Here is a 57,671-nt window from a genome sequence, read left to right as displayed (position 1 = left end):
CCCGCCCCCAAGCGCGGCGTTGCCAACGCCACCTATATGCTGTCCTATGACGTCGGCATCGGCATCGGCTCGCTGCTGATGGGCTGCCTGCAGGAAACCATCGGCTTGCCGACCGGCTTTGCCCTGACTGCTATCGCCTATGTCATCGGCGGCATCATTTATATCATCCACGTGGATGGGTATTACCACAAGCTGCGGCATAAGCTGCACCATCAGTAAAGCCCTTTGATGATGGACACGCAGGTATCAATCCCCAGCGTTCCGCTGTTGAGGGTGATATCATAATTTTGCGCATGGCCCCACTTCATATTGGTATAAAACCGGTGATAAATCGCGCGACGCTTATCCTTGTCCTTGAGGCGCTGCTCCGGAGAGGCTTCGCGTTCACCGTATACCTTGACGATGCGCTCGGCACGGAATTTCATGTCCGCATGGATGAACACCCGCAGGCAATCCGCTTTGTCCCGCAGAATATAGTCCGCACAGCGGCCGACAATGACGCACGGCCCTTTTTCCGCCAGCTCAGTGATGATGTTATACTGAATCGTCCAAAGATAATCCGCGTTATTCAGGCCGGTTGACCGATGGGAAAAAGCGGAGGATAGGTATCCGCCGGGCGAATATTCGCCGGCGTCCTTGATATAGTTTTCGCTGAACCCGCTTTGCTCTGCAATTTTCTGGAGCAGCTCGCTGTCATAGCAGGGAATCCCCAGCTCCTCTGCTACCTTTTTTCCAATTGTGCGGCCGCCGCTGCCAAACTCACGGCTGATGGTAATGACTCGGTTTTTCATATCTGACGTCTCCTTCCACTGAACCTATATGTTTGATTGCTCTCCTAATTTATGCCGCTGCCGGGTCCTCTTTTAACTGCTTTCTCTCATAGATAAGCAGAATCAGCGAGAACAGGAATGCCAGGCCGTCTGCCACCGGACCGGTCCACAGAACACCGACCACGCCGAGGAACATCGGCAGAATGATTGCTGTCGGCACAAAGAAAATGATCTGACGGGACAGCGAAAGGATAGCGGATTTTACCGGCTTGCCGATGGCCTGCAGGTAAATCGCCATGACGGTCTGGAAACCGGTCAGCGGGCAGAACAGCAGGAAAATACGGAACGACAGCACGGCAAACTCATTATACAGACCTTCCTCCGAACCAAACAGCGAAACCACGCTCATCGGTGCGAACTGGAAGATTAAAAAAGCGATAATTGCCACGATTTCGGATGCGACTACTGCAATATCAAACGCTTTGCGCACGCGCAGGAAGTTCTTGGAGCCGTAGTTGTAACCGATGATCGGCTGTGCGCCGGTGGAGATACCGACCAGAATGGAAATCAAAATCTGGTTGACCTTCATCACAATACCCATCGCCGTCAACGGAATTTCCGAACCGTAAATGGACTGCGCACCGTATGCAACCAGCAGGTTGTTGGACAAAGCCATAACGAACGTGATGGCGATCTGTGTGATGAAGCTGCTGATACCAAGGCTCAGCACCTTGCCGCAGATCTTGAGCTTGAGCCGGAAAGCAGCAGCGTCGAAACGGAAGGTCTTAAAATGGAAAAGGTAGATGGCGGACATGATAAAGGTTGCTACCTGTCCCATGACGGTTGCGATAGCGGCGCCACGAACGCCCATATGGAACACAAAGATAAAAATGGGGTCAAAAATCGTATTGATGACGGCGCCGAGAATCATGGAGAACATGGCATATTTCGGGCTGCCGTCCGCACGAATCATGGAGTTGAGCGCGGCCGGAATCATCATAAACGGCAAACCGATGCCAATGATATAACCATATTGCAGCGCATAGGTGCGCAGGGCATCGGTTGCGCCGAACAAGTTCAAAATCGGATTGATGAAAATGAGAAATATCGCCATCAGGATGATACTGACCGCCGTCACCATGACAACGGCATTGCCCACGCCCTTTTTCGCGCTGTCGATATCGCCTTCACCGAGTTTGAGGCTGAGAAATGCTGCGCCGCCGTCACCGATCATCAGCGAAAGCGCGAGTGCGATAATTGTAATAGGGAACACGACGTTGGTCGCGCCGTTGCCAAGATAGCCAACGCCCCAGCCGATAAAAATCTGGTCGACGATATTGTACAGCGAGTTGACCAGCAGGGAAATGACGCAGGGAATCGCAAATTTTAAAATCAACCGGCCGACCGGCTCGGTTGCAAAAGGACTTTTGCTTGTTGAAACGATTTTTTCCATTCTTGTTCTCTCCTTATTAAGTAACTAGTTACCTATCTAGGTATTATAGCAGGCAGCGCACCGGAGCGATTTCCTCGGCACACTGCCCGGGGAATTGTGTTTTTTTCAACCGGAAGATTTATTCCGCCTCAATATTTTTCAATAGCATATCCGCCATTTGCAGCAGGGTTTGCTTCTGCTCCTGTGTAAAGTTTTTACACAGCTCGGACAGAACCTCTTCATCCTGCGCCAAAATCATCCGATGGATGCCGCTTGACTGCTCCGTACAGGTGATTTTTTTATACCTCCGGTCGATTTCGCTGGGAACACACCGGATAAATCCCTTGCTTTCCAGCCGCTGCAGCAGCTTGGTCATGGCAGGATGCGTCACATGCTCAATGCGCTCCAAATCATTCTGATGAATTTCGCTTTGTCCGGTCTCCTCCAGGCGGCTGATCGAACCCAACACCCGCAGCTGCACAGACGTCAGCCCCATGGCGCTGGCTTTTTCATCCAACCTTTTGTGAAAGGCCCGATTGATGATAGCAATTTTCAATCCGAACGGCATCATACCCGGCATGGCTTCCCCTCATTTCAATAAGTAACTAATTACATAATATGCCGCTTCACCGTATTTGTCAAGACGGTGCGGCAAAGAGATGGATGCATCCGGCTGCCTGCTGCGTATTACTCGCCCAAGGTCGGATGAGATTGCTCATAGGCTTTCCGGATATCCTCCGGCATCTCCTCCGGCGTTAATGTGCGCAGCCGTTCCTCGTTTCCGTCCTGTATCGCCTGCTCATAGTACCAGCACTTGAACCGCAGCATCGCCATCACCTGCTGCAAACGGCTCAGTTCCTCCTCGACGCACTGCTTCTGCCGGCGGAACAGCTCCAGCCGCGCCGGATAGGTGCTGCTGCCCTCCACACACCATTCCATAAACCGTTTGATATCCTTGATTTCCAAACCGGATTTTTTCAGGCACTCGATCACACGCAGCGCATCGATTTCCTGCTCACCGAACTTTCGGATGCCGGAATCCCGACGCATCCCGGGAAATAATCCCTCTTTATCGTAATACCGCAGCGTCGAAACCGGAATAGTAAACATTCTGGATACCTCGCCGATTGTGTACATGCCCTTTCCACACCTTTCGCAAAAACATCTTGACCTAAAGTCAGGTTTAGGTATTACAATTATCCTATCACAGAATATCAACCCCGTCAAAGGAAAAGGAGCAGCGAATATGGAAAATCTGCAATTGGGTACGCAATGGGACAAAACCTTCCCGCGCAGCGAGCAGGTGGAGCACAAGAAAGTCACCTTTCACAATCGATACGGTGTCACACTGGCAGCCGACCTGTATGCGCCGCGCGGCGTGGACGGCCTGCTTCCCGCGCTGGCCGTCAGCGGCCCGTTTGGGGCGGTGAAAGAACAGGCCTCCGGTCTGTACGCCCAGAAAATGGCGGAAAAAGGCTTTCTGACCATCGCCTTTGACCCGTCTTTCACGGGTGAAAGCGGCGGATTCCCGCGCAATGTTGCTTCGCCGGACATCAACACCGAGGATTTTCAAGCGGCGGTGGATTTGCTCTCCGTGCAGGAGAACGTAGACCCCGAACGCATCGGCATCATCGGCATCTGCGGCTGGGGCGGCATGGCGCTCAACGCGGCGGCAATTGACCCGCGCATCAAAGCTACGGTCGCTTCCACCATGTATGACATGACCCGTGTCACGGCAAAGGGCTATTTTGACGCGGAGGACAGCGAGCAGGCGCGCTTTGAAAAGCGCAAAACGCTCTGTGCGCAGCGCACGGCTGACTACAAAAACGGGACCTATGCCCGCGCCGGCGGCGTGGTTGACCCGCTGCCCACGGATGCGCCCGATTTTGTCAAGGACTACTATGCCTATTATAAGACCGAGCGCGGCTATCATCCCCGCTCTCTGAACTCCAACGACGGATGGAACGTCACTTCGTCGCTGTCCTTCCTCAACATGCCGATCCTGCAATACAGTCAGGAAATCCGCAGCGCGGTGCTGGTGATTCACGGCGATAAGGCGCATTCCTGTTATTTCAGCCGCGATGCCTATGCCAAGCTGACCGGCGACAATAAGGAACTGATGCTGATTCCCGGTGCCGTCCACACCGATTTATATGACAATCTGGATGTGATTCCGTTTGACAAAATGGCCGCATTTTTTAACGAATACCTCAAGTAAACCCTTGAAACATTCGCATGTTACAGGAGGTGCGTATCACATGCTTTCCAAACTGATGCTGACCTTGCTCGTCTGCATGGGCATGACCGGATGCGAAACACCGCCCGCTACGACGGACACGCCTGCTGCGCCGTCTGTTTCCAACCCATCGGACGCGCAGCCATCGGAAGAGACGGCGGAAGGGGAGAGTGCGTCCGACCAGACCATCATCCTCAGCATAAACGGCACGGAAATTCCCGTCCAGTGGCAGGAAAACCGCGCGGTAGAGGACTTAAGAGCGCTCTTGGCGGACGGGGAACTGACCATACAGACCCAGGCATACGGCGGTTTTGAGCAGGTCGGCGCACTGCCGCAGTCGCTTACAGCGGACGATGCCCAAATGACAACCGAGCCGGGGGACATCGTTCTGTATAACAGCAATTCCATCGTGTTTTTCTATGGAGCAAATTCATGGAGCTATACCAAGCTCGGACATATGACCGACTTTGATGCGGCGGCAGACGCGCTATTGCGCGCGGACAGCGTTACGGTTACGTTGTCCCTTGCTTGATACTCCGCACGGTATATCACCTCATCTTCTACTATAGTTTCCTTTTCTCTTCAGCCAAATCTTAGAGGAAACCGAGGATATGCAGTAAAGCAATATAAAATCGCCATTCTTGAAATTCCCGGAATTCATACTATAATAGAGTAGATAGTATTATTCCGGGAAAGAAAGAAGAACGATTTCGTGAAAAAACAGATTTATTACAGAGCAGTATTCTATATTATAGGGCTTCTCATTTTGGCAATGGGATTGACGCTGAACACCAAAGCGGGTTTGGGGGTATCTCCGATTATTTCTGTCTCTTACAGCACATCGGAGATTTTCGGATGCAACTTCGGAGACATGACGATGGTTCTCTACTGTATTTTCGTTGCAGTCGAACTGGTTCTGCATTTCGTACGGGGACGAACAAGCCCGCAAAAGAATCAAAAACTGATTTTGCTGATGGATATTCTGCAAATCCCGCTCAGCCTGATTTTTACCCGGTTTCTGAATCTGTTCGGCTCGTTTCTGCCGGATTTCTCTTCCGGTGCAGACAACTGGAATGATCACTTTCCGCTTCGCCTGCTGGTTCTGATTCTGGCCATAGTCTGCACCGGCGTCGGCGCTGCCATGTCGCTGTCCATGCGGATTGTCCCTAACCCTGGGGATGGAATTGTGCAGACCATTGCAGACTGCATTCACAAAAATGTTGGTTTTACCAAAAACTGCTTTGACCTTTTGAACATCACCATCACAATCACCTTGGGCCTGCTGCTTGCAGACCATTTGGTGGGCGTGGGTATCGGAACCGTTCTGGCAGTCATCGGCGTAGGACGGGTGATCGCGTTGTTCCAGCACTTTGCAGGGAAGAAGATGGCAGCGCTTTCCGGCATTGCAATTTCGTAATTTTTTTGTATGCTGCCGCACAAAATTGCAGCGTTTCTTCGCATCATAGCAAAAATTTGCCCGCTTAAGCGCAGAAAAGTCCAAAAAATAAGGGAGAGAATGTAAGGTATCATTCTCTCCCTTTTTTATTATCACAAATCACGAAGAAACTTCTTTGTAGATAATATCAATCCTGCAAAAGGAGGACTCGGACAATTAGTTTCAAGACAAGTATTTCAATCTATGCTGCAGCGCGAAATCAGCAAGTATGCACGATAAATTTACCTTGACCTCAGCTGCAGCCCGTGCCGAAGAGCGCCAGCGCACGTTGAGCAAGGGGATAGCATCAACTTAATCTCAGTGCGGAGAGCCGGCAAGGAACCGCTTTTTGCACAGCGACAGAACAAACAAAACCTCAGACCGGGCAAGATGCTTTCGGTCTGAGGTTTTTGTGAATTGGCAAAGAAGTTATGCAGGTTCCGCGAAGATGAAACGCAATGCAAATTGGCAGAGGGCGATATCAAAACAGCAGGCTCTGTTAACTCCCTATATAAAATCCTTGTTGCTTATTTCAACAAAGAGCGCAGCAAGCTCCTTTGGTGTTTTTTCGATGTCATGAAAAAGCCAAAACTTTAAAAAGAAATAGATTCCACCCGCATAAAAGGATGTGAGAAGAAACCTGCTGTCTTCGTCAAAGTCGTTGGATATATGATTCTGCCGGCCTTTGAGGAAATTGTGCGAATATAATTTTTCAAACATTTTGGGAAAGTCATCATCCGACGCATTCTTGATAAATATTTTAATTAAATCTGCGTGTTCCAGCATAAAGCCGAACATATTCTCGAAATACTGCTGTTTATCTGCTGGAGAAACAGCATAGTCAAACTGTTTTGACATATATTCGAGAAAGTCTTTTTCAATATCCAACAGAACATCTCTGGGATATTCATAGTGCCTGTAAAAGGTGCCGCGGTTTACAGATGCCTCACTGCATAATTGTGTGATGCTGACTTTATCCACAGTTGATGTGCGCAGGAGACGGAGAAGAGCCTCTTTCAAAAGCCGTTTTGTAAGCGTGATTCTTTGATTTTCCTGTACCATTGAAGCCCTCTTTTCAAAAAATCATCCGGAACGAATGCAACAAAAACGCGGAGGTTGTTTCTTTTATATCAAATGCTGTAAAACTGATTGTTGTGAAATCTATATTGGATGCTTATGATTATATTTGGTCGGTTTTATGTTGTCAAGAAAGAAAACAACAGAATAATTTTGAATAAGTAAGGTTCAAAAAAATGCAAAATTCTTTAGCATACTTGCCTTACTTATTTCTTTCAGCTGTTGTTTCTGCAATGAATGTAAAATCAGCAATTTTATTATCTGCGTTTCCTGTGTTTTGAAACGGGAAAATAAAATATCAGGAGTATACGTTATGGATCAAACAACAATGAACATCTTGGTAACCTTGGATGAAAACTATATTCCCTGTCTTAATGTGATGCTTGTCTCGCTGTTGCGCAGTAATCTGGATGCCCATTTTAATGTATATCTGCTCCATTCTTCCGTTCGTGAGCAAGCTCTGACCAAAACACGACACATTCTCGGTGACCGAGGTACGTTAACTGCGATACAGGTGTCGGATGCGGAATTGGAAAATGCTCCAACAACATCTCGATATCCTGTTGAAATCTACTATCGCATTTTTGCTGCCAGATACTTGCCGCAGCAATTGGATCGGGTGTTGTATCTGGATCCTGATTTAATTGTTAATAAATCACTCAGAGAACTGTATGTTATGCCCATGAGAGACTATTACTTTGCTGCAGCGTCTCATACAGGGCCTGTTTTGCGAAAGCTAAACGAAGTGCGTCTGGATATGGAGGAGGAAACGCCCTATATCAATTCCGGCGTGATGCTGATGAATCTTGCGCTTCTACGCAAAGAGCAGCGCCTAGAGGATGTATTTGAATTTATCGAGAAGAAAAAGTCCGTGCTGTTTTTGCCGGATCAGGACATTATCAGCAGCCTGTATGGAAGCAGGATTTTCCCATTGGATACGTTTCGCTACAATATGACGGAAATACTTTATCAGCGTTACGCAGCTTTTGAGAAAAGAATCAATTTAGATTGGGTCAGAAAGAATTCTGTTATTATTCACTATTGCGGCAGAAACAAACCGTGGAAAGAGTCGTATATTGGAAAGTTAGGCGTATTTTATCAGGAGACCAAGGATTATATGGAAAGAAATTTATAACTTTATCAATGCTTACAGGCAAAAGTATGATGCATAACGAGATGAAATGATGCTTTGCATCCGATGATGATTGAATAAACAGATGGAGAAGTTAATATGAGTATACAATGGAAATCCTGCTTTAGAATCTGCCTTAGTGTCTTTTTGCTATATCTTTGTATTCACTATTGGACCAATGTATCGTCGCTGATAGGTGTGTTAATAGGAGCGGCAACACCCTTATTCGTCGGCTGTGCGATTGCGTATGTGGTCAACATTCTGATGAATCTGTATGAACGATACTATTTCCCCAAATCCCGCAAGAGCATTGTTTTGAAATCCCGCAGGCCGATATGTATGATAGGCGCATTTGTTACCGTTGTTGTTATCGTGCTGCTGGTGATTTTCCTGATTGCTCCGCAGCTGCGCTCCTGCATCGAATTGTTGATTTGGCAGCTGCCGGATGCTGTGAAAATTGTGGCTGATTGGGTTGAAAAGTGGGACATTCTTCCGGAAGATATCATCGGTCCTTTATTCTCAATTGATTGGAAAAACACCATTTCTCAAATACTGAATGTGTTGGCAACCGGCGTCGGCAATGTGGTGGAGGTCGTAGTTTGGGCAGTTTCCTCTGTCGTCTCCGGTGTTGTTACGGCCATCGTCAGTATCATTTTTGCAATTTATATCTTGACAGGAAAAGAAAAACTGGGGCAACAGGGTAATCGTCTGATGCATCGCTATATGAAGCCGAGATGGTGCGAAAAATTCACCTATGTTTTATCTGTATTGGATCGTTGTTTCCACAAATATATTGTCGGTCAGTGTACAGAAGCTGTCATCCTCGGTATATTATGCATGGTTGGGATGTGGATTCTTCGATTGCCTTATGCACCCATGATCGGCGCGTTGATTGGGTTTACTGCGCTCATTCCTGTTGCCGGTGCATATATCGGCGGAGGCGTAGGTGCGTTTATCATTTTGATGGAATCACCGATCAAAGCGGGCATCTTCCTTGTTTTTCTTGTTGTTTTACAGCAATTTGAGGGCAATATCATCTATCCAAGAGTCGTTGGGTCTTCCATCGGGCTTCCCGCCATCTGGGTTCTTGCCGCAGTCACCGTTGGCGGAGGTTTGATGGGGATATTGGGAATGCTGCTTGCAGTACCTGTTGCTGCAACAATTTATACACTACTAAAAAATGATGTGAATCAGGGAAATATCGCATCGCAGGATACAGTATCATAAATTATGGACCTTTATAATCAAATACTGCGCAATCGGGCGGTTCAATTATGATGCCTATTCAGAAGCAGTTTTGACCCTCGGCCGAACTCTTTTGCAGTACTATAAACGAGTTGTCCGAGTGTGCCGCCGCTCAAATTCGACTGTTTCTTTTTGACGGATTAACTGGGTCAAATCCAGAACCCCACTCCACGGCAGAATGCACAGTCTTGACTATGTTACACTGTTTGATATAATAAAAATATGTCAAAGATGTGACCATATTTGCAGTGAAAAAGCATCTTATTGGGTAATTTCCGGTGTTTTCCCTTGAAATTACCGGATATATTCCAACAAATTTCGCATCTTTTTATATGACATACAAAGAAAAAATTCAGACAGAGGTGTACATATGGGCATTTTTCGTACAGTCAAAGGGACCTGCCGCAACATTGGACTATGGATGGCGGCGGTGCTGCTGGCCGTGGGACTGTTTATGGTTTCTGCCTATGCGTTGAATTCATCCTCCAATGCTACAGTTTCCTTTGTTGATTACGACATGGATAAGCTGGACGGCGCTTTTCCCAGCGGACCAGTGCCAAACGGTACCATGCTGTATACCGCTGCCGATCTGAAAAACGTGGATGGATTTCAGCCGTCTAATGGCTGCACTTGGTACTTATACAAAGAGGCGGCTGACGGGCAGAGCGCTTTCGGCCCCGCTGCCATCCCCGATCCTCCGGCCCGGGTGGGCTATGAATTCTACGACTGGGCCTCCCTGAACACTATCAGCGCCGACGGACTCCACACAGTACAGGGGAATACAACCTTTCTTGCCCGTTATGCCCGCTCCTGCCAATATTTGATCAGCTTCTACTACCAATACGACGATGAGACCCGCAGTGTGGCGGCTCCCACCACCTCCGCCGTCGGCGGCTTGGGGGACCAGATTTCCATGGTCTTGCCCCAACTGGAAACGCTCACCGGCCTGACACCCCAGATCCGCTGTCTCTATGAAGATGAAACCGGAACCGGCGTAGACGAGGCCAAGGCGGCAGCCGCCCAGCTCAATGCCATGCTGCAAAATGGCAGCTTTTCGGCCACTCTGGACGAGTCATTTCTGGAACTGTGCCGGACAGCGTGGTTCGTGGAATGGGATACGCAGACCAACAACTATAAAACCGATGAGAACGGTGTGGTGCGCATCAACATTCCGGTGGTTTATGAGTTCGACGGAACGGCATCTTTCCAGGTTCACTATTATCTGCAAGGCGCCGACGATCCCCGCAGTTATGAGCCGGTGGAGGAGGATTTTGAGACGGTTCAGATCTCCGGCAGCACCCATGTGAGTCTGGAGGAATTGGGACTGGTCAAGGAATACAAGAGCTTTTCCCTCAACGCCGTTTCCAGAAAGTATGCCGGCAGCTATACGGTAAACCCCAACGGCTCCACAGTCATTGATTTGCACTACGACCGGGAAGTATACTATGTCACCTATGCCCTTCATGGCGGAAACCTGCAGGAGCCGGTGGCCTTCCGTTACGGACAGACTCTGGCCACCAGTCAAGCCGCGGCCAATGACCTGTTGGCAACTCCGGTTCGCGCAGGTTATACCTTCACCGGTTGGACCTACCGCAACAGCGACGGCAATATCCTTGATGAGCTGCCCGCCACGATGCCCGCATACGATCTGGTGCTGGAGGCCAACTGGACACCGGCTACCACCACCATCACCATCACCTATTGGATGGAAAACGCAAACGACGAGGACTATACACCTGTTGCCATACAGAGAGTAGATGTGGACACGGAAGCCGTCGTGGGATATGAGCAGATTGCCGCTTATTTAACTCCCAAAGGGATGGAGGCTGCAGGTATCACCGACGGTGCATATTTCTCTCTGGTTAACGACGGAGACAAAGCCATCCCCACCGTCATCGCCGCCGGGGACGGCAGCACCACCATCAATGCGTACTACGATCGCAAGGAGTATACGCTGGTGTTTCATATTGGCAAGGTGAACGGCAGCAGCTACCAGATTTCCACTGGCGGAAATTCGACCAACAAAAGCGATCCATCCGACTGGACCACCGGCTATACCTCCTGGATATCCGGCGCTGACGATGTGCAGATGACCATCAATGACCGCGTATACACCATCAGCAACGATACGGAAGCCTGCTATCAGATCACGGAAAAATACGGTGCTTTTATCGGTGACCAGTGGCCGGTAGCCGGTGAGGAAACCATTACAAAAATCGTCGCTTCCGATAAGAAAACATACCAGTTGTTTACCTGGGGCACCCATTCGGCAAGTCCCTATTTTCAAAATCGCGAAAATCCATCCACCAATAAGAATATCATGGGCATCTACTCCACCATGTCCGCGGAGTTGATCATTGATGCCGCTCAACCTACTGTTGCACACCATCTAACAGCCTATTGGGCCGCCGTTTCCGGCAAGGGATCTGGTGGTGAAAATAAAGGCGAGTATAAAATCCATCATTATCTGTTTGAAGCCGCTCCCGGTGCGGTGGATGCAGACACACCGCTGGTATACGGAAACGCCTATGGAAATACTTCCATTACTGCGGATCATCCCTCTGAGATGGAAGATATTGCATCGATACAGTTCTATGAGTATCAGAAGCTGGAGGTGCGCACCACCAACACCTCAAAAGCGCAGAATCCACCGGCTTTTGCCAATCTGACATTTCAATACGGCTGTTACAACGGTGAGAATGTGTATTTCTTCTATACTTATGATAACTATAGACTGACCTATGACGAAAACAACCCCAATCTCACAGTCGGCAGTTCGGAGACCCGCCAGGATGTCGATTTCCACTATGTCAGCGGCAAGCCTCTGAAGGATACGCTGGCAACATCGGATTTTGTTTATGACTACGAGCCGGACCAGCCCTATGTGTGCCAGTATGGCAACGATCACCTGTTTGCCGGCTGGTACAAGGACCCGGCATGCACCACTCCCATCGATTGGGACACCATCGCTTCGGAAATCCATATGACGGCTTACGCCAAATGGGATTCACCCACTTTTGACCTGACCCTAAAGGTCCCCGGCGGCAGCTTGCCAGAGGATGTCCTTCAGAGCATCCGTGCCCAAGGCTACACCGTGGAAGTGGCTGCCGACAGCGGCGGTCAATCCTATATTGTCCACGATGTGACCGACGGTACGCCCATCAACCGGGTTCTGGGCCAGTCTCAGCAGCCGGTGAGCGATTATGGTCTGGCGTTTCAGGACTGGTATGAGGCCGATGAGGACGGCGTGCTGCACCGGTTTCTGTTTGATGATTCCCAAGTGATGAATGACAGCCGCACGCTCACAGCCCACTGGGTTGAGCAAGACACCGGTGTCTACGTGGTCCGCTATCTGACCACACAGGATCCGCACAATGGTCTGGAAACCGTGGAAGTGAACGGCGTCGTTTACTACCGTCTCCGTCAGGATGAAACGGCATCGGGTCTGGCTGTTGGAAGCACAGTCACCCTCGAACCCCAACTTGTCAGCGCCTACCTGCCCACCTGTGGCAGTCTGACACAGATAATCACCGGTTCCGAGGACGATCCCACCCTCTTTGACTTTGTATATACGCCTATGGGTAATCAGGCTGTCACCTACACAGTCCACTATGTGCTGGACACCGGCGAGGATTACGGCCGCACTGCCGCGGACGACTCCATTTCTCTTGCCGACGCCATCACCTTTACCCTGTCGGCAGCCCGCTCCCGCAGCGCCACCGGTTCCATCACCGGTTCTATCCGGGCCATAGCCGCCCCGCTCCCCGGATACGTTCCCCGGAACGGATATCAGGCCAGAATGGTCTTGTCCAGTGAAGCCGAGGAAAACCATCTGTACTTCTACTATGTTGCCAACGCCGACGCCGGCACAGATCTGGGTCTGGCCGGCGGGGGTGGAACCTACGACGTACCCTGCCGGGTAGATTATTACATTTGGGACAATACCTCGCAAAAGTATACTTTGCAAGACACCAAGGACATGGAGAGCATGGTAGGTACCATTTTGTATGCTGTGCCCTATGCAGAGCAGTATCTGCTGCAAGTCGGCACGCCCGGACTGGCCATGGATCAAACGCATACAGCCTCGTCAGTTGTGGTGTCGGAACATGGAGACAACATCCTTCCTATCTATTTTAAAGCTCCTGTCGCAGGAGAGACCCCGCCGGATACCGACTGGAACCAGCCTGAGGAAGATCTGCCGGATTCGCAACCGGATTATGTGCCTACGCCGCCGCCTGCGCCGACACCGGACGCCGGAGATACCGGTGGTGGAGATAACGGCGGTGGAGATAACGGTGGAAATACCGGTGACAGCAGTGGAAATACCGGCGGCACCAGCTCAGTCTATTATATCCTCCGCTATGAATCCAACGGCGGCACCGTCTATCAGGACGAACGATATGCGGCCAACGCCGTAGTCGTTCTGGACAAGACGCCCTTGCGGGCAGGCTGCCGTTTTACCGGTTGGTACGCGGATGCAGCCCTGACCCAGCCTGTGTCCTCCGTCACCATGAACGCTGACTGCACGGTCTACGCCGGTTGGGAACCTTCCGCTGTGCCGGATATTCTCAATGGAACGGATCACTTCGCTTATGTCATTGGCTATGCTGACGGTACGGTGCGGCCTTTGGACAATATCACCCGTGCCGAGGTAGCGACCATCTTCTTCCGCCTGCTGGACCCGGAGGTTCGGGCGGCAGCCATGACGGACAGCAACCCCTTTACGGATATGGCAAAAACCGATTGGTTTAACCAAGCCGTTTCCACCCTGTACGATCTGGGCATTATCCACGGCCGAACCGAGACGCTGTTTGACGGCGGCGCTCCCATCACCCGTGCGGAATTTGCTGCCATCTGTGCCCGGTTCGACCGAAGCGGCGCCGTTGCGGTCAACCGCTTTACTGATATCGCGGACCACTGGGCGCGGGAGGAAATCGGCTGCGCCGCTTCGCTGGGCTGGATTCTTGGTTATGAGGACGGAAGTTTCCGGCCCAATCAGCCCATCACCCGGGCCGAGGCCATGAGTATGGTCAACCGGGTGCTGCATCGGTTGCCGGAAACTGCTGGTGATCTGTCGCCTGATATGAATGTCTGGCCGGACAATCCGCAGGATGCCTGGTATTATCTCGCTGTACAGGAAGCAACCAATACCCACGCCTACAGCCCGAAGGATGAATTCTATGAGACATGGACTCATCTGTTAGAAAACCCTGACTGGACCCAGTATCAGTGACCATATACATCTGTTGCGGTGAAAGGCCACACTGTGCTCAAAAAAGCACAGTGTGGCCTTTTAAAATTCCAGCTGATGTGAAACAATTGCGCCGCGCTGTATTGCAGAGGTGGTATGAATATTTCTTCCTGCAAAAATCACCGCACTGACGGAATCCCCCATGAATATACGCGAATGATACATTGACATTATATTCTTGTTCATGCTATACTATTTTCATAACTACTATATTATTTACAATAGATATTTTTATAGTAGAAAGGAGGAATCCTGTGGATAAGCAAACGTATCTGAAAAAGTTTTCCCGCATTGTACGCTGGAAACTGCCAAAACCCGAAGCGGATGCAGTACTCGCAGATTATAATGAGATGTTTTCTGAGTATTCCGGGGGAAACGAAGAGATTCCCATACAGGAATTTGGCAAACCGGCACAAGCCGCCCGGTTCCTATCCGAACCAAAGGCTTATCATCGTTGGTTAGTGTTATTTTGTACCTTGTCGTTTTGTTTACTATTGTCAGAATTCTTTCTTTTAAGAGCAAAATTCAACCATTATCCCACGGTACGGATGTACATACTTTTGATTTTGGGATGCGCAGGGTCACTCATCTGGTTTCGCCCCCAACAGGGAGAGAAGCAAAAATCGCCCTTGCCGCAAAGGCTATTGCCCATGCTGCTGGTCTTGTTGGCTCTGGTGATTGCTGTTGCTGCAATTATGGCAGGCCTCAGCCTAAAAGTTTGGGCGTTTATTCCTCCCGGAATGTATGGTAGAGTAACTTATTGGGCGCTGCTGCTGGCCGGCACGGTTGCGACAATCTTTGGATTGTTCGGTCTTGTAAATGCCAGATTGTCCGACCGTCGTTGGTGTTCTCTGTATATAATGGGTTTAACCATATTGGCAGAATGCGTTCTTGTGCTCGCGCTTTTGGTAAATATGTCTTTAGACACTGCATCTGCCGGTTGGTGGGTGCCTTATGTGACGAACTTAGGTGTTATGGGAATCGCTGGTCTCATTGGCGTGGGGATATCCTTATGTTGAAGAAAGACCTTATCGAGTTGTGTCTGCTCCATATTCTGTCTTCCGAAGATTTATATGGCTATGAAATCTTGCGCCGCATCCACGAGAGTTTCCCCGGTACACAAGAGAGTGCCATTTATGCTTTGCTCCGCGGATTATGCAAAGAAGGCTGTACCGAACAATACAACGGAGCGACCTCAGGCGGACCGACTCGAAAATACTATCGCATTACAAGAGAAGGCATAGAAAAACGGGATGCTTTGCTTGATGAATGGCGTCGCCTCCGAGATACGCTTTCTGCATTGGGCGTGGAATAATCCTTACGGTTCCTTAGAAAAGGCCAGTTCCATTTTCAATACAAAAACCCGCCAAATTGGCGGGTTTTTGTACATCTTTATTTTTATTGCATAAGCCGTAAATATCCCTTAACAATGTTGAAAAATAAATAGCTTATAAGGCTTGCAGTTGGAGCAAAAGCACCGTTTCTTTTACTGATGGTGTATTTTCATAGTGCAAAGTATTAAATTTCTGCATCGGAGGATCGATTGCATATGTCTTCAGATTTGATTTGATAGATTCCAACCGATTGTCCAGTGCGTTGGCCTGCTCTTGATTTCCGCTCAGCACGGTTTTTCCCATGAATTGATAAGTTGCTCCAGTCATATTGTCCTGCATGGTAAACAGTTCGCCAATCGGATTGGTCATCCATTTTATCGTACAATCAACGCTAAGAGCATCAACCCATTTACCATTCTGCACGGTTTGCAATTTCTCTGCCCAGTGCCGGTCTCCAGAATTGGCTTGTATCAGTGCCCAGTCACCGATACTGCTGGTATAGCTGTAAATTTTTCCATTTTCTTCGTACAGTTCAATCGACCCATAAGAAAAGTAAGTCGGATCGCCATTTCCACTAAACAAATAAGCTGCTCGTTGATTTGTTATTTTTTCTGCCGTTGATCCGTTCCAATGATAAACAGATAGATAGCTATTCAAATTTCGACCTCTTTCATTGAGTTCATCATCCGCATAACCACACACCAGCTCCGGATTCCCATCAGAATCGAAGTCAACCAGCATTGCAGTCACCAAACCGCTTACCGCTTTTCCTCCACTGAGTTTTCTCATTTCACCATATTGAGCAGTTAATTTATCTATTACTGATAAATAAGCCTGCGCTCTTTTGCTTGCTTCGTTTTCCGCCGCGGTTTTTGTATAGGATTGGTCTGTTGAAATTTGCACCTGACCGGTTTGATTATCATATTCAACGCCAATATTAAAACGCTTTGCCATATCACGGAGCTTAAAATAGTTATTTCCTGCTATGCTGTAACCAGTAAATGCAATCTGCTCTCCATCCAAATAAATTGCACTTGTAGCCTCATACGCTTTCTGGCTTTGGATATTGCTGTTGGATAACTCACCCCCAACCATGGTATACGGCATTTCCGATGTCATGCGGATCGCTTGACTTGCGTTATCCCACTCGACCTGAAACTGTTTTTCTGTTCCGTTTACCAGTGCCGCAAAATCCCGAAGCTTGAAATAATTATTTCCCTGTATCATGTATGCAGAAACATTCTGTGCTTCACCATCTACTAAAATCGTATTTTGAGAAAGTTCGGCTGTTTCCGCTGCGCCTGCAAAAGAAATGAAGGTTAACAGACTGATTACCGCTGCAATAGATATTTTTCTCCACATAATATTCTCCTCTGCACAATGCCATCTTGAAAAAGATACCTTGATACTGTTACTATAATTTACTTTGTTGACAATTGCAAATACTTTTTCAGGTATTCAGTTGTTTCAGTATGTCTGCATATGTTTGTCCCTCTTGGCTGTCATAAAGAGCGACCGCGCGACTTGTTTCAAAAGCATTCCGGAGATTTTTCTCATAATCTTGCTTTGCTACGGCCTGACCGTTCCAAGTATAACGATATTCATTTTCCGGAACAGACGCTCCGCTGTCATCTACTATCTGAAAATCCCCGCGAACCACTGTCTGGAAGCTGCCTTCTTCCAAGCGGTAAACTGCATCGTAAAAATATCCCATATGCCCTCCAGAGGCTAAAAACAGTCCCTCTCCGGGCAAATATGAAATTCCGGCAACATAGCTATTCAACTCCTGTACTTTTCCATTGGAAAATGTACACAGCCGATTCCCCGCGTAGGTGAACATATAGTCAATCCAAAGTTCCGGGGTGTTGTCTCCGTTGGCATCAAACAAGAAATAGCGTGCCTCATCCATAAGACTCGTTGTGCTGCCATTACCAGCGGTTTTCTCGATATCCTGCACAATATAGTCCCGATAAGCCTGTTTCCATCCCATATCCGTTGCTTGCTGATCGGTTTTCGTGACTGTAAAAGGAGTAGGTGAATCCCCTGATAAAACCTCACCGCGCAAAGTGCCCTCCAGATCCAATAAACTATAACCGGACGGATGCTCAATCCATTGATCCGCATCAAAACGGAAAGTACCTCTATCCGTCAGCGAAACATCCATGGTATAGGATCCTTCCTTGGCGTTTGTATGACCAGGCAGATTATAAAAATCAAACAGCGCACGGTAGTTTCCGCTTTCTTCATAGATGGTTAAGGTCAATCCGGTTTCTCCTTGCGTGGCATAATAGGAGCCTTCATAAGTACCTGCCAAATCCGCCAGCGCTGCCACGCTGTGATCTCCCAAACGATAATTTTGTGCTTTGTTTCCGCCAAAAATTACAACACGCGCGCCCAAATAACTATCATGATCCCCGAATTTCTCCTGTGCGTAGCTTAATGCTTCACTTAAGGTATAATACTGATTTGTTTTCGCATTGACTTTGGTCATGCAGGACATGATCTCCCGCTGCATAGCCTGTGTATAGTCTGTTAAAACGGTATCCGAATTGGCTACAACCGCAGTAGCGCCTTTGTTTAAAAACGCATTGGCCAATACAGAATCCTTTCCTGTTGCGCAAGCGCCAAGATATATCAATGATCCATTCAGGCTCGATACATATTTTTCTATGTACTTACTGCCGATGGCAATCCGGTCTTCCATATTGGTGCAAATGATTCTTCCGGACAGATAATCCGCAGTATGTTCCATATTTTGCAGATAGTAAATCGGATTTAGAAGAAATGCTTCTTCATCCAGCTGCTCTCCCAGCGCGATCAATGCGTGCGTTTTGCTGGTAAAATCACCGTGACCATCCCACAAAATTATCTGATTTTCCGACATGCTTTCTATACTGTCCAAAGTCACTGCGGCATCATCATAGTTTTTTGTGAAGGAATAATTATCAAAGGCAGCTGCAATTTCTTTTGCCACGCCGTCTGTTGCAGCCTCTCCGTTCACATCCTGATTTTTTCCTGGTCTTTCCGTTTCCCACCAGCGGCTAAACGGTTCATAGGTCAGTATAGACAGATGTACTCCCTGACCGATACTACTGGTGTTTTCCAGCGGAGCTAAGTACACATATTGGATTCCGCTGGCTAACTGTATCCATATGGTCTGCTCCTCTCTTTCATAATCAGAAATGGTACCGAGAGCTTGTTGATGCTTCACCTCAGCCTCAACAGCATCCAGCAGCTCATCAATATCGGAAATAGAAACATATCCTTCGCTGTTCAGATAGGGCTGTCCTGCCTGCTCTATTTCATCTGTTGTGGAGAAATATTCCATTAGGCTTTTTGTAGTAAGCTCAGAACCTGACTTCTGTTCCACAGCTCTGTCCAGACGCATGAACATCGTGGCTGCTTCGGCGCGATTTGCGGTTTCCTGCGGCTGGAAAGAACCGTCCTCATAGCCCGTGAGGATGCCTGTCCGGCGCATCAGTTCCACGCCCTCTTGCGCCCAAGAGGAAATATACGCTTTATCCGTGAAAAATGCAGCTGGATTGCCGGCCTCCGGGAGAGAAAAACCCGCGCTGTTTACATACCGAGCGATCATAGCCGCCATTTGTTCTCGGGTGACGGCATCATCCGGAGAGAATTTCCCATCGCCTGTGCCGTCTGTTACCCCTGTCCGGGCTGCCCAAGCCACATAGGAGCTGTACCATTGTCCGGTCCGCACATCGCTGAACGAACTGCCGGGATAGGTATCCTGACCTACCCCAGCCATTCGGCCCAAAATCGTGACAAACATTGCGCGGGTGAGACTTCCGTCAGGACGGAACGCAGTATCGCTTTCCCCGTTCATCAATCCATTTTCATAGACGTATTCCACTGACTCTCTGGACCAGTGACTGGATGGAACGTCTGTAAAGGGGAAAGCGCCTGCTGCGCTCACTGTTCCATTGAATAAAGCCAGCATCAGGCATATAGACAACAAGATTTTTTGCTTCATGGTTTTCTCTCCTTTCTTTTCTTGTCATTGCTTACTGACCGACTGCATATGCATAAAAGAAAAAGGAAACAATTACGCAAGTTTCACAGTCTTACTGACGGTTCATCCTCTTTTTCGCCCGCCGTTTCAGCATAAATACGCCTATTCCCACCAGAATAACTGCAATAGCGGCAAGCACACCATAAATCACAAGCGTATAGTCCACGATTTCGCCTGTTTCGTTTGCCTTGGCACGGTATTTCAAATCATATTTTCCATCTCCATCCGCATCAACCTTGAGTTCGGTTGTATCCGTATTGGCCGCAACGGTATCAATGATGGTACTGCGATTGATTCTGATATCCTCAAAATTTCTCAAATCGCTGTAATCTCCATTTTCATCCATAAAACCGATGGTATAATTCATTTTTCCAAGGCCGGTTCCTTGAATACGGATATCATATTGCACTCCGTCTTTCAGTCGCAGCGTCTTGATTCGATTGTCCGAACCTTGTTGGGCATCCGCCTGCTCTTCCTGTTCTTCCTCGCTTTCTTCAAACGTCAGCGAACCGAATGCGGTCCTTGTCTGGAGGTTTTCTTCACTGGAATCCAAGGTTTCTCCCTGATAGCTGACCGATACATCCACCGGACAGGCAATACGGATATAAATATACTTTTGTCCGTTAATCTGGTCGGCAATATCTCCGAAGAAGAATACCAGATTGTCCGCATTTTCAACTTCATAATGGCAGCCATCACTTGCAATTTGCTCCATTAGGGCCTGTGCAGCAGATTTATCTCCCAGACTCTCGAAAAATCCCAAAGTATAAATCGTGATGTCTGATTGTTTGATTTGGTCTGCATAGGCAATCAATTCCTCGCCAACTTTGCCTTCGTTCGGTTCTCCATCACTCATCAGGACTATAATTTTTTGTTTGGCGTTGCTGCTGTTAAGCATGGACTGTGCTTTGGCCAATCCCGCTTCAATGTTTGTTCCACCTCCGGAAGAAATCTCCTCAACAATTCCCTGCAGGTGACTGTTCTCAACAGAAAAATCCGACACCATCTCTGCATCTGCCGCATACGTCACAATACCAATGCTGGCATCCTCTTCCAAAACCGTATCAATAAAACTGCTGGCAGCTTTCTTGGTTTCCTCGAGCGGCGTTCCTGCCATACTTCCGGATATGTCAAGCACGAGAACAATGTCGCGTTCCTCCGAAGTCGTGCGCCCTGCATTGTCGGCGTCCAACTGATATTCTCCCCATTCGCAGAGGAACGCTGTTGTGTCACTTTCCGCAGCGCCGGTGAAATTGCCGGTTTCCCAGGTGCCTCCATCCTGTTTATATGCGATTGGCGTCAGCTCCGATATCGCAGTATCCTGATATTTCGTACCCTCATATACCGAATCAATGCGAATGGTAAGGCGGTCTGTCTCGACAGGATTCTGGAGATATACTGTCTGCTTATCGTTGATATCCTGCAATATGCACTGCTCACTGGAACCGTCCGGATATTCTATCGTAATTGTTTCCGGCCTCGAATTTTTCCAATACAGGTCATTGTTTTTTTGGAATCCGGCATTGATTTCAAAACCGCTTAACAAATACGTCTGGTCAAAAATCAGGGAAATGGATTCACCGATACCCTGTCCATCCACACCATCTGCCCATGCAGTGCTGAAATCGCCATCCATTATCTGGTCAACGGAATAAGTGGTTGTTTCTTCCGTCAGCTCAGAGGACGACTGCGCACTTTTTACCATGTCCTTCGCACGCTCGGAATACAGTAAAGCATAGTTTCCACTTTTGCTATTGTCGGATTCCCAGTTTGTGTATTCCAGCTCCTCTCCGTTTGCCCATTTCCATCCGTCCTCCTGCTGACCGCCGGATAAACCAAAATACGCTTGGTCAAACCCTTTTTGATGGATATAAGAGTAAAGAAAATCGTTTTCCTCCTGCGAAGTGATCGTTGCCAGATAACCATTCTTTTCCTCGCAGTATTGCTGGGCCAATTCCCAGTTGGCTGCGGCAGAGGCCGGATAGGCATAATAGTAATGGCCGTTAAATTCAACCGCTTCATCCGGAACCTCGGATAACTCAAATTGTCCGGCTTCTATATTTTGCGGCGTATAATGCAGCGCCGCCTGAACAGCATTATTTGCATTGAGTAAGCCGTATTTTTCTTCTCCATATGAGCCAACAGCTGAATCACATAGTATTCTTTTGACATCTTCTCCCTTCAAATCGGGGTTCGCTGCAAAAACCAGCCCCGCGACACCGGCAACATGCGGCGCTGCCATAGAGGTTCCGCACATATATCCATAACCGTTTTTAAACGTACTGTGGATTGCAATCCCCGCCACAGCCTCTCCTTTTTCGTTATAGTTTCCTCCCGGCGCCAATATGTCTACGGCTTCACCACATTGGCTGTAATCAGCTATCGCATATCCATCATGTACTTCGGTTCCGCCAAAGAATAAAAATCCGCCCTCTTTGTGGCTGCCCAAATTTTCTACAGCGCCAACAATAAGAATTCTATTCCGTACTTTTTCATCGGTAATTGCACCTAAAATGTCATATTTCGCGTCCACATTTCCGCTTATCAATCGTTCTTCGATTTCAGCTTTCCTATCTTTGTAGCGCGAAAAGACTTTTTCATGATATGCAGTGCCTTCTCCCTTCAAATAGTCACAATACTCGCTGTAAGACAGATAATCGTAAGCATTGACAGAATCAGCCGTATCTTTTAGAAAATATTGATATCCGCCATCCGCATTTTGATTTCCTGCCGATTTACATATTACAAATTGGTGCCCACTGTCGATTAATAAGCGCAAACAATCCGCAATACCGCTTGCAAATTCGTCTAACTGCTTTTCTGCCGCACAGCATTCACGGGAGGCGTTAAATGTGAGCACATCGGCACCAAGGCTCATATTTACGACAGAGCAATCCTTCATGCCGATCAGGTAATACAAGGCTATCCGAATATTCTGAAGCGAACCCTTAACCGTTTCTCCAATGCCGTTGGAAGAAGCTCCATACAAATTTGTCTTTACTGAAATTCCCGCTATACCTTTCTTATTATCGAAAATAGCTGCAGCAGTGCCAGCCGTATGCGTTCCGTGACTGTATTTTTCCTTCCAGTTTGTTATGGCATTAACAGCCAACGTATTTCCCAGAGGCTGCTCCGAAAAATTCAAATCTTCATGAAAAACGTCAAACACATTATCAAATATTCCTATATTAACCGTGCCTAACTGGTCTTTATATTCCCATGCCTCCGGGACATCGATCGCCTCAACTCCCCAATTTTGACCTTCCGGAATATCACTCCATTGATTCTTCCATTTTTTATCGTTTGGTATATAATCTGCGTTTAAATCTATCACATAATTGGGTGTTGCGGACCGAACCCAATCAAGGCTCTCCAGATCATGCACCAAATCAGTCAACGCATTGTATGACATAGGCTGATCCAATAAGATCTGATACTCTCTCAGTTCGGGTATTTCACCTACAATTTCACCGCCTACAGAGGAAAGATATTTCTCCAAATCGGCTCGAAACTGTTCGTCGCGCAGCGTGACCAAAATCTCATTATTAACAAAAGTCATTCCTGCGTCCGTAACAACATTTTCTTTTGATGAATCATAAAATACAAATCCGCTTGTATCGGTTTCAGGAATATCCTTTTCTATATCCGCCGAAGTGTTTCCTGCGCCCATTTGATCGAATAAATCAGTAAATATTGGAATATTCACCATTCCACAATAGGCAAGTAGCCCTGTCGCACCAATAGCAAGAACCAGTAAAAGGACCAAAACCACCAATATCCTGCGCAAAGGTCCACCTATCCTGTGACTGTTTTCCTTCTGTACCGGCTTTACCTTTTTCTTTGTCTTTTTATCCGATTTTTTGTTTTCATCATCATGGTAAGTATCAGGCGGCGTACTGGAAGGCTCTTGCTGTTTCTGCTCCTGACTTCCATTTTCAGCTGAATCTTCAGCTGGCTTTTGCTGGCTATTTAATTTATCCGCATCGCAGTTCGGACATAATCCGGTTTTTTCATCCAGCTTCGAACCGCATTTTCCGCAAAACTTTCCCATATGCTCCCCCTTCTCATATTAAACAACACCCATTTTTACTTTTGCATTGCATCCATTCAAATACTTGACTAAGTGCTAAGAGGCAGTGGATAAACATACTCATCCGCTGCCCCTTTCTACTATCTCATCTTATTTCTATCAACCCACTGCAGAACAACACCTATGGCATGTATCATCATTTAGCGGTAACTTTCAAGACAAGAGAAATATTATGTCCAAAATACGGTATTCCATCGTTTCATATATCGCATACTGAACAAACTATAAGATTATTTTTATATTTTGCTTTGCATTTTGATATAGATGCCTTTTGTGTCGATTGCAGCCCTTGATAGCAGCCGCTGTTAAAGATTATAATTTTGCTCCGCACTCTGTACAAAAAGTTTCGTTGTTCTCTATTTTTGCACCACAGTTGGGACAAGTTCTTTCCGCGGCTTCAACCTGGTTTTCGTCTTGGTCTTCGTTCTGGGATGGCATTTGCTGATTCATTGGTTTACCGCATACCGTGCAAAATCGCATTCCTTTCTGTACCATAGCCCCACAGTTTGCGCACTTTTCCATATCTGTATGGTCAACAGCAACTGTATTTTTGGGGATCGATGCACCGCAAGAACTGCAAAATGCTGCACCGGAAGGCAGCTCCGCACCGCATTTCTCACAGCGGATTACACCTTTAATGTCCTGAATTCGCTGTCTGCGTTCTGAAATTTTATTTTCTGCGTCTAAAACCGAACCAATCATTCCGGCAAAATCACTTTCACAGCTTGCTGCATGTTTTGCTACATATAATTTTCCAATTTCGTAATACAGATTGTTTACTGTGCGCTGCAGATCGGAAATTTCCGAATTGATCTTTGCTATATCCGCAACATCTTTTGTCTTTTGTACAGCCGTTTGGCTGACTGAGGTCAGCTTTCTGCTTAAATCATTAAAGAACGCCATTTCTTATATTCTCCCCCATATTTATATATTTGCAAATTAGAGTAAACTGCCCAAACTATCCATATCCAAATACCACGACCGTCCCACCTTCACAACCGTCATTTCCATATCCTGTGTTCTTTCCTGTTCTCCAAATTTTATAGAAACAGTAACATCTACTGTTTTTGCAGCTTTCACTTTAACTGCGTATTCATTGTATACATTCTGAATATCCAGCAGTTCATCCCCAGTGATATCCGTATCCGACAAAACCTCACAGTCTAATTTCCAGTTTTCACCCATCATTGTATCAAGTGAAGATATTTGGCTTTGCAATTCGCTTTCGGCCTGATCAATAAACTCTTCCATATCCTGATCGCTGTATCCTTGCTGTTCCATGGCTTTTTCCATCATGCCCGGCGGTAAAAGATCAAGAATCGCATTAACATCTCCGTTCATGCTTGCATCAAAATATTTGTCAATGGTTTTCTCATAGCTTCTTCCTCCAAATAGCCAGAACCCGATCAATGCAACCACGACCACCACGGCAACAATTGAAAAGATTGCCTTAATGTTTGTCTGTTTTTGTCCTATCGTTATTTGTCCTAATCCATCAACTTTTTTCTCTGTTGTCGTGAGCGGAGCGCCGCACGCATGACAGAACGTCGCATTCTCTTCATTTTTTGCTCCACAATTTCCACAGAACATTTTTAAACCTCCCACCAAAACAAACCGTTTTTCTTTAAAACATTGATTATTGCTCTTGGATAAATATGAAAAATCATATTAAAGACAGTGATATTTATTGCTCTAATTTATGGGTCTGTACAAGGTCCAGATACTCTTGTCTGGATATGGGAATTGCTTCGCCGCTTCCCATACCGGATAATGCGGCAGACAGCGAAAAGATTTTCCAACCATCCTCATAATGATGCAGACGCATACTGCCGCAATAGTACTGATCATTTAGTGTATAAATGATATAATAATCGGCTATATCATCACACATATACTGTTCGCATAGCTTTGCAATATTTTGGCGATTGCTCTCATCATCCTGAGCCTCAGGATTCACATAAATCAATTCTACGAAGTTCAGTGTTGACAACTGCGACGGATCGAGTGCCGTGAAAAGGTCCGCATATGTAGCTGTACCTGAAGTATCATCGGTGGAAATTACCGCCATTTTCGAATCCGCTATATCCCGTAATTCAGCAAAATTACTGTCCCCCATCAAGAGATCGAATAGGAAGGAAATCATCTCCCTTTGCCCACAAGCTAATCGACCAACCATGTTTAACGGTATATATGATTCATACGATTCATGCTCCGTGGGAAGCCGCCCCCAATTGCTTGCATCTATTACCGAATAGATACCCGAACGCTCTATAGCAATAGCAACATTGCTTTGCGAGGCATTGACAATATCAAAATAGGTCAACGCTTTTTCAAAATCCTGCGTTTGGATAGCAGAGGTAAATGCCGCAGCAAGTTCCTCAGGTGTATCAAAACCTTCATCTTGAAAAGAGAAAATCACATTCACATCTTGATTTTGATTATCCAACAAATTTTTGATTCCCCAAAAACCTCCCACACCTATTGCTATGACGAGCAAAGCAACTATCACACAGGCAATTCCCTTTTTGTGATGCCTTTCTTTTTTCGGCTGGGTTGCCGTCGAATTGTCCCTTTGGCCTTGATCCAATGCGCTTCCGCAATATTCGCAGAACTTGGAATCAGGGGAGACTTCCTTACCGCATTTCCAGCAAAACATTATTTTATCCCCCAATCAAAAAACACTTATTTTTCTCAAAACACAAGTTCTCAGCTTGTGCGCGCAAAACACCTCTCAATCGGCATAATGTAACAGGCATCATCCAGAGAAATGATGCAATATCCTTACTCCTTATTTCATATTCTTGAAAAACCATTGATACCATTCCATCGCAGTATGTTGGCACAACATATTAAAAGAAAAATGAAATTGTCCTGCATTTCCCCCTCACGAATGAGCAAATCGCCTCTCTTCAAATGAAGACGCTTTGTATTATCAACAAAACGTTCTAGCAGTGTTTGCTCTGATAAATGTAATACATTTTTATAAGACATTTTAATAATCTTCTTCTCAAATCCCCCTATTTTTACATTTATTACAATAAGATTATATATCCAAAAGCGAAATGAAGCATTATCATATGTTAATTTCTTGCATTTTTTCAATCAATATCTTTTATATAATATTTCTGGAATGCCTTACATACATCTCCTTAACTTCATTCCATAAGAAATGGGATGGCTTAACGCCATCCCATTTCTGACATGCTTATTTATATCTGACAAATCGCCCTTGTATGTCCAAATGCCGTCCATTATAGCTTATGCCCGCATTCTGTGCAAAAGGCGCAGTCTGCCTCATTGGCAGCGCCGCAGGCCGGGCAGATTTTAGCAGTTGATTCTTCTGCAGCCGGCGTTTGCTCCATCGAAGGCGCCGATGCCTGCTCGTCAGCAGGTGCTTCCTGTACAGGCGGCACGGCGTCCCGCAGCATCGGTTTGCCGCATGCAGTGCAAAAGCGCACACCCTGAGGGATCATTGCGCCGCAGCTTGGACATTTCTCCAAATTTTGCGTATTGACCGATGCCGCACTTTTGGGTGTCGGTGCGCCACAGAAACTGCAAAATGCCGCACCGGCCGGAATATCCGCACCGCATTTCTCGCAACGAACCACACCTTTGATATCCTGAATTTTCTGCCTGCACTCGGCTATTTTTCTTTCCGACTCGATTACTGAACCAATCATGCCGGAAAAATCGCTTTCATAATCCGCCGCATGTTTTGCAACATACAGCTTGCCAATCTGATAGTACAGATTATTTGCCGTGCGTTCCAGCTCGGAAATCTCTGCATTGATTTTTGCAATATCCGCAACATCTTTCGTCTTTTGTACTGCCGACTGACTGACTGAAGTCAGTTTTCTTCCCAAATCGTCAAAAAAAGCCATTTCATTTATCCCCCTATATTTTTATCTATGATTTCTCTGCTGGTTATCAAAGCGAGTTTACATCTAAATACCAGGAACGACCGACTTTTATCACAGGAATTTCCAAATCCTGCGCTCCTGAAAAAATACTGGAATCAAGCGAAACATTTACATTTACAATTTTGGCCTTTTTCACCTTCACATTGTATTCGTCTTTATACTCTGTCTGCAATGTTTTCAATTGTTCTCCTGTGATATCGGTATCTCCGATGATATCAACATCCAAATCCATATCGCCTGTAATTACGCCGCCAAGTGCCAGCATACCCTTTAACTCATTCTCTGTCTGATTTACAAAGTTCTGCATATCCCCCTTATCATAGCCTCGTGACTCCATTGTGCTTTTAATCACATCGTTGGGTATCAGTTCAAACACACCCTGCACATCTCCATCCATGCAGGCTTCGAAAAACTTTTCCACGGTAGCCTTATAGCCTCTTCCGCCGAACAGCAGCCAGGCCACCAGTGCAATCACCACAACGGCGGCAACCACCGCGATGATTCCCTTTTTTCTGTCGGCCTGTCTTTGCGATATTGCCGCCGCCCCTGCGCTGGCCCCTGGCGCTGCTGTCAACGGTGAGCCGCACGCCTGGCAGAAGGCAGCCGTATCATCGTTTTTTGTTCCACAATTTCCACAATACATCTGTTTATCCTCCAATCTTTTTTCCAACCCTCAAATTCTGTCAAAACCCTCTTTATTGATCCGCCTGCAAACCGGAAAGATACTGGTAGACCTGCTGTGAAATCGCAACGATATGACTTCTTGCCGCGCTTGTATCCGCAATATCTTGCGACATTACACAAAGGATGTACGGAGAATCCCCGCTCCAGACAATCGCCGCATCATTTTCCACTGTATCCAGTTCTCCGGTTTTATTGGCGGTTTCAACCCCTTCCGGAACACCGGCAGGGATTTTTTCCGTCCTTGTCTGCTGCTTTAATGCATCCAGAATCGCATCGGCTCCCACTGTTTCACCGGACAACAGCGATTGCAGAAACGCACAGCAATCTTCCACCGATGTGAAGTTATCCGCATCCGCATGGAAATCCAGCATCAGACGCCCCATAGAAGTATCCTGATAGCCGTATTTCGTGCAATATGCATTGACCAGTTCCATACCCGCTTCGGCATTTCCGTTTCCAAGGCGCTTTACAAGCGTATTGGTCGCCTCATTGTCGCTTTCCGAGAGCATATGGAACAACAAATCCGCTGTTTCTCCGCTGCACTGTTCCCATGCCGCAACCGAATCCGGATTTTCTTCGACCGTTGCGGCTACAAATAGTTTAATCAAACTGGCAGACTGCATCGGCTTGCTGTTGACGGCATAGCACTGCTCGTCGTTTGCACGCTGCACTGCGACCGCCCATACGCCGCCTGTCTGTGCTGCATCATCGGCAAGGGATTGCAGCAAAGCGGTCAGCTCTTTGTCTTGGGATAACTGGGCAATTTCCTTTTCCGATGGGATGGCTTCAACAGGCGGGATGATATCCACAGTATCCACAGCAGAATCCGCATTTTTTTCGGCTGCATCCTCCGGCTGTGCGCATGCAGATAACAAAAGCAAGGTCAGCGCGCAGCATATCAGCCTATTCCACCGTTTCAAAATACGTTTTCACTCCCTCTGCAATCCCCTCCGCCATTGTCTGGCGAAACGCATCCTGCGCCATTGACAGGTCATCGTGCTCATTTGTCATAAATCCCATTTCCAGAATGACCACCGGCTGTGCGCTCCAGTTGATACCGGTCATTATATCATTATATTGAACACCCAGATTTTCTATCCCGGTTGCATCGCAATAGGATTGCAGAATCGTTTGCGCCAGATGGGTGCTTTTCTCCGATAAATTGCCGACATACACATTTTCTGCGGAAGGGACCAGCGCCAGCGCACCGCTTGCCTCAGGATTCTCACTGCCGTTGGCATGAATGCGTAAAAGTATATCCGCGCCGGCATCGTTTGCCATCGTCGCCCGTTCTGCATTGCTGATTGCGGTTTCATTGTCCTCCCGTGTGAGCAGGGTAGAGAAGCCTTGCTGCTTCAACAGCTCCCGCAGCCGTAACGAGATATCCAGATTCAGGTCATATTCATAGGTCCCGGAAAAGGTTCCCATTGTACCTGTAGTCGCTTTTGCTTTCATCACAGAAGATCCGGGTGCATTCGGTTCGGTTGCGCTCATATCGATCTCCCAGGATTGATGTCCGGGATCAATCGCAATCAGGAAATCCTTTTTATCCGGCTGTGCTTTTTCCTGCGGCTGCTCAACCGTTACCTCCGGAATGGTTTCCTGCTCGGCCGTCGGCTGCTGCTGTGCTCCGGTGCATCCGGTGAAAAACACCGTCACCAGAAGCGTCGCAATGCAAGTCCATCCCGCTTTACTGATCCAGTTGATATCCATTCGGCGCAATGCTGAACTCAACCTCCGCAAGAAATTCCGCATTCTTCTTCTCCACATCACTCAATACGCTTTCTTTAAAATTCGCCGCGTCTACGGTTCCGTGGTACCACGACTGCGCGTTAAAGTAATTTTGAAGCTCCTTGGATGCAAATTTTCTACCATGACGCGCATAGATTTCATTTTTGGCATAGTTGATTTGCTGCAAGCTCAGCCCTTCCACATCCTTCTGCGTCAGCAGACGGGAATCGCTTTCCGGCAGAATTTCTTCGGATACTGCTTCCTCTGCCTCGGTCACAATTGCGTTCCCGTTCGGATCGGTCATCCGATTCGCTTTCAAAATCAGCTGACTGCCGTCCAACTCCAATTCTCCCGTGACAAGAACTTTCTGCTCCAGCGGAAGCTCACTCCACAAGCTGCTATCCACACCATCATTCTGCAAATATGCGGAGCTTACGTCATTTAGTTTCACAAATTCACCGTCATCCTCTTTCAGCAAAATGGACATCGGTTCACTCCACTCCAAAAACAGCCGGTTATCTGTGGATACTTTCACCATACCCTGCAGAGAAACCTCGTCATCTGCGACCAAATCCGCATCACTGCTGTCAATCTGTTCGGAATCCACTTCTTTTATTTGTTTTGTTTCCTGCTCTACAGACGTATCCGATGTATTCGCCGCCGTCTTTTCATCCGTCGGTGCAGAAAATACCGTAAATTTCAGAGCAACAGCTACAATACCGGCACACAGCAGCACGGCCACAATAATAATAACCGGCAGGTACCCTTTCTTCTTGGGCGCCGGTTGCTGCGGCGCTGTTGTTTCCGCATGCACCGGCATGGGTGCAGCAGGAGCAGAGGGCTGCCCGGCTGTCTCTTTTTCCGGTTTTTGCTGCGGTTCAGACGTTATTTTCGCGCCGCAAGCAGTGCAAAATGCGGCGCCGGGCTTCAGCGGCGCACCACAGGACTTGCAAAATCGCTTCTCTTCTGTCGGCACATCCTGTTTTGCACCACAAGCCTGGCAAAACTTTGCACCATCCTTCATTTCTGCGCCGCACTGTACACATTTCATCTTACATCCCCCTATCATTGACAAAACCTACAGAATTCTGCTCGTCGATAATGATTAATTTCAATTTTAGTATAGCACTAAATCCAAAACTCGCAAGCAGAAAATGGAAAGCCACTGCATAGTGTGGTAAAATAACACACACAGGAGGAAATGAAACATGAATATTGCAATTTGTGAGGACGAAACCCATTTCGCCGCGCACTTGCAGGATATAGTGCAACAATATCTCGAGCAGAAGGCACGGAAGGCTGCCATTATACTGTATTTCAGCGGAGAGGAACTTTCATGCTCCGGCATTATTCCGGATATTATCTTGATGGACATTCAGCTTTCCGGGAAAAACGGAATGGACACGATGAAAAGGCTCCGGGAGGCTGGATGCAATAGTCAAGTCATCTTTATCACTGCATATCCGGAATATGTATTCCAAGCCTTCGATGTGGATGCAATACAGTATCTTGAAAAGCCTATCGACCAGAGCAAACTTTTTTCTGCCTTGGATAAGGCATGGAACCGGGCCGTTTCTGACGATGAAAAGACAATGATTCTCACGAAGAGAGCCAGTGTGTCCAAAGTAAGAATCAAAGATATTACGTATTGTGAAGTATTCAACCACCAGACCATCATTCATACTTTGTCCGACCGATACAGCTATTCCGGTACGCTGGATTCTTTAGAGCCGGCGCTGGACAAGCGCTTTTTCCGCTGTCATAGAAGTTATCTTGTAAATCTTGACTATGTTGTGGATAAGGAACCGGGGATAGCCTTGCTGGTTGGAGGAAGCAAGGTTTTCATTTCCCGCAGAAAACAACAGGAGTTCACTCTGCGGCTTTTGGAATCATGCAGGAGGTGGGAATAACCTTGCCGGTCACGTTGTACCTTTGGTGGATGGTATCAAATGGGATTGTTACATATTTTTCGATTGATTTTTTCCTCTCCATCACTCAGACAGACGGAAAAAAGCACATCCCTATCTTATTGGCCGTCACTATCGTTCTCACGGCTGCCGTCACCCGCTGGCAGATTCCCGGTACCTTTTGGCTGGAGATTCCCTTGTGGATGGTTTACGCCGTAGTTTTTATCAAAATCCGATGGACGGATTTGCTGGCACCGATGTCGATTTTGTTCACACTGCGCACCTTTGCAGAGGGATTCACAGCTGTGCTGACCGCATACGCCGCCGCCCACTGGAACCTGCCTTTCGATGGGACATTGGTGCAAATTGTTCTTTCTCTGTCTTTGGATATTCTGTTCCTGCTTTTGCTGGTGTGGATACAAAAGAGAGTTGCATTTTCGCTGCAAAACTCCATCTCTCCCTACCTGTATGCGCTGTTACTGCCCGGTGCGCTGATGGTGCTGACCATTCGGTATGGTCTGCGGCTGGACAGCCCGAGTTTTGCGCAGTACCTGTTCTCGTTTCGAAGAGATGGCAGCTTCACGGCACTGCTTCTGTTGTCCGGTGCAGCCGTTGTATTTTTCATCATGATTGAGATTGTTTGTAAGGTAATCCGGCTGACAGAGCAGGAAACCGCAGTGGCACTGCTCACACGTCAGCTGGCTGCACAGCAAACTTATCTGGAAGAAGCAAAAACACGCGATGCGCAATATTCCGCCTTTCAGCATGATATCAAAAACCATCTGCTGGTTTTATCCGGTCTGATACAGGAAGCAAAGTATGGGGCCGCAGAACAGTATGCCGTGGCCCTGCAAGCCGGTTGCAGCTCGCTTACGATTCCCGTTTCTACGGGTAATCTGATTTTGGATACCCTCCTCAAAGAAAAGTTGGGCCATGCCCGGTACTGTGAAATTCGGGTGGATTGCAGCGTGCAGATTCCCCCGCATTTTCACATAGAGGATCTGGATCTATGCGTTGTCTTTTCCAATATTCTGGACAATGCAATCACAGCGTGTATGCAGGTGGAGCAATCCAAACGAGTGCTGAGCATCACAACAAAGGTAAGAGCCAATTTTTTGGTCATTGAATCCACCAATTCTGTCGCCGTAAGCCGCCCCATTGAAAAGGGCATCGGTCTGCGAAACATTGAAGCCATTTCCCGAAAGTATCAGGGCATCACAGAAATTGAAAATACAGACGGAACCTTTCGGATCAGTGTGCTGCTCTGTACCCCAAAACAAGAATGCCATGCATGAGAACATAATTTTTGCACAAAACCGCCCTTTCACTGCGTTTGCCGGTGGAGGGCGGTTTTGGAATATGACCAAACTCCTGCCTGCCATTCAAACCAGTCATCATTCTTTCACGCATGCCAATGCCAGAGAAATAACAAAGAGAATAATAATTGACCAAATGGCCTTTTCGCGTGTATTTGTAGTGAATGGAGGTGAGGAGATGCAAGAAGGAGCTTATGGATAAAACTGATTTGAAGCAAGCCGTTTCTCACATTGTTATGCCGGACCACATGGCCCAACGCATCCGCAGCAATCTTCGGCAGACAGACACAGGTAAACGCACAGCATCCAAATGGTATCGCCGCACCCCGGTTGTGGCAGTTGTGTTGGCGATCTGCGTTCTGACCGTAAGCGCGGCAGCCACCTGTACCTACCTGTTCCACAACCCAACCATTCTGAAGGATCACGACGCGCTGAACGCTGTCATTGAGGAGAATAATAACACGGCCACAGGCCAACCGGAGGCTGTGGTGTATCAAGCGCCGAACTCCCGCTCCACCTTCTCCCTAGAACGGGTGATCGACGATTATACGTTCAAATCCCGTGGGTGGACGTCGGAGGAGACCATGTACGGCTCCATTCGTTCGGATGATGCATGGAGCTTCATGGAAGTAACGGATGCAGAAGGCCCTCTGCGTGCCCGCAGCATTTTCTCCGAAGCCGGCGCTGTCAAGGAAGAGTTTACAGCGGAGGACCCGGCCCTGCTGCAGGAGCGGATGCGCGGCGATCTTTCCATTGATTTTTCCGGTTTGAATACGGTCTTTGCATATATACCGGATGCCAATCTGCTCTACACCATCACAGACCGCAACGGCACGGATGCCGGGCTGTACTGCGACGCATTGTATGCCGGACCCACGGAGGGTTCCTATTTCACCATTGAATACACATACGAGCCGGATGCGGATAACCAAGCCTACGGCGCGCCCTATATCACGGAAAGCGACTATGACGAGGCCTATGCCTATACCAACGCCCACGGTGTGGAGTTTGTCATCACAACATACGGGGATTGCAGCTGGGCCGAGTGTACGACTGCGCATAGCACATTCTGTCTGTATGGCGGATATCTTTCTACAGAAACGATGGAAACCATTCTGGATTATATCGACATGGGCAATCCGTCCTGATGGATACCATTTACGCAAGGAAAGCGACCGTTTACGTGATTCATCTTTCCGTTCCTCAAAATGTTCCGATATGTTTTCTGTAGACTTTTGGGAAGGTTTTGCATGAAAAACAACAGATGAATCACAACATAAGGAGGGAATTGTATGTCTTTACAGATACGTTCAGGGTATATCAACCCATTGACTACAATGACCAGTCCGAAGCAAGGCCGCACATTCTTCGGAAATAATCGTCCTGCCGACAAGGAAGCAGATTTGCAAACCAAGCAGCAGCAGCTTCAGAATACCCTGCTGCTCATGAAGTCCACGGGTACCGACAGCGGGATATCCACTGCGGAGCAGCAGGAAAAACTGCAAGCTGACTTGGAAAAGGTATCGGAAGAACTCCAGGCCGTCAAAAATGATGTGCCGCAGGCAGAAATGCTTTCCTCAGTAGAAAAAGCACAGGGGACCTCCATAGCTTCCTCTGCCGCACAGCCCAGAATGGACACCTATGAGCAAAGCGCACAAAAAATAGCGTCGTCCGGCATCTATCAGGTGCATCAGGGGCAGAATTCCGGCTACCAGATTTCGTTTATCCCATACTCCGAGTAAATACATAAGAAATGTGACATTCCCAAAGTCTACATTTTTATTTGGCACGGCGGCATCTATATCCTAAATTTTACCTGATAGACACATCAGGACTCTTTACTTCCGCAAAAATCAACCGATAAATAAAATATATAGATAGTATGTAGAAATGTTCGCGTGTAAGACATTCGTATGGGGGGAAGAACAATATGTATATCGGCCAATTTGGTGCAAATCCGTGGTTGAAGAGCACTTGGCTTAACAATATCAGCATAAAACAGAATAACTCCGCTGTGTCCGCCGCTCTTTTGCAGGCGCAGACACAGTCCAAAGCGGCAAACCGGGATCGGGTGGAGCTGAGCGGCGCTTATCCGTATCTGCCCAACCGTCTGCAAGTGCTGGAAACGCCGGAAGCGACGCCAATCAACGCCAAGCTTGACTTGGCGGCCGATCTTCGCCCGGCTTCGGAGAAAGAATACACCGAAGAAGATGCCCTGATGAATCAATACATGAAGCAGTACCGTCTGGACTTCATCAAAATAGGGGACTCCTTTGAACTGGATCCCTCCAAGCCGGTGAAGCTGATGACAGAAGGTCAGGTCAGTCAGGAGAGCTTGGATGCGTTCCGTGCTCAGTTGGAGGCAAACGGACTGGGGGACGAAATCGACTGGCGCGGTGTGCAGGAAGATTTTATCCACATGGATATACGCTTTGACAACGCCGAAAGTTTTGAAACCAAGGCGGACTATCTGGCTTCTCGCTATGCGGTTTTGAAAGATCGTATCCAAACCCAGTACACCGGCGACAAGCTGGAACAGGAAATGCAGACGCTGGATGGTTTATACACCAAGGCCAAGGAAGAAATGGCGGATTCCTATGCCGCTAACATCGGCGGATTCTATGAAGAAATGGGACAGTCCGGTGTCTCTGCGGATATGCGGGAGAGCGTTCTGGCAGCCATCGACAGCAAAGCAGACGAATACAGTGCATATCTTGCGGAAAACGACATTTATGCGAACATCACCGATCCCAGCAAGCAGTGGCTCAAGCAGGATGACGGCTATATGGCGGCCAAACTGCGGGAAAGTGCCGGTGCATCGTCGGCGGATAAAGTAACCACCCAGACTGTCAGCGAACAAGCTCCATACAGCGACGATGATTTAGCATTTGCCGCTGTCTACGCTAAAGGACTTTCCGAGCAAATCAAAAATCCGGAGTGGGATACCTATGAAATCAAGGACAGTGATGCCGATTTGGGCAAATATCTTGCCCAACAGTATCAGTCCCTTTCGGACGAGATGAAGCAGGCAGGCATCAGTGATAAGATGTCGCAGGTATTACAAGATTCCTTTGAGCCGTTCATCGACAAGTTTCTGGATGCGCTGGATGCCAAAATAGACCATAACCGGGAACGGGTTGCCAACAAGCCCTGGCAGGCCGGTTTGATTCGAACGGAATATATCAACCGAAACGAAGTATATCGAGCATTTGCGATGTTTCAATAATATTGCAGTAACAAAGGAAAATTAGGATTTCTAAGTCAAAGAACCATTTTCCGTTTTGGCCTGAAAATCAACACATACAACAGTTTATATATTTCTTATACTTGACAAAAGGGAGAAGTTAAAAATGAGTATAGCAAATGTAACTGGAGTAAGTAATCTGGCTACCACCTTTGAAACACAGCAGACCAATGATACTGCTTCTTCAAATACAAAAGCAGAACAGCTTCAAAAGCAGTTAGAGCAAATAAAAAAGAATGATGATTTGCCGAATGACGAAAAAGAAACGCGTATTGCAAATATAGAAAAACAGCTTGCACAGATAGAACAACAAGAAGAAAAAGAAAGCAGCAAAGATTCTTCTTTCGAGATGAAAAAAAGATTCGATACATATGAAAAGCAAGCGCCGCAGCAATCAGCGGGTACGGGCATGTATAAAGTTTCTCATGATGAAAAGGGACAGCAAATCATTCAAGTAGACAAAAATCAAGAAGATATGCAGGACCAGCCCAAAACGGAGTCTCAAAATGAGGGGGAAAAGCCAGTCATTGTAAAGACGACGGGAAACACAGATAAAGTGGATAAAGAAATTGAAAAGTTAAAACAGACAAAAACGCAGCTGGAACAGAAGATTGCGGCAGCCAAAGATACAAGAGAAAAGGAATCATTAGAGAACCAGCTTGCACAAGTGGAAGCTGAACTGAAAATGAAAGATAATGACACATATCGCCGCCAGCATATGGAGATAACAGAGCAAAAAGTTGTTTCAAATGTTGGCGAATAAAAAGATTCGTTCCACTCATTGCAGGTCAACAGCCCTAAAATCGGCATTTTAGGAAAAATCCTGCCGCGCAGGATATGCTGGAGTTGATCAAGGAGACTGAAAAACAGTTTGTACAGGACGGCGCCAAAGAGTCGAAAAAGTTCGGTATTTTCTGGACAAAAACACACGTTAATCCGGCCGCAAGGTCGGATTTCTTTTATGGGATATCAGTCAAATGGGAGCTTTATTGCATCAAGGCATACATCTCTTGCACGGCGCATACCCCTGTTCGATCAGCGTTTCACGCGAGCCGCTATATTGCTCCCGGTTGGACGGCTTAATATCCTCGACGCTGGAGCAGCTCGGTCGATGGAACTTGCGCGTGTTGTGATTGAGCACATAGCTTGGCTCCTCCTCGGGCGGTGCTTGTATGGTCGGCTCAGGAGAGGGTGCGTCTGCCAATGCACTTGCCCCGGTGACATAGTCGATCTGCACGCCGGGCTGGACGTTGAAGGCATAAACGCAGAAGCAAATTCCCGTGCTGTTGTCCTCCACCGAATAGCCCTCCATCAGCACACCACTCGCCAGCAGATTTTCTCCCTTGAAAACCGGCGTCGCGCGATAGAGTACATGATTTCCCGTCTGCTGCACATAATCGGCTACCCGATTTTCAAACGGCAGCATCCCCTCGATATTCAGATACCGCGTGCCGGTGAGCAGATTGCGTTCATTTGCATTTTCGGCAGTCAGTTGATAGCCAATCAAATGGCAGCGATTATAGAGGTATTTTCCGTCCACGCAGTCGTATTTGACCAGATGCCAGCCGCTGGGTTTGACCTGTCCAATGCTGCCGCGATCCTCGGTCGGCATCAGATCCCGCCCCACACAGGCAAACGCAGCGCCGCAACGACCCAGATCATCCAGCGGACTGTATGTTTCAAAGGATTGGTCAGTTAGTTCCTCGTCTGTGAAAAAGGGAACATTGTTATGGATCTCGGTATAGGGCGCGCCTGCATACTGTGGGATTTCCCATTGCGGTTGTGGTTCTGCTTCGGGTAAGGTCGCTTGGAGCGCGTCGCCCGATGGCGTCTGCGCTGTTGTTCCGCTGACCGTGCTGGGACTGTTGTTTGCTTGCGTGAGATCTGCTTTGCATCCTGACAGGATCAGGAATATGCAAACCAGTAATACGCCCAAACGCTCGATTTTCGGCTTCATCCAAACCCCCACTTTCTGCTGATACGATTGCTGTGTCATACCCACAATAGATACAGATCTGAACGTATTGTGGAAAAATACTTAAAAATAAGAATCGTTCCGGAGGCCTTAAAATGATCAGCTATGAGCCGCTTTTCAGAACAATGAAAGATAAAGGAGTCACATCGTACCAATTGCAAAAGATGGGCTTTAACCGTGCGACCTACTATTCGATGAAATGCGGCAAAAGCGTATCCACCAACACCATTGATCTGCTTTGCAGGCTGCTTGACTGTCACGTTGAAGATATCATGCAATATATAGCAGAAAATGACGAAAAAACACGATAAAGTGAATTTTCGTCATTTGGGGAACTGCAGCATTTGGTTTGTTAAAGTGGAAAGCTCCGGAAAATATGGCTTGATGCCCGAAAAACGATATAATGACAGCAAAAAATCCGGCCTTTCAGCCGGATTTTTGTTATAGTTGTTTGTTTTGTAAATTACTCTTGCTGATTTATGCCAAGAAAAACAACCGCTATATGCGATTGTTCCACGCTAAAAGTTGTCATTGACAACTGAAATGTTCACATTGTTTATCAAAAATTTTACCGAGAGCGTGACCGCTTTGCCAATCTCCAAACTGCCGCTATCAGAAATATCCCCAACAGGACACATATCAGTAGAGCAAGCGGTATTGGGAAAGAGGTATCTTTTTCCGTCCCCACATTGGTGCGCTGCGGAGGGTCGGCTTGTGCAATCGCCTGCTGGAGCACCGAAAGTGCAGACGCCTCAAGGCCGTTCTGTTCTGCCGGCAAGGTCACATCAACCAGTTTATTCTCAACGGCATAGGCAATCTGTCCGCCGAGACGCTGGATATCGCTGTTATCCAAATCCGAGATCATTTCGCCAAACGCCGTGGGATCGGCTTCATACGCTTTCGTAATCGAGATGCAAAACGCTTCGTCTGAATACGGATCGGACACCGACAGGTTCTGGTCGATGAGGCCGCGAATGGTCTGTACATCAAAGCCGGGCAGGGTGACCGACGTATCCTCTGGGATTTCTGTTTCGGGGTTTTGCGCCTGATAGGCGATCCAGTAGTCGGTCAATTCCTCTGCTGCATCCAGTTGGTCGGCGGAAAGGTTAGAAAGTCCGTTTAAAATATCCGGCAGCGTATCTTCATCGTAGTTATTTTCCCAAACAATAAACTGTACGACCACCTGACGCACATCATCCGGCTGGGAGGCCAGCTCGGAGAGGAATGCGACGGGATCCTCAGCAAATCGCTGATACAGTTCATAACTGATGGCTTCCGAGCCTGCGCCGTCCGATGTTGCCGCTTCTTCCATGAGCGCAGATGTAGATTGTGCCGCACTGTCCACTTCATTTGCAGCAAGAGCAGAAAAAGACATTGCAAATGCTGTCAGCAAGGCAATCGAAATCAGTTTTTTTAGTTTACGCATTTTATTCTCCTTCATATACCGAATCAATAACCTTTTTCATTTCGTCTACGGTCACTGGCCCGCAAAACAGTACCTCACGCTGATTGACGACTGCTGATGCCACAACGTAGTCCAGATTGTGCATGATATACCAGTCAACACCATTGGTTGGATATCGTATGACTGGTCGGTCATCTTTTTCTATCCCTCCAGAGCTGTATTCATTTAAATCGGTGATTGCAATAGTAAATGCACCATTTTCATTTTTGTAGTAAACATCGAAATATGATATATCCAATAAATAATCTTTGGTAAACTCAATATACTCTATGACAAAGCTATCAGGAATCCAAGTCGGTGCGACAGGATCGGTAACACCAAACGCCTTTAATACTGCAATAAAATCCTCATTGAGAATGCGAAAGTTCTCAATCGTGTGCAGTTCATCCCATACAGATTCGGTTTTTTCGAGTCCCATCGCTGACACATCCGTATCCGGAACATCGGCAAAGGCCGGATCAGGACCAATATCTTCAATTGGGATAATATCCTCTGAATCAGCGTCTATTTCCGGGAGCTCCCCGATGTATTTTTCATTCGGATTATAGTAGGTTTCCGGGTCGTATTTCTCCGGATTTGCCGTCTGCATGATATAGCCGAACGTCTCTGCGCCCCACATTGCCGCATAGTCGTACATACTGCGGCCGAACGCAAAAATGCAGAATGTATTGAGCACAATGATTGCCGCGGCGATCACACACAAACGATATCCCCACCGTCGGGCGCGGGTGTGCTTATGCGTTGCAAAAGCCGCAGCGTGTTGCTCCTTGAACGCTTTCAGTGCGCTTTCTGCGTCGAGATGCGTACTCCCAGCATTTTCAGCCTGTGTCTCATCCGTGTAGGTTTTCAAATCGGGAAGGGCATCTTCTCCGGACTGACAAACCTGATCCAGAAGCGCAAGCAGCTTCGGGTCGATATCGGTTTCGTCCGCAATCTGACTGTTGCCATGCAAAAAGGCAGTTTCATGCTCCTGCTGCCCTTTATGCTTTTGAGGTTTCGTTTCCATGTGCTTCACCTCCTCGGTGTATCATGCCGTTCAACAGCTTATGTGTAGTTTTATGGCTCTTTATATACCGAGTCGATCATTTTTTTCATTTCATTCACAGTAATTGGTCCAAAAAACAAAATGTGCCGATTATCTATAATGGTAACAGCAGTAACATTCTCAAGATTATGCATAATATACCATTCCACCCCGTTTGTATAGTACTCTATTACAGGGCGATCGTCTTTTTCGGTAAACCCACCAGCACTATTATCACTAATTGTGCGAACTACAATTCCAAGAAGGTATTCCTCATTCTCATTTGAATAATATCCTTCCAGATTAACTGTTTCCGAAGAATAATCTTTTGTTACAGTTATTTCGTTCTGTACAAATCCATCGGGAATCCATGTAGGGATTAGATGATTTGGAATGCCAAATATACAAGCGACATCCGCCAATTCTTTGTTAAGAATTGAAAAACGCTCAATGATATGTGCTTCATCCCATACAGATTCGCTTTTTTCAAGTCCCATTGCGGAAACATCCGTGTCTGGAATATTTGCATATTCCGGAAGGGGTTCCAGACTATCGAGCGGAATCGGATTATCCTCAGAACCAAGCGGAGCATTCGGATCATATTCCGGCAATTCGCCAACATACTGCTCTCTGGGATTGTAATAGGTATCCGGGTCGTATTTCTCAGGATTTGCCGTCTGCATGATATATCCGAATGTCTCTGCGCCCCACATTGCAACATAGTCATACATACTGCGTCCAAACGCAAAAATGCAGAGCGTATTGAGCACAATGATCGCCGCGGCAATCACACACAAACGATACCCCCATCGTCGGGCGCGGGTGCGCTTATGCGTTTTAAAGGCCGCAGCGTGTTGCTCCTTGAATGCTTTCAGCGCACTTTCTGCGTCGAGATGCATGCCCCCAGTATTTTCAGCCTGTGTCTCATCTGTGTAGGCCTTCAGCTCGGGAAGGGCGTCTTCTCCGGATGCGCAAACCTGATCCAGAAGCGCAAGCAGCTTCGGGTCGATGTCGGTTTCGTCCGCAATCCGGTCGGTGGAATGCAAAATGGTTTTATCACTTTCGTGCTTTTTCTCATTATCCTGACTGTTTGTACACATGCGCTTCACCTCCTCATACGGTTGCTGCTACTTAAATAATGCTTGACAGCAGAATTCTGTAACAGAAAACTTGCTATTTGTCCCGTTCCATTAATTCCGCACAACGCTTTTTAGCGCGGCTGAACTTCATGCGGCAGGCACTTTCTGTCGAGTGCAGGCGCTTCGCGATTTCTGCATAATCCAGATCTTCGCCAAGCCGAAGGATCAGAATGTCACGTTCCTCCGGTGTCAAACCTTTGGGGAGCATCTCTGAAAACGGGATCAGTTCCTGCTCCTTGCCGCGAATGATCGCATCATCCAGCGATACTTCTTTACGGACCTTCGATTTTCTGTACTCGCCGAGTGCATTGTTCTTCAGCACTGTAAACAGCCATTTGACAGGGTCTTCATGGTTCATCACAGTGGAAATTTTCAAGATAAGTATGAGAAAGGTGTCCGATACCACATCCGAAGCCTTGACCGGATTTTTTACGATTCGCAGTGCGACTTCAAACATGAGAGCATAGTGCTTTCGATATAAATTTTCAAAAAAAGAAATTTGCTCTTGTGTCAACCCTCAATCCCCCCTTGGAACCAGCTGCGGCTTGATGGAGCAGACTGTGTGAGCAGCTCCGATATCGTTAATTTTATCATCCTGTTGTGAAAATACAATCCATTTGCTTCTCAGTCACCATTGTAATAAAGGTATTTCCTCACACTAATACAATGCTTCAGAACGTCATTTTGTAACAGGAAAGGACACACAAAATATTTTTTAATTTGCTGTTACAAAACGGAATCTTGAAGCATTGTACATGATATGGAATGGATAAACCTGTCCATATTTTTTAAAGGAGGAATCATTATGAAGCGCACATTAAAACTCGCTTTACTCGCATTAACGCTTTCCGTTGCCACGATATACGGAGCAGCGGCGGCAGGAAATGAAATTACAATCAGCGATCCGAACGCACAGATTTATGTGCAGGGTGTTCCGGTCATGTTCCCGAATGAAAATGGAGAATACATGCCGGCAATCAGCTATCAGGGCTCTACCTATATGCCTGTTCGTTCGGCAGGCGAATGGATGGGTAAAAACGTGGGTTGGAATGGAACGACGCAGACCATTACATTGAGCGGCTCTGTGAACAGCGTAATTCATGGTGAAAATGAAGCAGTAAACGGTGCTGTTTTTCATGGAATAAAGGAAGGAACTGCTGTTCTTTGCCCGGAACGAAAAGTTTATCTGGACGGTGAACTGGTGACTTTCAAAAATGAAAAAGGCACTGTCATCTATCCCATAGACTTTTTGAACGTGACATATTTGCCGGTTCGCAGCATCGGCGAATTGACCGGCATGGATATAAAATGGGTCGGCAACCAAGACGGAAATACAGGTCTCATCTTTCTGCGGATGCCGCTGAGTGAAGCAGAGCGTTCTTCCCTGCAAAGCTATGCGCAAAATCTCCAAGCCGCAGCAGAAAAATTATACGATATATCCGAAACATTTCGTAAAGCAATCCCTGCGCGGATTGTCATAACAGAAACGCAGTATACTGTTGTGGATCAGGATAAAGCACAAGCCGCACTGACTGAAATGCAGCAACAGATTGCAGAGATGCAGAAATTATGCCAATCGGATTCTACGCTGGTTCAGTATTACCAAAATGAGATACTTTCCAATCTCAAGGCTTTACATACCGCAGCACAAACTGTGAGCAATATGCTGTCACAAAACGATTTTGATACTGTGATTGAAGGTGAGGGAGTTATGGGCACCAGCCTTCCCATTGTCCATAGCGGCAGCAATACGGTACTGCAAATGACCGCGCATATGCGCGAAGTCATTGAGCAGACCGGATTTATCGATCCCTTTGCTAACGTATAATTCGGGTTATGTGACATTATGTATTTTGTTATGCACAAAAAGCCGCAGAAACCAAATTTTGGTTTCTGCGACTTTTATGCTTTCAACGCTTTTGCAAACATAAGCCTATTGATAACAGGATCGCGTATATGCTGATTGACAACGAACATAGCCCCACTCTTTTTAGAGAACTTTATAATTGCACACTCATTGCCGTACTTTTTAACACACCGGCTGGTATTTTCCAGCTTTTCTGCTGAGGATGTTCTGCGGGTAAAAGAAAAACTGAAAGCGAATGAAATTTCCTTTCTTATCAAAAAGAAACAGTCGAATTTGAGCGAAGGCACATTCGGACAACTCGTTGAAAAGCAAATCGCATACGATGTCTATGTACCGAATGAGGACTTTGACCGCGCAAAGCACGTGTTAAACCTGCTATAAATCCAATACAACCAAAAAAGCGCACAAAAACCCGTTATTTCTTTCGAAATAACGGGTTTTTTGGAGCTTGCGGCTGGACTCGAATCGGCGACCTGCGCATTACGAATGCGCATATTCTAACTTTTTTTGCGTATAGATACGCATATTAACACAATTTATTTTGTTTTACAGAATTTTTATAGTGAGTTGCAAAAGTTATTGGTGTTTATTTTCAATTGCGTAAACACCAAATAAACACCAGCTCGCCGGTTTGGGAGCGCAAGGCCCAGGTTCGGGCCGCAGGCCTCGGAAAACCCTGGAACACTTGGGCTGACAGCACCTGCACTTTCTCCAGTAACTGGTCAAAAATTGGCGTTAACCACATGTTTGACCACAATTAGAAAATTTCATATCCGGGTGTAGCGCAGTTGGTAGCGCGCTTGCTTTGGGAGCAGCATGCCCTGGGTTCGAATCCGTCAATCAGACCACATTTCTTAGAAAAACCGCCTAATTTTGCGATTTTTCGCGTTTTTGGTTCGGTTTTTGAAACTTGAATGATTGCTGTTCAGTAGCGATTTGAGGAGTAAAAAAACAGTGGGCGTATGAGTGTGGGTAACGGTCGAAACCACCAAATCCCTAACCCATCCCTAATTGGCGTGGCTGCTGTTCTCTTATTGTGGATACGACAAATTCTTGAGTTTTCCAGCTTTATCCTTTATAATAGTTCTACGGTGAGCCTTTGCGCCACCAAGGCAGCCGTGTGGGTGTATTCCCATGCGGCTTTTTAACTTTAGAAACCAGATGGAGATGATGGTATGCTCACCAATAACCAGATTTCCTATTTACCATATGATGATTATGCTCAGAGTGCCAATACGCTTTTTCATTTCATGAAAAAGCAAGAATACTTAAACTCCATTCTCCGCCGCAGGGCCATAATTCCACGGTATTGTGTTGAGACCATAGACTACCTAAATATCCGAAATGGCACTCGTTTATTTAACGAAGTTGCCATTTTGCAAAAATGTTTCTGTGATATTCCTTTTCACAAACTTGCAGATTCATTCGCTGTAAATGGTGTTGGTGATGTTTATGAATCCTTAAGCAAGGATGAACGGGCTGACCTCGAAAAGAACAACACACATTTTGCTTATTATGGAGAATATGCAGTAGCTTTTTCGAAAAGTTGGGGTGAAAAAAAGCATCTTCAGCCAGTTCACTATCTTAACAAAGATTCCCAATATGCAAAAGATTTTTCTGCTCTATTTGGTCGAGTTTTCCAGGATAATGACATTCCAGAAGAATATTCTCAAGACGTAATCAATCGTTTAGCATACATCAAACCGTTGCGAGGGATTATGAAGAGAAGAATCCCTCGTAGCGATTCCAGTTCTGCTACAATTGAAATCTACAAAAATTTCCATGATGAGCGTGAGTGGAGATATGTTCCGAATGTTGAGGTTCTTACTGCTTTGAATACAGAAAGCATCATCGCTAATCCTTATATAATTCCTTTGGCCGACGAAATTAGCAAGGGGTTAGAACAGGATAGATACAAAAAACTTTGGCTTGACTTTTCGTATGATGATATACGGTATATCATTGTTCCGGATATCCTCGCCCGAATTGAAATTATTAAAACTATAACCGATTTACTTGATAGTTGTTTCGAAAACCAGGACGATATTTTAATGCAGAAGAATGTTTTGATCAGTAAAATTCTGGTGCTGGAAGAAATCAGAAGGGACTGGTAATATGCCGAATAAACTCAAAGAAATTTTTTCTGATGATATGTTTAATATGAGCGGCACCTTGCGTTTTAGCGACGGAGAGGCATATAAGAACTTCTTATCTGCTTTGGAAATTGCATACACCGAAGGGCGTGTCGTTCCGGTCGAAGGTGTTACTTCAGTTTCTACAACAGTCGGACACCTGGGTGCCAAATTCCCATTAGAAGAACAAACAAACATAACCCAATTCTTGGTTAGCCCGGCGATAGAGCCTGTGCCTATTACTCTTGATATAGACGGAAAAGAAAAAACAATAACGCTGTTGCGTAGTCGGATTAAAGATAAAGTAATTTTGCGTTCCGAGCCTGATGCCATTGTTGCTTTTAATATTGCATTCCTGCTTGGCGAAAATAAACATACCCTCAATTGTAAGGTGCAATTTGAGAAGGCAAAAAGTATTAGAGAAGTTGCTGACAGTTTTAGCATCGCTGCAGCACTCTTGGCGCATTTTTATAATCGTGAAGATAACACCCCCTCCGAAGACGGAAATATTTCCCTATCGGATATAAAAGAATATTTTCGTCGTTACAAATCTTTCTTTAAGCGCTTAAGTGCAATAGAGAGCAAACTTGCCATTTCAATTTCTCCAGGTTTGTTGAACGCATTATCTCTGGAAGAACAGCAAGATATTGATGAGCTTTATTTGCTCCTATGCGAGAAGAAAGTTGTTCGCTTGAGCGCCAAACTCACATCCACGAGTTCAACAGCTGTGACTATGAACAATGCGGAAACATCTCTCGGTATTGGCGACAAGATTGCGTTAACTTTCATAGGGAGTATTGAGTTTAATTTCTTAAAGCAGTCCGTTACCCTTCACACTGCCAATCTGTTGATAAATGCGCTGGTGAAAGATATTCAAGAGTGTGATGACGGAACAGTAAGGGTTTTGTATGGTGATACTGATAGCAAACCCATGTATATTTCTTTTTCCGCATTTCAAACAAGCGAAGAAGCAAAGCGAGAATCAGAGACCATATTGCAACACGAAGAAATCTATGTCAATGCCCTAACAAGCAATGCATATATTAATCGGTACTATGAAGAACAGCTTTAAGAGCTCTACGCATTAAAAAGGCAGATGCCTAAGGAACAGATGAACTACCCCAAGTTGTACGGACAGTACAAAAAAAGAGCCCCTGGTAGGAAGTATCAAGTTTTAGAACGAGAGGCGTCGCGCAAGCGGTGCCTCTCCAGTTTTTAGCTGGATGCGCCTGTGATTGTAAAAGTAGATGTAGCGGTTAATCATCTCATTAGCTGATGCGGTATCGCCGCCGGGAGAGCAGTGTGGAAGAGGCTCTCATTGAGATGTACCTGGCGGCGTATCCGTCCGGCGTGTGGAGGACATCACCGAGGCTCTCTGGGGCAGCAAGGTCTCTCCCTCCACCATCAGTGAACTGAACAAGAAAGCGTATGTTCACATTGAGGATTGGCGGAACCGCCCTCTGCAGGGCGGACGCTATCCGTATGTTTATGTAGATGGAATCTACCTGCGCCGTAACTGGTGTGGAGAATTTGAAAATGTGGCTATTCTGGTGGCAATTGCGGTTAATGAAGACGGGTACTGAGAGGTTCTTGGCGCTGCCGAGGGCATGAAAGAAAACAAAACCAGCTGGGTCAGTTTCTTCCAGTGGCTGCGTAGCCGTGGCCTGAATGGTGTGAAGCTCATTGTTGGCGACAAGTGCCTTGGCATGCTGGAGGCCGTAGGCGAAGTGTTTCCTGAAGCCAAATACCAGCGGTGTACCGTCCACTTTTACCGAAATGTATTCTCAGTCACGCCTCGTTCCAAAGTGAAGCTGGTAGCCAAAATGCTCAAGGCGATCCACGCCCAGGAGAACAAGAAGGCTGCCAGGGAGAAAGCTAAAGCCGTGGTGGAGCAACTGCTCTCTATGAAGCTGAAAGAAGCTGCTAAGAAGGTGGAGAATGGCATTGAGGAAACGCTGACTTACTGCGATTTTCCCAGTGAGCACTGGACTCGCATCCGCACTAACAATGTGATTGAACGGCTGAACCGGGAGATCCGCCGCCGCACCCGTGTGGTGGGCAGCTTCCCGGACGGCAACTCAGCTCTGATGCTGGTTTGTGCCCGGCTCCGCCATGTGGCCGGTACCCAGTGGGGCAACAAGAAGTACATGAACATGAAGCACCTGGAGGCTGCCGTTGAGGATGCCTCCATTGCTGGCTTACCTCATTCATCCCGGAGTCTGCAAACCAATTTTGCGCAAAATCCTACACTACCTCCGCAACTTTACCCACTAAGCCTTTTTGAAAGTGTACAGCGAAGGCCGATCCATCAGAGATTTCTATTCCCCGATGGGCCGGTAAACTCCCCCAAGCTGAAGGGGGCAGGAAAATCGCATGGATTTCCTACTCCTTTTCAATGTGATGTGTCTGGATCAAGCTACTATTGTCGAAAAGTCATAGAATAAATGACCTAGAAGCAGTCCGCTCGTATACTTGCTTTCACAAAAGAAATATGTGGATGACGCTTCAATAATTGTAATATCTTCGATTATTTTACTGTTCAACTCGTCTTTGTGCGCAGAAGAAACATCAGTAAAAATTTTTGCCTGATCAACATTACTAACAAGAAACGCCAACATCAAATTCTTGTTGTGATAGGAAGGGTAAAGCGGAGGATTCCCCAAGAACCTGCAAACCCCTTCTACAACATACTTTTTGCTTAACGATTTTGTTCCATCTATTCGTTTGCACTCAATAGTGTAGTAATCTGAGCTGTTAGCAAACCAATCAATAGATACAACTTTAATGTCTGTTCGGCCAGAATAAGTATCAGAAGACAAATCATAGTGCTCTGGGACTTCTGGTAAAAACCTTAAAGAAATGTTTCCTGTCCCGGTTTGTGGGCAAATCTGATCATTATTGAGATAGTTCTCAAGAAGATGATTTCGAATCTTTTCCTCATGATTGTTTAAAACCCTTCCCTCAGCGGTACATTCTTTAAGCATTAACTCGCAACTGTTTCTGACAGTAAGAACTATTAAATTATATAGTCCGCATTTAAAGGCTGTATTTAACGACCGATCAAGAAAACCGCTCATTCATCTTCACCCCCTGTGTCTGACATGATTTGATCAATGGCATCAGAAAGGTCAAGTTTAGATATCGCTGGGTGCCAGTACTTAAAGTAGTTTGGCTTTAGAATGTAAAACGAACGCTCACCAAAGCAAACTACATCACGCATTTGATAGAATTTATCATTGTATGCGCTAAGGATAAAGCGCGAAAACAGTTCTTTGTCGTCCGTGCATTCCGAAATTATATTATCATCCTGACTAACATCATCAGATACAAACAATTCAACCGCCGCATAACAATTTAGGATATTAGGATATATTTTTATGGATACCGTTTTTCCTAATTGACTATATATGGCTGAGAATTGTTTTATGAAACATTCACTGTATCTTTTCAAGTCATCTGTAGCAACTTTTCTGTACGCTTCACTCTCCCGAGAACCAATTAGCTCAGGAATTTGAATGGTTAATGCATAATCGATAAAATCATTATTTGCCAAGCCAAATTCAGTCATAACTAAATGATCCAATTTTTCGATATGTGTAGCAATCTCTGATTCACAGTTCTGATTATCTGAGTTGCATAATACATGAAGCTCTTCGGTCTGCCTTGCAATTTCTTTAGAGAATGTGTACGGGAATGAAAGAACCTCTGTCATAAATCTTTGTTCTCGCTCGATTCCCAAAGAAGAACCAATCATTAGGTTTAAATATGCAAAAAGAGATGAATTCATTAGACCGACAAGATTATAAAGCATATCAACTTGACTTTCATCTCCCTTAATGACATACATGGTTTCCTTGCACACTACTTGCTTGTCCGAAAAAACAGATCTCATTTTATAATTTGAGCAATTTAAACCTTTTGCTGTAAAACAATGTGGAGGATCAAACAACTTGCGGTTTCTTGCTCTGTGAATTTTAGGTTTGTCAAAAGCGCTTTCGTCACTGATGTTAATTGAAAAGTGGTCAACCCCATTATCTGAATTCAATAATGGCAGTCCCAAGAGGCTGGTTGCGTCTTGAGCATCTCCAAGATGATCTTGAATACCGCTACCACAAAGCAAAGGAGGAGTCGTAGTTTCTATAGCCTCCTTGATGGTAATAAAACTTTTCTTTAACTTTATGATGTTTTCGACATCTCCACTAAAACCATATACAATTGTTTTCCAGGCCCAATCATACTGGTAAAGCAATTCTTGGGAAACAAACTTTACATCATTCTTCTCTACGACCAATAAATTAAACAACCGAAAAAAAATATTTGGCTTAAATGATGTATAAGTAAACTTATTCTTTAAATTATTCCCTTGGTTATAATTAAAAGAAAGGATTATTGCGGGAGCTTTTGCATTCTCGAAAACAAGCTTTCTTACCGAAGACATTTCTATGATGCTAATGAGCCTTACATGCTCCAGTAAATACTTTCTAAATTTTACTGCAGGCCCTTTCTGATTATATAGCAGTTTAGAATGCAAAATAAATGTACAGATGGTATTTTTATCACAAAAATCTTTTGCCCTAAAAACAAAGCTGCGGCTGATCTCATTGTTTTGCTGCATATGGCTATAGTCATTTGTTCTGCAATAATTTATATGCAATCCACTTTTTACGCTCCCCCAAGGAGGATTGCCAATAATGAAATCAAAGCGGATATTTAAGTCAGATAACACTTTCAGTGCGGACTCATCAAAGAAATCGGCAACGAACAGATTTTTTCCTTTTAAGTTAGGGAACTCAAATCCAAAGAGTGTTTTGGGATCTTTATAATCTAACACAGTCAAATACAGCGAAAAGATTGTGACATCAATTGCTTCATCATTTATATCTATTCCGAAAATATTATGCGATAACAGATTTGCAAGCAATGTATCGTCTTCACAATACCGATTTTCAGTCATCTTTTCTTCAATAATCTTGCGGTAGCAATTTACCAAAAAAATGCCCGAACCGCAAGCTGGGTCTAAAACTGTAAACTCTGCTTTTTCCTTTAAAGATCGTGTAACCGTACGATTAAGTATGTATTCCACCAGATAGTTAGGGGTATAAAATGCGTTGTCTTCATTCTGCACTTCTTTTCCGAGAAGAATCTCGTATATATTGCTGATAAGTTCCACTGGAATAATATTGAAATCGTACATGGAAAATAACGACATCTGACCGCTACTTAAAGCAATTTCACCAGATAAGAAATCAGCTAACAAATCGAAAACATTAGCTGTCAATTCACTGCAATATACTTCATCGCCCAAATCAAAAAGATTGCCATTAAACTTTGTTTTTAAGTAATTGAACAAATCATATAGAGATTGCTTGTCTCTTACGATTCGCAGAAATTCGGCCTTAGACCGAATAGTATCCGCAGAGAAATTTTGATACGCTAAATCTACCCCTCTGTCAATAAGATAACGAATAAAGATCAGTCGCAATACTAACTTGGTTGCAAAAGTGATGTGGTATTTATTTTTGAGCTCATTTGTCAGATAAGAAATATTGTCGAGCAAACATTTATTTAGCCGTGTATTAGAATAATCACTTGAATAGCGCTCCCAGAATAGCGGATCAGCGATATTCCAAAAGGAAAAATCCGATTCGGCAGTGCACTCGCTTATCTCATATTCACGCACTTGTTTAATGGTATAGTCTTTCACATTAATAGATGCGCCGTTAAAAACCTTCACCGAATTCTCGTCGCAGAATATTGCAACAGGGATTTGGGCATTCCAAATATGTTTACTAATATCTTTCAGTGCGATCTCATCACTTATTATTCTATCAAAGAAAACAATAAAGGGGGCGTCGTTAACTATATACGCGGCATACGGGTCGAGATCAGAAAGAATTTTTCTTGCATGCAGCGACAGCGTAGAATCTTGATATTTCTCTGGCAGATATAGGTTGCTTGAAGTATCGTAACCCAATTGCGAAATTACAAAGTCAATGGGTAATTTAGACTTCCTCACCGATTCTCCCCCTCTATTGACGACTTTTCATTATCTAAAAAAAGAAGATAGGTCTCGACACCTAATGCGTCAGATATCTTTTGGATGTTATCCAAAGATATGCTTCTTTTCCCTCGTTCTACTGCACTGATATATGTTCTGTGCAATCCTGCCTTTTCAGCAAAAGCTTCTTGTGATATGCCAAGCGAAGTTCTATATTTTCTTAGATTAGAAGAAAACACTTTGATAATATCCATATACACCACCCCATGTTATCATATGGATATAGTACTAAAATTGAATACAATTAGTCAACAGACAATGAGTAACAAACAACACATACTCAAAACAGCTACTTAATATGTCACAATACACGGCTATATTAGTGCATTCTTTGTACAATATATTAGGCATCTATTTTCAGCGGGCGGTAATCCTTGTCTATGTGGTGCATTTTTGCGGGTGGCCGCTGCCAGCGATCTCATGTTAAATCTTCGACTGCATTTATCGCCGATTTTTGGAGTTCTGAAATCAGCGTCTAGAGGAGTTACTGCGGTTGTTCGGGTTGGTGCGAGTGTTTCCTTTCCCACCGTGTTTTGTGGCCACACAGCGGCCCACAGGGCGAAACAGGCGGTAATCGCTGCGGCCATGGCAATTCGTTTTTTCATTCCGTTCCCTCCTCTGATACGAAACGAGCGCCCACTCTTCTGATCCGGCAGGAGGCAGAGCACTTGTTTTCGTTATTGTGCAGTTCTATTGAGATCTTCCAGGCCAACTAAAATCCGGCGATAAAGCTACCGAGAACGGTTTCTTCCTTGATATGATCCTGGGCATCAATGATACGCAGCACCAGCTTACGTTCCGGCTTTGCCAGAGCCTCGATCAACGCTTTATGGCACGCCATCACTTTATCCTCCTGTTCGGAAAGCTCCGGTGAAGCATAGAAGCAATCATATAGCCCCTTGAGCAGTTTATTTTCCATGGTCATCGCCTCCTCTTGTGACACAAACATATACCACACCTTTTGGGGGAATATCTATCAGAATTTCAGAAGATTATCCAGAACATTTGCCGCTTGCCGGAGTCTTCCGTAGATGCTTCGTTGGGCCTATTTTCAATTTTGGCGGCTGCATGGGCCAGGTATGGTGCGTAGTTCTGTCGTGCCATCGCGGTTCTGAAGTGGCCCAGCATCTGAGAAACCTCTTTAGTGTCCATTCCATTTTGCAGCGATAGGACGACGCAGGTGTTCCAGATATCTGCGAAGCAGACATGGTCCAGCCCGGCTTCCCAGATGATCTCATCGTGCAATTGGCGTACCATCTGCGGCGAGTAGGATTTTTGTGTGGCCGAGTGCATAAACATGAGCGGACTGCTGGGATGCTTGGCATGTTCCAGGCACAGGAGTTCAACGACTTCTTTGGTCAGACTGATTGTCCTGGTGTCCGTCTCCGTACTCCACCAGCTTGCGTCGCTCCACCGAGCGTTTCTCGGTAATGGTTAGTATCCGCTTTTTTATATCCAGGTCGCTCCACTTGAGGGCAATCAGCTCTCCTTGTCGAAGTCCTGCCGTCAGCGCCAGCAAGAACATGGGGAAGTGCCCCAACCGCTCCGCTGCGTCCAGATAGTCCTCCATTTCTGCTGGTGTCAGCACATTGGCGTTGACCTTCTTAGGTTTTTGGTAGTGAAACGATCGGGCAGGATTTTCCGCTATCAGGCCATCCCGCATCGCCTGGTCCAGGCATTGCTGGAGCAGCCGGTGGATGTGCCGCATGATATGTTCGCCCAGCCCTGGGTATTCGGGGCTTTCTGGGCGGTGACCGCCAAAGCGCTTTCGTTCCTCCAGAAAATCTCCCACTTGCTCCACCGTTAATTCAGAGAGTAGTATATCCCCCAATCCGGGGAGAATGTGGTTTTTGAAGATATAACCATGGGCTGCATAGGTTGGTCGGGCGGCTCTGGTTCTTGTCATAGACCTCCTGCCAGCGGAGGATATAGTCTTTCAGCTTCATATCCCTACCTCCATGCACTGGCGCTGCAGATTCCGGAAGGCCACCCACGGAAGCCCCGCTTGTTTCAGAATCCGCTTGTGGAGGTAATAGAACTCGTGGAGCTGATATGGCTCTCCGGTCTTGGGGTTGAGGAACAATGGCAGTCGGTTTCTGGTATCCGTTCCAGAAGATGCTCCGCTTTTCTGTTGAGGGTCAGCAACCGCTATCCCTTGAAGATATACCAGCAGCGGATATGAAAATCGGCCCACGACAAGGTGATAAGTTCACATTGCCGTAGGCCGCTGGACAGCCCTGTGTAGATGAGAGGGAGTGCTCCAAACTTTTCTGCTGCGTTTAGGTACCGCTGGATCTGCCCCAGGCGCAAGGGAGCAGTCTTATATTCCTCTGCCTTTGGTTCTTTACAGAGCCGCACCGGATTATAGGGGATAAGGTGGTCACGAGCTGCTTCATCCGCACATCGCCGCAGGAGCAGATGGACGCACCAGACACTTCTGGTGCTAAGTCCCTGGCTCTGCAGGACATCATAGAAGCTGGTGACAGTGTCTTCGGTCAGTTCTGTCAGTGAGATACTCCCGATTTCAGGGAGAATGTGGCGGTAGATCAGGTTGCGGTATCCGCCCACGGTGCTGCTATTCCATCTGCTTTGATTCTCATGGAACCAGCGGTCACACCATTGGCCTACCGTGTAGCCGTTTTCGTTCTGCATATCGTCGCCTCCTTTTGGCAAACGAACAATATCACAGAAAGAGGGAAATAGCTACTGGAAAGAACAGAATTCCTTTAGAGTGAAGCTTTACCTACTTTATGACGATACAGAGTTGCTGGCATCATTTACTGCAATTTGCCTTTTTTAATAGCAAATGATAAAATGTCTAACAAAAGGGGGTGCTGATATGCTCGGACGTAAAGTGAAGCACAAGGTTTTTGGATGTGGGACAATTACTGAACTCACAAGTGCGTGTCTCACCGTCAATTTCGGGGATAGCCAAAAGAAATTTGTCTATCCAGATGCATTTGAAAAATACCTGACGAGTACAGATCCGGAGCTTATGGAACAGGTTGATAAAGATATCCAATCCAAACAATCTGCCCACTCAAATTCTGTTCTGTCTGCCAATCACTTATCGGCAACACCAACACAGTCGCAGATGCGGTCGCAGAAGCATGTCAAAAAAGTAGAACGCTCTAATATAGCGTTCAAATGCAATTACTGTGATGGGGGGAAAGGGCAGAATCATATAGGATTCCAAGGCGTTTGTTCTGATTCTGTATTAAGATTCAATATTGAGAAAGCCCACCACGTTTGGTGTTCTTCCAAAGACTCTCCTTGTCGTTGTTACTTAGACGGAGAAATCACCAGACAAGAATTGGAATCTATGATGAGCGGTGGTCATGGTCTGGATTCCGTCTGCTATGAGAGTCATATGCTGCGAGACTGGATGGCAAGCGCAGGAGTTGTTCAGACTGGGATCGACAAAGGGAAACCAATGCATCTCTTGAAAGTACAGAAAAACAGTCTCGCGGTTTTGACAACACGAGAGCCTAACGCTGCTTCAGACGAATCGCGGTTTGTTTTTGCAGTATTCCTCGTTGATGAGAGCTATGAAGGCGACAACCGAGATGCAGGTTATGTAACGACAAATTCTGAATGGAAAATTAAACTTGCTCCAACAGAAGCTCATAAAATACTTTTTTGGAACTACTATATCAACCGAAACGCTCCACAAAAAATAGTCTTCGGGTCTGGGCTTCATCGGTACTTATCTGACGAGCAGGCTGCACAAATCTTACGGGACATCATTACCGTCAAAAGTATCCCCGAAGAAAAAGAATTCGCCCAGCATTTTTTCCAACACTTCTGTAAGATCAATGGCATTGATGCAAATGATGTTCCGCCTCCCAATGGTGCTCTGGTGAATAACAATTAATTTTCGAAAGTCTCATACGACTGAGATAGTGAACAAAGATGTCATAAGTGCTATTCTTTGTTTATGCGGCGCATTCCCTGGGCCACTTCTCTGTAGCGATCTGGCTCGTCAGTGCCACCCGAACTGGACGGAACATCTTTTAATACACAGAATCCAATCCCACACAAATCCCAAAAGACGAAAGGTTTCCTTGAAACAAGCAGGGCAAAAGAGTGTTAAAGAGAAACTGACGAAGCAGAGGAAATCGTCAAAGAGGGCGATAGAGTGCCGGCTGAAGGTTCAGACACACATTTGGGTGCAAGATGCCTGAAGTTCGAGTCTCCCCACTCGGATTATTTTTGGTCAGAAAACCGTCTGAATAGTCGTTTTTTCTTCTTTTATCAAATTTTTTAATTAAAAAACTCTATTTTACATCATACGGCTTACTGTTGTTGGTTCGTCCCAGAATATAATCGGTGGAGACCTTATAGTAGTCCGCCAATTTCAGAAGATGAATTACAGGAATAGTTTGAAACCCACGCTCGTAGCGGGAATACACCGTCTGACTGATTCCTAAAATTTTCGCCACATCCTCCTGCCGCAGATCCCGGTCCTCCCGCAAATCTCTTAGTCGTTGAAATAACATACCGCCCACCGCCTTTAGTACTGATTAATACTATTGACGATACCGCAGATTTTTATTAGAATGTTGATTGTAGAACTTATAAGTACTAAAGCGGTGATTGTATGGAGCTGTATCAGGAGATCCTTTGTCATGTGTTTGCAAACGAAAAAATTCAGGTTTCCTTCCCAGAACTTATCAATACAGACGTAGCAAAGATTGTGGAACTGGAATGCTACAAGGCTCTGGGCAAAATTAAAGCCATCCTGGAGGATGACGCATTGGCAGACAGCGAATGCTTTCAGCAAATCGAGGAAATCGTCTGTACCTTTGAAGAGCTGGGTTCGGGCGGCGGCAATCGGCATGATTTTGGATAACTCTACAGACGAGTAACCGCCCGCTGAATATCTGCGGAATTCAGCGGGCGGTTATCTTTGATGATTGCTTGTCAAAAACTGATATTGTTTCCTTAACTTACCCCCAGTTCTGTTGTCAGAGGTACCTTCGGTTCTTTCGGCTCCGTAAGCGCTATTTGTGGGTCGGATACAGTGGGCATTGGACTTGGTGCGGGTGTTTCCTTGATCATCGCTGTTCCGGTTGACACAACAGCACAATGCTTGTATGATGTAGGTTTGTCAAACATATTGGACAGTGAACTCTAAAGGAGAAAGCCAACCTAGAGGCCTCATGGGAAAGTTGTTG

At 46.2% G+C, this 57,671-nt stretch carries 53 protein-coding genes and 2 pseudogenes (1 of these 55 running past the window's edge); 24 read left to right on the top strand and 31 right to left on the bottom strand.

Annotated features, from left to right (window positions below; genetic code table 11):
* Positions 1 to 219 carry the 3' portion of an MFS transporter gene (locus ACESSO_RS10565; RefSeq protein ID WP_373165178.1) on the top strand. 960 nt of this gene lie to the left of the window's left edge, so 219 of the gene's 1,179 nt are visible here — the last part of the coding sequence; the start codon falls outside the window, past its left edge; its stop codon occupies positions 217 to 219.
* Here ACESSO_RS10565 and ACESSO_RS10560 read toward each other — a convergent pair.
* From ACESSO_RS10560 to ACESSO_RS10545, 4 genes are all read right to left on the bottom strand, one after another.
* On the bottom strand, positions 213 to 791 hold the full coding sequence (locus ACESSO_RS10560) for an AAA family ATPase (RefSeq protein ID WP_373165177.1): 579 nt from the start codon (positions 789 to 791) through the stop codon (positions 213 to 215). The genes ACESSO_RS10565 and ACESSO_RS10560 overlap by 7 nt on opposite strands.
* Positions 792 to 840: 49 nt before the next feature.
* Entirely contained in the window at positions 841 to 2,223 is a 1,383-nt protein-coding gene (locus tag ACESSO_RS10555; RefSeq protein WP_373165176.1) for an MATE family efflux transporter, read from the bottom strand.
* Positions 2,224 to 2,341: 118 nt separating this feature from the next.
* Positions 2,342 to 2,782, bottom strand: a complete 441-nt coding sequence (locus ACESSO_RS10550; protein ID WP_373165174.1) for a MarR family winged helix-turn-helix transcriptional regulator — start codon at positions 2,780 to 2,782, stop codon at positions 2,342 to 2,344.
* A 107-nt stretch (positions 2,783 to 2,889) separates the two neighbouring features.
* On the bottom strand, positions 2,890 to 3,339 hold the full coding sequence (locus tag ACESSO_RS10545) for a MerR family transcriptional regulator (RefSeq protein ID WP_373165173.1): 450 nt from the start codon (positions 3,337 to 3,339) through the stop codon (positions 2,890 to 2,892).
* Positions 3,340 to 3,448: 109 nt separating this feature from the next.
* Here ACESSO_RS10545 and ACESSO_RS10540 point away from each other — a divergent pair, with 109 nt between their 5' ends.
* The 3 genes from ACESSO_RS10540 to ACESSO_RS10530 all read left to right on the top strand — a co-directional run bounded on the left by ACESSO_RS10540 (position 3,449) and on the right by ACESSO_RS10530 (position 5,855).
* Positions 3,449 to 4,420 carry an alpha/beta hydrolase gene (locus tag ACESSO_RS10540; protein ID WP_373165172.1) on the top strand — a complete coding sequence of 324 codons (972 nt, stop codon included), beginning with the start codon at positions 3,449 to 3,451 and terminating at the stop codon, positions 4,418 to 4,420.
* A 40-nt stretch (positions 4,421 to 4,460) separates the two neighbouring features.
* The gene (locus tag ACESSO_RS10535; RefSeq protein ID WP_373165171.1) at positions 4,461 to 4,970 is read left to right on the top strand and encodes a cyclophilin-like fold protein; all 510 of its coding nucleotides are present in this window, start codon (positions 4,461 to 4,463) and stop codon (positions 4,968 to 4,970) included.
* A gap of 180 nt (positions 4,971 to 5,150) precedes the next feature.
* Positions 5,151 to 5,855 carry a YitT family protein gene (locus ACESSO_RS10530; RefSeq protein WP_373165168.1) on the top strand — a complete coding sequence of 235 codons (705 nt, stop codon included), beginning with the start codon at positions 5,151 to 5,153 and terminating at the stop codon, positions 5,853 to 5,855.
* 525 nt (positions 5,856 to 6,380) lie between these two features.
* Here the strand turns inward: ACESSO_RS10530 and ACESSO_RS10525 are convergent.
* Positions 6,381 to 6,935, bottom strand: a complete 555-nt coding sequence (locus ACESSO_RS10525; RefSeq protein WP_373165166.1) for a TetR/AcrR family transcriptional regulator — start codon at positions 6,933 to 6,935, stop codon at positions 6,381 to 6,383.
* Positions 6,936 to 7,263: 328 nt separating this feature from the next.
* Here ACESSO_RS10525 and ACESSO_RS10520 point away from each other — a divergent pair, with 328 nt between their 5' ends.
* From ACESSO_RS10520 to ACESSO_RS10500, 5 genes are all read left to right on the top strand, one after another.
* The gene (locus ACESSO_RS10520; RefSeq protein WP_373165165.1) at positions 7,264 to 8,085 is read left to right on the top strand and encodes a glycosyltransferase family 8 protein; all 822 of its coding nucleotides are present in this window, start codon (positions 7,264 to 7,266) and stop codon (positions 8,083 to 8,085) included.
* Between the two features lie 96 nt (positions 8,086 to 8,181).
* Positions 8,182 to 9,309, top strand: coding sequence for an AI-2E family transporter (locus ACESSO_RS10515; protein ID WP_373165164.1), 1,128 nt, complete (start codon positions 8,182 to 8,184; stop codon positions 9,307 to 9,309).
* 388 nt (positions 9,310 to 9,697) lie between these two features.
* The gene (locus tag ACESSO_RS10510) at positions 9,698 to 14,560 is read left to right on the top strand and encodes an S-layer homology domain-containing protein (protein WP_373165162.1); all 4,863 of its coding nucleotides are present in this window, start codon (positions 9,698 to 9,700) and stop codon (positions 14,558 to 14,560) included.
* Between the two features lie 272 nt (positions 14,561 to 14,832).
* On the top strand, positions 14,833 to 15,597 hold the full coding sequence (locus tag ACESSO_RS10505) for a hypothetical protein (RefSeq protein ID WP_373165160.1): 765 nt from the start codon (positions 14,833 to 14,835) through the stop codon (positions 15,595 to 15,597).
* Positions 15,591 to 15,893, top strand: a complete 303-nt coding sequence (locus tag ACESSO_RS10500) for a PadR family transcriptional regulator (protein ID WP_373165158.1) — start codon at positions 15,591 to 15,593, stop codon at positions 15,891 to 15,893. Before ACESSO_RS10505 ends, ACESSO_RS10500 begins: the two co-directional genes overlap by 7 nt.
* 133 nt (positions 15,894 to 16,026) lie before the next feature.
* Here the strand turns inward: ACESSO_RS10500 and ACESSO_RS10495 are convergent, their stop codons facing one another.
* From ACESSO_RS10495 to ACESSO_RS10435, 13 genes and pseudogenes are all read right to left on the bottom strand, one after another.
* Positions 16,027 to 17,274 carry a hypothetical protein gene (locus tag ACESSO_RS10495; RefSeq protein WP_373165156.1) on the bottom strand — a complete coding sequence of 416 codons (1,248 nt, stop codon included), beginning with the start codon at positions 17,272 to 17,274 and terminating at the stop codon, positions 16,027 to 16,029.
* An 88-nt stretch (positions 17,275 to 17,362) separates the two neighbouring features.
* Positions 17,363 to 19,903, bottom strand: a complete 2,541-nt coding sequence (locus ACESSO_RS10490; RefSeq protein WP_373165155.1) for an S-layer homology domain-containing protein — start codon at positions 19,901 to 19,903, stop codon at positions 17,363 to 17,365.
* Positions 19,904 to 19,994: 91 nt separating this feature from the next.
* Complete coding sequence (locus tag ACESSO_RS10485) at positions 19,995 to 23,993, bottom strand: S8 family serine peptidase (protein WP_373165154.1); 3,999 nt, start codon at positions 23,991 to 23,993, stop codon at positions 19,995 to 19,997.
* A gap of 351 nt (positions 23,994 to 24,344) precedes the next feature.
* Entirely contained in the window at positions 24,345 to 24,935 is a 591-nt protein-coding gene (locus tag ACESSO_RS10480) for a zinc-ribbon domain-containing protein (RefSeq protein ID WP_373165152.1), read from the bottom strand.
* A gap of 36 nt (positions 24,936 to 24,971) precedes the next feature.
* The gene (locus ACESSO_RS10475) at positions 24,972 to 25,622 is read right to left on the bottom strand and encodes a zinc-ribbon domain-containing protein (RefSeq protein ID WP_373165151.1); all 651 of its coding nucleotides are present in this window, start codon (positions 25,620 to 25,622) and stop codon (positions 24,972 to 24,974) included.
* A gap of 94 nt (positions 25,623 to 25,716) precedes the next feature.
* Entirely contained in the window at positions 25,717 to 26,619 is a 903-nt protein-coding gene (locus tag ACESSO_RS10470; protein WP_373165346.1) for a hypothetical protein, read from the bottom strand.
* Between the two features lie 3 nt (positions 26,620 to 26,622).
* A pseudogene (locus ACESSO_RS10465) lies at positions 26,623 to 26,688 on the bottom strand (zinc-ribbon domain-containing protein); the annotation flags it as partial.
* Positions 26,689 to 26,825: 137 nt separating this feature from the next.
* Positions 26,826 to 27,134 carry a hypothetical protein gene (locus ACESSO_RS10460; protein ID WP_373165149.1) on the bottom strand — a complete coding sequence of 103 codons (309 nt, stop codon included), beginning with the start codon at positions 27,132 to 27,134 and terminating at the stop codon, positions 26,826 to 26,828.
* Positions 27,135 to 27,283: 149 nt separating this feature from the next.
* Positions 27,284 to 27,913: a zinc-ribbon domain-containing protein gene (locus ACESSO_RS10455; RefSeq protein ID WP_373165148.1), complete on the bottom strand. Its 630-nt coding sequence runs from the start codon at positions 27,911 to 27,913 to the stop codon at positions 27,284 to 27,286.
* A 46-nt stretch (positions 27,914 to 27,959) separates the two neighbouring features.
* Positions 27,960 to 28,595 (bottom strand): zinc ribbon domain-containing protein, encoded by a 636-nt coding sequence (locus ACESSO_RS10450; RefSeq protein WP_373165146.1) that lies wholly within the window; start codon positions 28,593 to 28,595, stop codon positions 27,960 to 27,962.
* 52 nt (positions 28,596 to 28,647) lie between these two features.
* The gene (locus tag ACESSO_RS10445) at positions 28,648 to 29,556 is read right to left on the bottom strand and encodes a serine hydrolase (protein WP_373165144.1); all 909 of its coding nucleotides are present in this window, start codon (positions 29,554 to 29,556) and stop codon (positions 28,648 to 28,650) included.
* Complete coding sequence (locus tag ACESSO_RS10440; protein ID WP_373165340.1) at positions 29,540 to 30,349, bottom strand: N-acetylmuramoyl-L-alanine amidase; 810 nt, start codon at positions 30,347 to 30,349, stop codon at positions 29,540 to 29,542. Before ACESSO_RS10440 ends, ACESSO_RS10445 begins: the two co-directional genes overlap by 17 nt.
* The gene (locus tag ACESSO_RS10435) at positions 30,327 to 31,418 is read right to left on the bottom strand and encodes a YARHG domain-containing protein (RefSeq protein WP_373165143.1); all 1,092 of its coding nucleotides are present in this window, start codon (positions 31,416 to 31,418) and stop codon (positions 30,327 to 30,329) included. The genes ACESSO_RS10440 and ACESSO_RS10435 overlap by 23 nt, the downstream gene beginning before the upstream one ends.
* 157 nt (positions 31,419 to 31,575) lie before the next feature.
* Here ACESSO_RS10435 and ACESSO_RS10430 point away from each other — a divergent pair, with 157 nt between their 5' ends.
* From ACESSO_RS10430 to ACESSO_RS10400, 7 genes are all read left to right on the top strand, one after another.
* Positions 31,576 to 32,277 (top strand): LytR/AlgR family response regulator transcription factor, encoded by a 702-nt coding sequence (locus ACESSO_RS10430; protein ID WP_373165141.1) that lies wholly within the window; start codon positions 31,576 to 31,578, stop codon positions 32,275 to 32,277.
* Positions 32,278 to 32,279: 2 nt separating this feature from the next.
* Positions 32,280 to 33,569 carry a sensor histidine kinase gene (locus ACESSO_RS10425; RefSeq protein WP_373165140.1) on the top strand — a complete coding sequence of 430 codons (1,290 nt, stop codon included), beginning with the start codon at positions 32,280 to 32,282 and terminating at the stop codon, positions 33,567 to 33,569.
* Between the two features lie 64 nt (positions 33,570 to 33,633).
* Complete coding sequence (locus tag ACESSO_RS10420) at positions 33,634 to 33,792, top strand: hypothetical protein (protein ID WP_373165138.1); 159 nt, start codon at positions 33,634 to 33,636, stop codon at positions 33,790 to 33,792.
* Positions 33,785 to 34,738, top strand: a complete 954-nt coding sequence (locus ACESSO_RS10415) for a hypothetical protein (RefSeq protein ID WP_373165137.1) — start codon at positions 33,785 to 33,787, stop codon at positions 34,736 to 34,738. The genes ACESSO_RS10420 and ACESSO_RS10415 overlap by 8 nt, the downstream gene beginning before the upstream one ends.
* Positions 34,739 to 34,882: 144 nt before the next feature.
* Positions 34,883 to 35,332, top strand: coding sequence for a hypothetical protein (locus ACESSO_RS10410; RefSeq protein ID WP_373165136.1), 450 nt, complete (start codon positions 34,883 to 34,885; stop codon positions 35,330 to 35,332).
* Positions 35,333 to 35,520: 188 nt separating this feature from the next.
* A complete protein-coding gene (locus ACESSO_RS10405; protein WP_373165134.1) occupies positions 35,521 to 36,816 on the top strand; it encodes a hypothetical protein in 1,296 nt (431 codons plus the stop codon).
* A 124-nt stretch (positions 36,817 to 36,940) separates the two neighbouring features.
* Positions 36,941 to 37,597, top strand: coding sequence for a hypothetical protein (locus ACESSO_RS10400; RefSeq protein WP_373165133.1), 657 nt, complete (start codon positions 36,941 to 36,943; stop codon positions 37,595 to 37,597).
* Positions 37,598 to 37,828: 231 nt separating this feature from the next.
* On the opposite strand, the gene ACESSO_RS10395 is transcribed toward ACESSO_RS10400, so the two are convergent.
* Positions 37,829 to 38,791, bottom strand: coding sequence for a DNA/RNA non-specific endonuclease (locus ACESSO_RS10395; RefSeq protein WP_373165131.1), 963 nt, complete (start codon positions 38,789 to 38,791; stop codon positions 37,829 to 37,831).
* A gap of 113 nt (positions 38,792 to 38,904) precedes the next feature.
* Between ACESSO_RS10395 and ACESSO_RS10390 the strand changes: the two genes are divergently transcribed.
* Positions 38,905 to 39,120 (top strand): helix-turn-helix domain-containing protein, encoded by a 216-nt coding sequence (locus tag ACESSO_RS10390; protein ID WP_373165129.1) that lies wholly within the window; start codon positions 38,905 to 38,907, stop codon positions 39,118 to 39,120.
* Between the two features lie 257 nt (positions 39,121 to 39,377).
* Here ACESSO_RS10390 and ACESSO_RS10385 read toward each other — a convergent pair whose 3' ends face one another.
* From ACESSO_RS10385 to ACESSO_RS10370, 4 genes are all read right to left on the bottom strand, one after another.
* Entirely contained in the window at positions 39,378 to 40,235 is an 858-nt protein-coding gene (locus ACESSO_RS10385; RefSeq protein WP_373165127.1) for a hypothetical protein, read from the bottom strand.
* A gap of 1 nt (position 40,236) precedes the next feature.
* Positions 40,237 to 41,280, bottom strand: coding sequence for a DUF4367 domain-containing protein (locus ACESSO_RS10380; protein WP_373165125.1), 1,044 nt, complete (start codon positions 41,278 to 41,280; stop codon positions 40,237 to 40,239).
* Between the two features lie 50 nt (positions 41,281 to 41,330).
* Positions 41,331 to 42,398: a DUF4367 domain-containing protein gene (locus ACESSO_RS10375; protein ID WP_373165123.1), complete on the bottom strand. Its 1,068-nt coding sequence runs from the start codon at positions 42,396 to 42,398 to the stop codon at positions 41,331 to 41,333.
* A gap of 73 nt (positions 42,399 to 42,471) precedes the next feature.
* Positions 42,472 to 42,951, bottom strand: a complete 480-nt coding sequence (locus tag ACESSO_RS10370; protein ID WP_373165121.1) for an RNA polymerase sigma factor — start codon at positions 42,949 to 42,951, stop codon at positions 42,472 to 42,474.
* Between the two features lie 291 nt (positions 42,952 to 43,242).
* Here ACESSO_RS10370 and ACESSO_RS10365 point away from each other — a divergent pair, with 291 nt between their 5' ends.
* The 5 genes and pseudogenes from ACESSO_RS10365 to ACESSO_RS10345 form a co-directional block, all read left to right on the top strand.
* The gene (locus tag ACESSO_RS10365; RefSeq protein WP_373165120.1) at positions 43,243 to 44,265 is read left to right on the top strand and encodes a stalk domain-containing protein; all 1,023 of its coding nucleotides are present in this window, start codon (positions 43,243 to 43,245) and stop codon (positions 44,263 to 44,265) included.
* Positions 44,266 to 44,400: 135 nt separating this feature from the next.
* Positions 44,401 to 44,685 carry a putative signal transducing protein gene (locus ACESSO_RS10360; RefSeq protein ID WP_373165117.1) on the top strand — a complete coding sequence of 95 codons (285 nt, stop codon included), beginning with the start codon at positions 44,401 to 44,403 and terminating at the stop codon, positions 44,683 to 44,685.
* A gap of 794 nt (positions 44,686 to 45,479) precedes the next feature.
* Positions 45,480 to 46,418: an abortive infection system antitoxin AbiGi family protein gene (locus tag ACESSO_RS10355; protein ID WP_373165116.1), complete on the top strand. Its 939-nt coding sequence runs from the start codon at positions 45,480 to 45,482 to the stop codon at positions 46,416 to 46,418.
* A gap of 1 nt (position 46,419) precedes the next feature.
* Entirely contained in the window at positions 46,420 to 47,508 is a 1,089-nt protein-coding gene (locus ACESSO_RS10350; protein WP_373165115.1) for a hypothetical protein, read from the top strand.
* Between the two features lie 206 nt (positions 47,509 to 47,714).
* A pseudogene (locus tag ACESSO_RS10345) lies at positions 47,715 to 48,634 on the top strand (IS256 family transposase); the annotation flags it as partial.
* Between the two features lie 213 nt (positions 48,635 to 48,847).
* Here ACESSO_RS10345 and ACESSO_RS10340 read toward each other — a convergent pair.
* The 7 genes from ACESSO_RS10340 to ACESSO_RS10310 form a co-directional block, all read right to left on the bottom strand.
* Positions 48,848 to 49,513, bottom strand: coding sequence for a hypothetical protein (locus ACESSO_RS10340; RefSeq protein WP_373165114.1), 666 nt, complete (start codon positions 49,511 to 49,513; stop codon positions 48,848 to 48,850).
* A complete protein-coding gene (locus ACESSO_RS10335; RefSeq protein ID WP_373165113.1) occupies positions 49,510 to 52,452 on the bottom strand; it encodes a class I SAM-dependent DNA methyltransferase in 2,943 nt (980 codons plus the stop codon). The genes ACESSO_RS10340 and ACESSO_RS10335 overlap by 4 nt, the downstream gene beginning before the upstream one ends.
* Positions 52,449 to 52,688, bottom strand: coding sequence for a helix-turn-helix domain-containing protein (locus ACESSO_RS10330; protein ID WP_373165112.1), 240 nt, complete (start codon positions 52,686 to 52,688; stop codon positions 52,449 to 52,451). Before ACESSO_RS10330 ends, ACESSO_RS10335 begins: the two co-directional genes overlap by 4 nt.
* Positions 52,689 to 53,206: 518 nt before the next feature.
* Positions 53,207 to 53,413: a DUF6809 family protein gene (locus ACESSO_RS10325; RefSeq protein ID WP_373165111.1), complete on the bottom strand. Its 207-nt coding sequence runs from the start codon at positions 53,411 to 53,413 to the stop codon at positions 53,207 to 53,209.
* Positions 53,414 to 53,478: 65 nt separating this feature from the next.
* Positions 53,479 to 53,787, bottom strand: coding sequence for a hypothetical protein (locus ACESSO_RS10320; protein ID WP_373165110.1), 309 nt, complete (start codon positions 53,785 to 53,787; stop codon positions 53,479 to 53,481).
* A 49-nt stretch (positions 53,788 to 53,836) separates the two neighbouring features.
* Positions 53,837 to 54,400: a tyrosine-type recombinase/integrase gene (locus tag ACESSO_RS10315; RefSeq protein ID WP_373165108.1), complete on the bottom strand. Its 564-nt coding sequence runs from the start codon at positions 54,398 to 54,400 to the stop codon at positions 53,837 to 53,839.
* A 242-nt stretch (positions 54,401 to 54,642) separates the two neighbouring features.
* Positions 54,643 to 55,146 (bottom strand): tyrosine-type recombinase/integrase, encoded by a 504-nt coding sequence (locus ACESSO_RS10310; protein WP_373165107.1) that lies wholly within the window; start codon positions 55,144 to 55,146, stop codon positions 54,643 to 54,645.
* A gap of 187 nt (positions 55,147 to 55,333) precedes the next feature.
* Here ACESSO_RS10310 and ACESSO_RS10305 point away from each other — a divergent pair, with 187 nt between their 5' ends.
* Positions 55,334 to 56,368, top strand: a complete 1,035-nt coding sequence (locus ACESSO_RS10305) for a hypothetical protein (RefSeq protein WP_373165106.1) — start codon at positions 55,334 to 55,336, stop codon at positions 56,366 to 56,368.
* 403 nt (positions 56,369 to 56,771) lie between these two features.
* On the opposite strand, the gene ACESSO_RS10300 is transcribed toward ACESSO_RS10305, so the two are convergent.
* Positions 56,772 to 56,993, bottom strand: coding sequence for a helix-turn-helix domain-containing protein (locus ACESSO_RS10300; RefSeq protein ID WP_373165104.1), 222 nt, complete (start codon positions 56,991 to 56,993; stop codon positions 56,772 to 56,774).
* A 101-nt stretch (positions 56,994 to 57,094) separates the two neighbouring features.
* On the opposite strand from ACESSO_RS10300, the gene ACESSO_RS10295 reads away from it, so the two are divergent.
* Positions 57,095 to 57,346 carry a hypothetical protein gene (locus ACESSO_RS10295; RefSeq protein ID WP_373165103.1) on the top strand — a complete coding sequence of 84 codons (252 nt, stop codon included), beginning with the start codon at positions 57,095 to 57,097 and terminating at the stop codon, positions 57,344 to 57,346.
* Positions 57,347 to 57,671: the final 325 nt, after the last annotated feature.

Origin of the sequence: Agathobaculum sp. Marseille-P7918, assembly GCF_964248325.1 — a bacterium.
Classification (GTDB): domain Bacteria; phylum Bacillota; class Clostridia; order Oscillospirales; family Butyricicoccaceae; genus Agathobaculum.
Note: the sequence above shows the minus strand (reverse complement) of the source record. Positions and strands in the feature narration are given on the sequence as shown.

Excerpts from the sequence above, each read along its gene's own strand:
- ACESSO_RS10535 (WP_373165171.1), top strand. The coding sequence starts at position 4,461 with ATGCTTTCCAAACTGATGCTGACCTTGCTCGTCTGCATGGGCATGACC.
- ACESSO_RS10440 (WP_373165340.1), bottom strand. The coding sequence starts at position 30,349 with ATGGATATCAACTGGATCAGTAAAGCGGGATGGACTTGCATTGCGACG.
- ACESSO_RS10385 (WP_373165127.1), bottom strand. The coding sequence starts at position 40,235 with ATGCGTAAACTAAAAAAACTGATTTCGATTGCCTTGCTGACAGCATTT.
- ACESSO_RS10380 (WP_373165125.1), bottom strand. The coding sequence starts at position 41,280 with ATGGAAACGAAACCTCAAAAGCATAAAGGGCAGCAGGAGCATGAAACT.
- ACESSO_RS10545 (WP_373165173.1), bottom strand. The coding sequence starts at position 3,339 with ATGTACACAATCGGCGAGGTATCCAGAATGTTTACTATTCCGGTTTCG.
- ACESSO_RS10555 (WP_373165176.1), bottom strand. The coding sequence starts at position 2,223 with ATGGAAAAAATCGTTTCAACAAGCAAAAGTCCTTTTGCAACCGAGCCG.
- ACESSO_RS10420 (WP_373165138.1), top strand. The coding sequence starts at position 33,634 with ATGACCAAACTCCTGCCTGCCATTCAAACCAGTCATCATTCTTTCACG.
- ACESSO_RS10515 (WP_373165164.1), top strand. The coding sequence starts at position 8,182 with ATGAGTATACAATGGAAATCCTGCTTTAGAATCTGCCTTAGTGTCTTT.
- ACESSO_RS10365 (WP_373165120.1), top strand. The coding sequence starts at position 43,243 with ATGAAGCGCACATTAAAACTCGCTTTACTCGCATTAACGCTTTCCGTT.
- ACESSO_RS10510 (WP_373165162.1), top strand. The coding sequence starts at position 9,698 with ATGGGCATTTTTCGTACAGTCAAAGGGACCTGCCGCAACATTGGACTA.
- ACESSO_RS10480 (WP_373165152.1), bottom strand. The coding sequence starts at position 24,935 with ATGGCGTTCTTTAATGATTTAAGCAGAAAGCTGACCTCAGTCAGCCAA.
- ACESSO_RS10355 (WP_373165116.1), top strand. The coding sequence starts at position 45,480 with ATGCTCACCAATAACCAGATTTCCTATTTACCATATGATGATTATGCT.
- ACESSO_RS10330 (WP_373165112.1), bottom strand. The coding sequence starts at position 52,688 with ATGGATATTATCAAAGTGTTTTCTTCTAATCTAAGAAAATATAGAACT.
- ACESSO_RS10540 (WP_373165172.1), top strand. The coding sequence starts at position 3,449 with ATGGAAAATCTGCAATTGGGTACGCAATGGGACAAAACCTTCCCGCGC.
- ACESSO_RS10390 (WP_373165129.1), top strand. The coding sequence starts at position 38,905 with ATGATCAGCTATGAGCCGCTTTTCAGAACAATGAAAGATAAAGGAGTC.
- ACESSO_RS10455 (WP_373165148.1), bottom strand. The coding sequence starts at position 27,913 with ATGGCTTTTTTTGACGATTTGGGAAGAAAACTGACTTCAGTCAGTCAG.
- ACESSO_RS10450 (WP_373165146.1), bottom strand. The coding sequence starts at position 28,595 with ATGTATTGTGGAAATTGTGGAACAAAAAACGATGATACGGCTGCCTTC.
- ACESSO_RS10550 (WP_373165174.1), bottom strand. The coding sequence starts at position 2,782 with ATGCCGGGTATGATGCCGTTCGGATTGAAAATTGCTATCATCAATCGG.
- ACESSO_RS10410 (WP_373165136.1), top strand. The coding sequence starts at position 34,883 with ATGTCTTTACAGATACGTTCAGGGTATATCAACCCATTGACTACAATG.
- ACESSO_RS10490 (WP_373165155.1), bottom strand. The coding sequence starts at position 19,903 with ATGAAGCAAAAAATCTTGTTGTCTATATGCCTGATGCTGGCTTTATTC.
- ACESSO_RS10400 (WP_373165133.1), top strand. The coding sequence starts at position 36,941 with ATGAGTATAGCAAATGTAACTGGAGTAAGTAATCTGGCTACCACCTTT.
- ACESSO_RS10500 (WP_373165158.1), top strand. The coding sequence starts at position 15,591 with ATGTTGAAGAAAGACCTTATCGAGTTGTGTCTGCTCCATATTCTGTCT.
- ACESSO_RS10560 (WP_373165177.1), bottom strand. The coding sequence starts at position 791 with ATGAAAAACCGAGTCATTACCATCAGCCGTGAGTTTGGCAGCGGCGGC.
- ACESSO_RS10310 (WP_373165107.1), bottom strand. The coding sequence starts at position 55,146 with ATGCAGAACGAAAACGGCTACACGGTAGGCCAATGGTGTGACCGCTGG.
- ACESSO_RS10520 (WP_373165165.1), top strand. The coding sequence starts at position 7,264 with ATGGATCAAACAACAATGAACATCTTGGTAACCTTGGATGAAAACTAT.
- ACESSO_RS10405 (WP_373165134.1), top strand. The coding sequence starts at position 35,521 with ATGTATATCGGCCAATTTGGTGCAAATCCGTGGTTGAAGAGCACTTGG.
- ACESSO_RS10340 (WP_373165114.1), bottom strand. The coding sequence starts at position 49,513 with ATGAGCGGTTTTCTTGATCGGTCGTTAAATACAGCCTTTAAATGCGGA.
- ACESSO_RS10295 (WP_373165103.1), top strand. The coding sequence starts at position 57,095 with ATGGAGCTGTATCAGGAGATCCTTTGTCATGTGTTTGCAAACGAAAAA.
- ACESSO_RS10475 (WP_373165151.1), bottom strand. The coding sequence starts at position 25,622 with ATGTTCTGTGGAAATTGTGGAGCAAAAAATGAAGAGAATGCGACGTTC.
- ACESSO_RS10305 (WP_373165106.1), top strand. The coding sequence starts at position 55,334 with ATGCTCGGACGTAAAGTGAAGCACAAGGTTTTTGGATGTGGGACAATT.
- ACESSO_RS10415 (WP_373165137.1), top strand. The coding sequence starts at position 33,785 with ATGGATAAAACTGATTTGAAGCAAGCCGTTTCTCACATTGTTATGCCG.
- ACESSO_RS10325 (WP_373165111.1), bottom strand. The coding sequence starts at position 53,413 with ATGGAAAATAAACTGCTCAAGGGGCTATATGATTGCTTCTATGCTTCA.
- ACESSO_RS10350 (WP_373165115.1), top strand. The coding sequence starts at position 46,420 with ATGCCGAATAAACTCAAAGAAATTTTTTCTGATGATATGTTTAATATG.
- ACESSO_RS10430 (WP_373165141.1), top strand. The coding sequence starts at position 31,576 with ATGAATATTGCAATTTGTGAGGACGAAACCCATTTCGCCGCGCACTTG.
- ACESSO_RS10375 (WP_373165123.1), bottom strand. The coding sequence starts at position 42,398 with ATGTGTACAAACAGTCAGGATAATGAGAAAAAGCACGAAAGTGATAAA.
- ACESSO_RS10300 (WP_373165104.1), bottom strand. The coding sequence starts at position 56,993 with ATGTTATTTCAACGACTAAGAGATTTGCGGGAGGACCGGGATCTGCGG.
- ACESSO_RS10525 (WP_373165166.1), bottom strand. The coding sequence starts at position 6,935 with ATGGTACAGGAAAATCAAAGAATCACGCTTACAAAACGGCTTTTGAAA.
- ACESSO_RS10315 (WP_373165108.1), bottom strand. The coding sequence starts at position 54,400 with ATGACAAGAACCAGAGCCGCCCGACCAACCTATGCAGCCCATGGTTAT.
- ACESSO_RS10435 (WP_373165143.1), bottom strand. The coding sequence starts at position 31,418 with ATGAAATGTGTACAGTGCGGCGCAGAAATGAAGGATGGTGCAAAGTTT.
- ACESSO_RS10395 (WP_373165131.1), bottom strand. The coding sequence starts at position 38,791 with ATGAAGCCGAAAATCGAGCGTTTGGGCGTATTACTGGTTTGCATATTC.
- ACESSO_RS10485 (WP_373165154.1), bottom strand. The coding sequence starts at position 23,993 with ATGGGAAAGTTTTGCGGAAAATGCGGTTCGAAGCTGGATGAAAAAACC.
- ACESSO_RS10495 (WP_373165156.1), bottom strand. The coding sequence starts at position 17,274 with ATGTGGAGAAAAATATCTATTGCAGCGGTAATCAGTCTGTTAACCTTC.
- ACESSO_RS10320 (WP_373165110.1), bottom strand. The coding sequence starts at position 53,787 with ATGCACTCGGCCACACAAAAATCCTACTCGCCGCAGATGGTACGCCAA.